The organism is Corynebacterium kroppenstedtii DSM 44385 (genome assembly GCF_000023145.1).
GTDB lineage: Bacteria > Actinomycetota > Actinomycetes > Mycobacteriales > Mycobacteriaceae > Corynebacterium > Corynebacterium kroppenstedtii.
Window position 1 is genome coordinate 173,015 of record NC_012704.1, and the last position, 57,671, is coordinate 230,685.

Below are 57,671 nucleotides of genomic sequence, written 5' to 3' on the forward strand. Positions count from 1 at the left end.
TCACGACGAGTTCCGAGATTGGGGCCTTATTCCGCTGGTTTCGTCTGCCGTCGGCGTTGGGGGCGACGGTGGGGTCAGGGCCGCCTTGGGGCGCTGCTACGGCGGGTGCCGCGAGTACGGTGGCTGAGGGTGTAGCCGAATCCCGTTTGAGAGCGCGCAGGGTGAGCGCGATAAAGAGCCAGAGCAGGATGAGGATGGCTAGTTTAACGAGAAACAACACCGTGCTTTGCATGGTGGGCATCCTCCTTGGTTGTGCAGCAGCATCGGTCGTGGCTCCATGTGCGCCAGCTGGATAGTGAGCTTACAGGCACACCTGGACACCCCACCGATTCAAGTCGTGCCCTACTTTACCTTCTTTGGTGTACCCGCGCGCCAACCCCGCAGCATAAAGCCCGTGTTCGTAGAGGTGCGGTAAAGCTTTTCGACGGTGTCGGCGTCGGTATTCACACCACTATCGACGACGGTACCGCCGCTGAGCTTGGTCTGCGCCGAGCTAATTTTCTCACGCCGCGGACTTCTGAGTTCGCACTCCCGCTTTACCTCCTCGGCTCTACTTCTGAGGCGTGTTGATTCGCACCTCTATATAAGAGTGTCCGACGGTGATGACGTCTCCGTCAGCCAGCAGCCAGTTGTCGATCGGGGTGTCGTTGACAGTGGTGCCGTTGGTGGAGTGCAGGTCCACCAGGACGGCCTCCTTCCCGTCCCACACGAGTTCGGCATGTCGCCGCGAAACGCCGGTATCTGGGAGGCGGAAATCCACCTGGTTACCACGCCCGATGATATTTGTTCCTTCGTGTACGTGATATGTCCGGGAGGACCCGTCTTGCAGTAAGAGGGTGACGGCCGCTTGTTCGTTTGCCTGTCCGCTTACCGACGCTTGTCCTGGGACATACCCGCCGTTGTCCTGTGCGTTCGGCGCTGCTGCGGCATCGGCGGGGGAGACGTGCCCGGTTCCAGGGGCGGGGTTAGCGGTGTCGGCGGCGTCGGCAACTTCGGACCACGCTTGTGCATGGCGGTAGCTGTCAGAGTCGACGCTGTGAGGGTAGCCGGATTGTCCCTCTGGCTGTCCGGCCTGCCCCGGCTGATCCTGGTTGGCGGAGTTGTTGTGTTGTGATGCGTAGACCTCGGTGGGCGGGCTCACTGGCCGCGCATCCTGGTGCTCCGACACGGAGGAGTGGCACTTGAGCTGGCCGGTGTGCAGGCCTTTGTCGCTCTTGAGGTCCACAGTGACGGCTTCGTACGTGCGCCATCCTTCGTTGCGGATGAAGCGTCCAAGCAGGTCAGAGAGGTCGAAGTTCAGGTCCGGATCGGCGTCGTTAATTTTGTCTAAGTCTTTTGCTGCAAGGTAGACGACGTACCGGTCGGGGGCATATAGAGTGCCGTGGGGTCCATAAACCAAGGAATCCTCGGCCTCTTGCTTCAAGAGTTCCTCAATTTCAGCAGGCACGACGGATCCGCCGAAGACGCGCGCGAATCCATTATCCATGCCGCGTTGCAGGGAGCTATCGAGCTTTCGGAAACGCCCGAGCATATCCATATGAACTGGGACACCTTTCTTGGCATCGCGCGAAAATCCAGGGCTGCACTCATGTGCGGCTGATGGCAAACAGTGTGTGGTCAGCCGCGGTTCTTCCCTGATCTGCCATCGTTCTTGATGTGACCGTGTTGTTCTCTACGCTATGCCATTTGAGAGAAGTTCAGGTCATTATACGAATTTCTTTCGTAAATACATAGGAGAGCAGCGTACTACGTCCAGGTTTTTCGTCTAGTTCGATCACTATCGACGGGATTGTGCGCGATATGAAGAAGGAATGTATGAGATATGAAGCCGATATATTAAGAGGTATAGGGGTGTTTTCGGCGAGTCCTTGGACTAGTTTGTGAACTTTTGCAAGCCTGTGACCTGCTCTTTTGTTTTCGACGTGGGGCGTCGTGCTAAACTGACGTGCGTTGTTTCGGGCGAGTGGCGGAATGGCAGACGCGCTGGCTTCAGGTGCCAGTGTCCTTTACGGACGTGGGGGTTCAAGTCCCCCTTCGCCCACAACTTCATTGTGAGTGTTAGTCCCCGTTGGTTGTGATCCTGCAAGGGTTTCAGCCGACGGGGACTTTCGCATTCTTCCAGTTTCCCCTCACCGTCGTTGATTCCTTAGATACAGTGTTCCCTAAAGAAACCTAACTTCATGCTGGAGGACGGAGTAGGGCTTGATCGACGTGGGTTGACGATCTGTGAGGGAGTCGGGATATGAGCGCGATGAATGCTACGGTGCGACGACTTTATGACGGTGTAGCACTGTCGTACGGAATGACGATGGTCGTACTCGGGTCGACGATTCCGTCGGGGTTGTATTCGATATATCAGCGGGATTGGGGGCTGGGTTCCAGCTCAACTGTCGTCTTCTTTTCTTTTTATGTCGTCGGTGTGGTTATTGCCTTATTGTTTGGCCACGTTTCTGACACTGTGGGAAGAAAACCAGTTATTTTGACGTGTGTTGCTCTCTCGCTGGCCTCGAGTGTGACCTTTACACTGACAACTAATTTCCCTGGTTTGTGTATTGCCCGCACGCTATCCGGGTTATCGGTGGGGTTATGCACTGGTGCATTTACGGCAGCTCTGCAAGAGGCGATATCTCCCGCCTTAGGCGCCCTTCTGAGCACGATTTACACATCATTGAGCTTGGCTCTCGGGCCTTTGTTTGGCGCGGTCATTGCCTTACATTCGGGGTTACCCCTAAGAATTCCTTTCATCATTTACGGAATTCTGACGGTTGTAGCCGGTGCATTGGTGTTATTAATCACCGAAACTCTCGAGAATCGAGGACGGCTGAGTCTGAAAGTTCAGATCGGTGTTCCGAAGAATCTCGTGTCTGCTTTCATTCCCTTCGCCGTCGCCATTGGCGTTGCCTACGGTACAAACGGGCTTTTCCAGTCTGTCGTCCCACTAAGCATGAAAGGCTTAGGAGTATCCAGCCAACTGGGTATGGCCTTTACGACGTTTCTCATGCTTGCGGTCTCCGCGGTAACTCAAATTGGGATGGCATTTCTTCCCCGCGAGCCAAGTTTGGCGGCTGGAATGATTATTTTGGTGGTGGGCCTGGGATCCACCGCGGTGTCCCTCATCATTGGCGAGCCCATCGTGGCCTGGTTCGGCATCTGTATTTCAGGTATTGGGCAGGGAATCAGTTTTCGCACTTCGTTGGCTGGCACAGCCGAACTATCGCCACGATCCGATAAAGCCAAGACAGTGTCGACGTACTACGTGGTCGGTTACGTGGCCACGGCCGTCCCGGCTCTCGCGGCAGGAATTGTGGGCGGTCAACCTTATGCTGTTGCCACCGTGTGTGCCGTCGTCGCCGCTTTTGCTATAAGCAATGTGTTTTTACTACGCAGTAGTAAGCGTCGGTAATGGGGGAGATAACGACAATGGCGATATTCCCCCGCTATAAGTTTCCCCGTTATAAGAAAGCCGATGGCAAAAGATGAGAAAACGGGGGTCCGCTCCTTGTGCTTTTAGTTATCGAGGGTAACTTCGATGTTTTCTTCTTCGGTATCAAACCATAATGCGGTAATTTCTTTTGCAACGGCTTCCCCATCTTCACGTCGATTTGCCTGACCGAAAATGTCGTACTTAGGGATGGTGACAAGCCACAATTCTCCATCCGGTTCGACTGTTGCATGGACGTGTATTGCCATTATTTTTATCTCCAATGTGCCGGCGTAGTGACAATCGTTGTAATAATATCTCCTCTGATTCCGGTGGAGCAGTGTTTTCTCCGCTATTCCGCTTTCCCGACGCAAAAGTGTAACGGGGATTACCCTGGCACTTATCCCTACATGTGACAGTCAATCGACCTGTGACAATCAATCTGAAAGGCGTCGTTGTGTCTATTGATCCGAAAGAGCTGATAGCGAAAACTCCCACCCAGTTGTTTATTAATGGGAAGTGGGTTGATTCGTCTAGCTCAGACACGTTTGATGTTGAGAACCCTGCCACCGGTGAGGTCATTGCAACCGTGGCTAGCGCAACTGGCGATGATGCCATTAAGGCTCTTGACGCGGCATCCGATGCTCAATAAGAGTGGTCGCATACGTCGACCCGTAAGCGCAGCTCAATCCTGAAAAAGGCGTTTGACCTGGTTCAAGAGAACTCTGAGGAATTAGCCACGTTGATGACGCTCGAAATGGGGAAGCCCCTCGCGGAATCCCGCAGTGAGGTGACTTATGGAGGGGAGTTCCTCCGCTGGTTTTCCGAGGAGGCCAACCGCATTGGTGGTCAATATTCCACGAGCCCGGAGGGCACTCTACGATTCCTGGTTTCTCGCCGCCCCGTGGGTCCATGTTTCCTCATTACTCCGTGGAATTTCCCGCTCGCGATGGGCACCCGCAAAATCGGCCCAGTGCTGGCCGCCGGTTGCACCGTCGTGTTGAAGCCTGCGCGCCTGACGCCTCTCACCTCGCTGTACTTCATTGAGCTGCTGCGCCAGGCCGGCGTGCCGGAGGGCGTCGTCAATGTAGTGCCGTCGAAATCCGCGTCCTCAGTGTCGGAGCCGATCATGGAGGATTCGCGCTTGCGCAAGATGTCGTTCACCGGCTCGACCGGCGTCGGTAAGCACCTGCTCGAGGCTGCTTCGAAGAATGTGTTGCGCACCTCGATGGAGCTGGGCGGCAATGCTCCGTTTGTCGTTTTTGACGACGCCGATCTGGACAAGGCTGTTGAGGGCGCGATGGCTGCAAAGATGCGGAACATGGGGGAGGCTTGTACCGCTGCGAACCGGTTTATTGTGCATGAGTCGGTGGCCGAGGAGTTCTCGAAGAAACTGGCCCAGGCGATGGGTAATCTGACCTGCGGAAATGGATTGGATGAGGGCACCACGTGTGGCCCTCTGATTGAGAAGAAAGCCCTGGATAACGTTGCCGCTTTAGTTGATGATGCTAAAGAGAAGGGCGCGAAGGTGCTCTGTGACGGCGAGCCCCTCGGCGGCAAAGGCTATTTCTACAAGCCGACGGTGCTGTACCCCGTTCCAACCGATGCGCGAGTATTCAGTGAGGAAATTTTTGGACCCGTCGCCCCGATTACAACATTCTCGACGGAAAGCCAGGCACTTGAGTTAGCCAACGATACTGAATATGGATTGTCATCCTATTTATTTACGACGAATGTCCAGCGCGCGCTGCGGTTCTCGGAGGACCTCGAGGCTGGAATGGCCGGGTTGAATGTGGGAGTGCTATCCAACGCCGCGGCTCCATTTGGTGGCGTGAAGCAGTCCGGCCTGGGCCGCGAAGGCGGAAACGCCGGCATTGAGGAGTACCAGGAGGTTCGCTATATCGCGATGCCGACGGAGTAGAGGTGCGAACTCGTTAGCTGGAACTGGAAATAGCTTGCCGCGTCGCTTTCAACGCCGCACCCGATTTCCCCAATTTCATCATTTTCGAGATGAGGTCGGCCGCGGTGAATGCCGCGTGGTCATAACTCAGCCCGTCCGGCGGGTGAATGTTGGAAATGCAGTTCCGCCGCTCGTCGGTCGTCCCCGGTGACGCGTTATACGTGATGTACATGCCTAGCGAATATGGCACCGAAAGCCCCGGACGCTCGCCGATAATGACGACAACCACGCGCATGTTCATGGCGTGCGCAATGTGATCGCCCAACGCGACCCGCGCTTGGTCAGCTCTAACGGTGGGGGCAATGGAGAGCTCCGGGCAGATGCGGTGAAGCGTATCTCGCAACGCCTCTTCCGTGGCTTTCCCGTGATAGGACAGCGCATCGGGGGAGAGGCCATCCGCCATGACTATCCCCACATCCCATCCGGCCTCACGAGTGGGCAGTTTCTCCAGATCCTCATCATTGGGGAGTCGTCCCAGGTCAGGGCGTCGTAAATACTCAGACCGATTCCCGGCGCGTGACCGCACGAGCGATGCGTCGGCAAGGAAAGAAAGTCCGTTCGTGGTGCCGGAACTACCCGCGTCACCCGAATCATCCGCGCCACCGGCATGACTTGAATGAACAGCATCGCGTGCGGCAGCGTGAGCTGCTGCGAACGATAGTTTCGATGAGGTCGGTTGGGCTGCGCCGTGTCTGCCTAACCCGATCCGCGCCGGGGTGAGATCACGGACTCTCGCCCACGCGTCGGGACGATGATCGTCCTTAGCGCGGCCGGCATCGCCACCCGTGGTCGTGACGTCGAGCTGCCTCGTCATGATGTCCACCCCAATTCGATCGCATGCTCGGGTGAGAGCGCAGGCGCAGGTCCGTCGTCGGCAAGTAAACCGGCCTCATCCGTGACCCCGGTTGTGTGCAACCACTCTTCGAATTCGGGCGCCGGCCGTTTGCCCATGGTGGCGCGAACCTGCGCGATGTCATGGAAGGACAGAGACTGATAGCCCAGCATGATGTCGTCGGCACCCGGAACGGCAATAACGAAACCGGTGTTCGCCGCGGCCAGAAGGTGCAGGAGCGTGTCCATATCGTCGCTATCCGTTTCGGCATGGTTGGTGTAGCACACGTCGCACCCCATTTGAATGCCCAGGAGCCGGCCGCAGAAATTGTCCTCTAGCCCCGCCCGGATAATTTGCTTACCGTCGTACAGGTATTCGGGCCCGATGAACCCCACCACCGTATTAACCAACAGCGGCCGATACGCACGCGCCACCCCGTACGCGCGAGCCTCCAAAGTTTGCTGGTCAACCGGCCCATCGACACCGATGTTCGCACCCGCCGACAGGCACGATCCCTGGCCGGTCTCAAAATACAAAGCATTCGTGCCGACGGTTCCTCGGTGCAATTCGTCCGCGGCCTGCTCTGCTTCGGCCAGCATGTCGAGCGACACCCCGAAGGACCGCAGCGCTCCCTGCGTCCCCGCAATTGATTGAAAAGGCAGGTCCACGGGCGCGCCGGCCTCCATGAGGTCAATCGTCGTCGAGATATGTGTGAGCACGCTCGACTGCATGGGGATGGAGTACCGCCGCCGCACCTCGTCGAGCAGAAGCAGCAGGTCACGGACCGCTTCGGGGGAATCGCCGGCCGGATTAATGCCTACCACCGCGTCGCCGCACCCAAACAGCAGCCCGTCGAGGACACTGGCCGCCACACCCGCGGGGTCATCGGTGGGGTGGTTGGGTTGTAGGCGCGACGACAAACAGCCAGGTAAACCCAGTGTTGTGCGGAATTTCGTGACGACGCTCAACGCGGCGGAGACCGCGATCAGCTCGCCATTGCTCATCAGTTTGGAGACAGCCGCGGCCATCTCTGGTGTTAATGCCCACGCCAACGAGGAGATGTCGGCGCCGCGATAGGCCTGTTCCAGGAGGTATTCGCGGAATGAGCCTACGGTCATATGCGCGAGCGGGCGAAACGCGTCGGAGTCGTGGGTTCGGTGGATGAGGTCTGTGACGGCATCTTCGATGAGTGGGCGACGGAGGAACTCGCTGAGTCCCACGTCTGCCAGCACCATGGCGGCGGCGACGCGCTCGGCCGCGGAATTGGCGGCGCATCCGGCCAGTTGGTCGCCCGAGCGGATAGGTGACGCCTTCGCCATCACCTCTGTTAAGGAGTCGAATGAGTAGGTGTGTCCAGCTAGGTGTTGGGAAAACATTAGCGGACCTCCTCGGCCTGGAGGATGGTGGTTGTGCGCGGGGTGTGGGCGGGAGTTTGCAGGTCAGGTGCCTCCAGGTCGCGCGCTCTCAAGTCCCGCTCGGGGCGTTCCTGCCTAGCACGTTCCCGCGCTGCACGCTCCTGCGCAATATCCACCGGTGATGTATTCCGGCCCCACACTGCGTATCCGACGGCTGCCAGCGCCATCACACCCAACGCACATCCGGCGAGCACAGGCGCATTCATGAACGTTGCCACAACCGCGCCCAGCGACAACACCAACGCAACACCCGAGGTCACGACGCCACCGGGCGTCCGGTACGGCCGCGGCAACTCCGGGCGCCGCACCCGCAACACAATATGCGCCACCATCATCAATGCGTACGACACCACGGCACCAAACACAGCAACAGACATCAGAGCGTCACCATCCGCCACCAACGTCAACGCAAAACCCACGCACGCAGGGACAATCAACGCCCACGTCGGCGCGCCGCGTCGGTTCGTCGTCGATAAGAAAGCGGGAAGCAAACCGGCACGGGACAGCGAAAACGTTAGCCGCGAATAGCCATAAATGATTGAAAAGAACGACGCCACCAGGCCCAACAAGGCCGCGTAGTTGATGGCCACCACAACGGCATGGTTCGCGCCGACGCGCTCAAGGGCGGCCACCAGCGGATTTCCCGACTCGGCCACCACGCCAGTGCCCGCGGCACCCGGCCCCACGACCATCATCGTGATAGCCGCCACTAACAGGATCATCATTGCGACGACGATCGCCTTCGGAACCGATCGCGCCGGGTCCTTCGCCTCTTCGGCAGCCATCGGAACGCCCTCGATGGCCAGGAAGAACCACATGGCGAAAGGAATAGCCGCCCAAATTCCCGCGAAGCCACCATCGAAAAGAGAAATGCGGTCAGGCGTACCGGGTGCAGTGTGGGATGATGCTCCCGACCAGCCATCGGTGAACGCGCTGATATGCACGTGCGGGGCCATCACCACGGTGTACAGCACCAGTGCAGCGACGGCGATGATGGTGACGACGCACATCGCTTTGAGGGCCTCGCCGGCGCCTGCCAGGTGGACAACCACCACCGCGATGTAGCAGAAGAGATAAATGGGCCAACCTGCGGGAACGCCCGGGATGTGGAGGGATTCAACATAACTGCTGATGAAGGTTGCGATGGCGGCGGGGGCCAGCACGTACTCCAACAGAATGGCGATCGCCGTCATGAAACCGGCGAAATCACCCACTGCTACCTGCGCAAACAGGTGGCCACCGCCCGCTGAGGGGAGGGCGGCCGACAGCTCCGCGAGGGCCAGACACATGCCCATGTACAGCACCGCAACGATGAGGAGAGCACAGAAAAGGCCACCCCAGCCGCCGGAGCCGAGTCCGAACTGCCAACCGGCGAAGTCCCCCGAGATGACGAACGATACGCCGAGTCCAGCCAGGACAACCCAGTTGAAGGAACCCTGTTTCAAATGGGTCGATAGCTGTGTAGTGGTCTCAAGTGTTGCGGTCATAGTGAGACGGTAGGTGCGCTTTCTCTCTGTCCCGTTGCTGCCATGTTGCGGAAGCGTTGCTTTTCTGAGTTTGTGTTACGGCGGGGTAACACGGGGTGGGTGGTGGTGTTGGAGGACTTGACCCCGGCGACGGGAGATCGGCGTTCTCAAGAAAGCGCAGATTTTTACAGTGATTCCACAGGTTTGTTTTGTTGTTTATCCAGGTGGGCTTCGTAGGTTAAATCTCGTAAGCGAAACAGAGAACGTAGAAACAGAAAAGCGGCTCACGCTTTTCGCGACCTGAAAGTTTGGTGATTCATCTCGATCCTTGAGGGAGCAATGGGACAAAAGGAGTGCCGTACCTGCTGGGGAGCAAGGTGCGGCGCTCCTTTCATGTGTGCGAGGGGCGGTATGGCCGCTGTAAGGGGACTGCCCTACGAACACACTGTTGGCAGTTCGCGAGCGCACAGAGGGGTACGTCGCAAACAGGGGAAGTAGAGAAACTGAAGGCAGCTGGCCAGTATCGGATTTATAGTTTCTCTATGGGCAATAACGAGAGCGACTGCATCGTCATTTCCGATCATCGCTACTTAACGCCCGGCATGGTCAAAATGTGGAAAAGGTTAAGTGAGGACGAAAATACAGCATCACATCAAAGAGGCTGTGTATTTTCCCGAAGAGTACAACGACGGCTAACCGTTGAGCTTTGTGGAGGTCCAGGGCGGTGAGCTTATGGGCTTTTAGCCGCCATCCACACACCTTCTCGATAACCTGCGGCGACACCTCCATACTCTCTTCGGTTTTCTCAGTAACCACACAGGTTCGTTTTGTTGTTTGTCCAGGTACGCTTCGTAACTTGTGTCTTGTAAACGGAACAGAGAGGCATCAGCCCTTCTCACGACCTGAAAGTTTGGTGATTCATTTCGATCCTCGAGGGAGCAATGGGACAAAAGGAGCGCCGTACCTGCTGGGGAGCAAGGTACGGCGCTTCTTTCTTGTTGTTTTACCGTGCGTTACCTCGTGCAGCTTTTAGCTACAGGTCAGATGGCCACACTCATCCCAGTGGTCTTCATGCTTGTGGTGGAGGTGACCGTCATGCAGGTAGTCAACGTGGTCACCGTGAGGGATGGCAACGTGGCCGCAACCCGGACCGTGCTCGTGAGGGTGGTTCTCGTGGATCGTGTGTCCTTCAGTGGTGCATTCGTCCCAGTGGTCCTCGTGCTTGTGGTGGAGGTGACCGTCGTGTACATAGTCGACGTGGTCACCGTGAGGGATGGCAACGTGGCCGCAACCCGGACCATGCTCGTGGGTGTGATTCTCGTGAATGACGTGCTCAGCAGTCATAGTGCGCAACCTTCCTGTGCGTTTATCGACGCTACGGATACACTCCGCGCGTTACTCAACTCCGATCTTAACGACATTCACCACATATGGAAAATAGCTGGAAAAGGAATCACAGGATCTCTTATTGAAAACTGATTAGCGCCAAGTTAGAGTCCGATCCTCCGCCATACCCCTTTGTTAGACTCGCAACCTATGCCAATCATTCGCGTGAGCGCCGCAATCATCCGGAATCGTGACGGCGAGTTCTTACTCGTCCGCAAGAAAGGCACAACCGCATTTATGTTCCCTGGCGGCAAGCCCGAGCCAGGGCGAAACCCCAGATCAAACGCTCATTCGCGAACTCGATGAAGAACTAAACCTCCGCGTTGGAACAGAAGACCTGACCTTCGTCGGCACGTTCCGAACAAACGCTGCTAATGAGGCCAACACGCAACTACTTGCCGACGTTTTTACGCTCGACGGCTCGCTGCGCTGGGATAATAGCGCCGACGACGATAACGATGGCGACGACACCGATGTCGGCAATAATGACAATAACGACGCGCATGACGTAACCCCGCATGCTGAGATCGACGCGGCGCACTGGTTTACCAGCGAGGATATTAAAACCGAACGCGAACCTATCGCGCCTCTGACGCGTGAGGTGGTGCCGCAGTTATATGGGCGCGGGTTTCTCCTGTTCACCGGTTCGGCGTTGGGGAATAATCCGGTCTATCGGGAGGCCGTGGAGTCGCTGGTGCATTCCATTGGCGCGCACAATGACCACGTTGTTTATGGTGGCGGGCGCGCGGGCCTCATGGGGGTTGTGGGGGATACCGCCGCTGAGGATGGGACGTTGTGTATCGGCGTCATCCCCTATTTGCTGGCCGGTGTGGATGGCCCTAATGGGTTTAACCAGGGCGGACGTTCGTATGTGATTCCGCGGGCTGATGGGACGGTGCCCACTCCGGCGCGTGGGGAAATCGCCCACGACCGGTTGACGCGCTTAGAACTCGTGCCCACGATGTCTGCGCGTAAAACGCGGATGGGGGAATTAGCCGATATCGTCGTCGGACTCCCCGGAGGTGCAGGCACTGTCGACGAGCTTTTTGATGCGTGGACCCAGCAGCAACTGGGCTACACGCAGCACGCTGTGGCGCTACTCAATGTGAACGGTTATTGGGATCCACTGATCAGCGCCATTAAACACATGGTGGCGGAGGGTTTCTTAAGCTCTGCGTATTTGGAGTCGCTCATTATTGCGGATACCCCACGCGAGCTGTATGAGAAGGTTGACACCTGGGTCCCTCCGGCCCCGAAGTGGGGCTAGAGGTCAGCGCACGCCGATCTCCCCCTCGCCAGCAACTACATTGCCGGGGAAAGTCCTCCACCGTTCGGGCCTTCGCTGATGCGGAAGAGGTGCTCGTTAGCGAATTCCTTAACGCCCCACCGTTCCATCTCACGGCCGTATCCGGAGCGGCCAACACCGCCGAATGGCAGGCCCGCCTCGGTGACGGATGATTCGTTCACGAACGTCATGCCGTCCTTCAACTGGCTGGCCACTTCCCAAGCCTTGTCCAGGTCAGAGCCCCACACGGAGCCGGACAGCCCGTAGTCGGAGTAATCATTCGCGATGTGAACAGCCTCGTCGGCATCCTTCGCGGGGTACACAATCGCAACCGGCCCGAAGATTTCGTTGCATCCGACGTCCGACGCGGGGTCAACGTCGGTAAGAAGGGTGGGCTCCATGTAGGCACCATCACGATCCAGCGCGTGTCCACCCACCTTGATGGTGGCCTTGCCTTCCTTAGCGGCCTTGTCCAGTCGCTCGGCAATGCCATCGCGGGCGTCGATCGAGGACAGCGGGCCGATGTCGGCCTTCTCGTCATCCCACGGGCCGACGGTCATCTTGCTGATGCGCTCTTCCAAGCCGGAGACAACTTTGTCGTAGAAGGATTCCATGACGATCAGCCGCTTCGGCGCGTTGCACGCCTGGCCCGTGTTGTACATACGGATCTTCACGAAGTTGTCCAGGACGTCGTCGAGGTTGTCGTCGTCAAGAACGATGAATGGGTCGTTACCGCCCAATTCGAGCAGCGACTTCTTGTAGTTCTCGCCAGCGGTCTTGGCGACGGCTGCACCGGCCGCTTCGGAACCGGTGAGCGACACGCCCTTAATGCGCTTGTCGGCGACAAAGGCGTCCATTTGCGAACCGGAGGCGTACATGTTGATGAAGACGCCCTTGGGCAGACCGGCCTCTTCGAGCAGGTCCTGGCATGCCTGGGAGGATAGCGGGCAGATGGAGGCATGCTTGAGCACGAGGGAGTTTCCTAGCAGGAGGTTCGGTGCAGCCCACCGTGCAACCTGGTAGTAGGGGAAGTTCCACGGCATAATACCCAGGATTGGGCCCATCGGGTCGTGCCGTACGAAGGTGCGGATCGCGCCCTGGCGGGGCAGCTCGGTGTCCTGCATGAGCTCGTAGGCGTGCTCGGCGTACCAACGGTAAATATTGACGACGATTTGTATCTCGCCTTGGGCCCACCGCGTCAGCTTGCCCATTTCGCGACCGATGTAGCTGGCGAGCTCATCGGCGCGCTCTTCGTAGAGGTCAGCTACTTTGTTGAGGACGTTGACGCGCTCTTCAAGGGAGGTTTCTTTCCACTGCTTGTAAGCCTCGGTGGATTGGTCGAGGATCTTGTCGCGGTCAGCGTCGTCGATGCGGTTAAATTGGTCTTCTGTCTTGCCTGTACTCGGATTTTCTAATGCAAAGGTGCTCATACCACAGTCTTACACGGTTTGACTGGGTTTATCAGAAGGGCTGGTCAGTCCGTTGTTCCTTTCCAGATCTTCCACGACGCGTGGATCATGGGAAGTTGCAGCGGGAGGCGCGCTATCCAACCGATCTGCTCCGTCCACGGCCGGTCGAGGCGTTGGCGGACGGACTCGAAATTGCCCGGCCACACGGCGAGGAGCAGAGCTGCGGAAATGAGGCCACCGTATTTGTTAGCTTTGTTATTGGGTGCGGCGAGGAGTGCGGCAGTGCCGAGTTCGCCCGCGCCGGACAGGTAGTTCCAAAACCGTGCCGTGCCGGGGGCGTAGGTGGGGACGATCTCTTCGAAGGGTTTGGGTGTGACGAAGTGTCCGAATCCGGCGACGGTGTACAGGGTGGTGAGGCCCCAGCGGGCTTTATCAGAAGACATACCCCAGTTCTAACACGACGCTACTGTTTTCGCATGTCCCGGGGGGATTTTTGTTAGGTCGGGTGGCGTCCTGTGACCGGGCCCTGTGCCACTTCTGACGCGGGCGCTAGAGCGGCAGCTCTCCACCTGCTAGAGCGGGAGCCGTCCGGCGAGTGCACGTGAGAGCGTGAGTTCGTCGACGTATTCGAGGTCTCCACCGATGGGCATGCCGGACGCGAGCCGTGAGGTGGTGAGGTCGGGGAAGTCTTTGAGGAGCCGCGCGAGGTAGGAACTGGTCGCTTCGCCTTCGGTGTTGGGGTCGGTGGCGATGATGACTTCTTTGATGGTGGGGGCGTCTTCGTAGCGTGGTTCGTCGGGTGTGGAGTCGGCGGTTTCCCGGTCGGGGAGTACTCCGGCGATGCGCTGGAGGAGCTGCGTGATGGAGAGGTCTTTGGGTCCGACGTTGGCGAGGGGGTCGAGCGCGCCGCCGAGGACGTGGTAGCGCCCTTGGTATTCGCCGGTGGCCTCGATGACTTCGATGTCTTTGGGTTCTTCGATGACGCAGATGGTGGTGGCGTCGCGGTTGGGGTCGGCGCAGATGCGGCAGACGTCGTTGCGGGAGATGTTTCCGCAGATGCGGCAGAAGGTGATGCCGTCGCGGACGGAGGTGAGCGCTGCCCGGAGTCGGTCGATGTCGTCGGGGTCGGTGTGAAGCAGGTGAAACGCTATGCGTTGGGCGCTTTTGGGGCCGATTCCGGGTAGGCGTGAGAACTCATCGATGAGGTCTTGGAGTGGTCCTTCGAACAACGACGTCCTGATTTCGTGGGTGAGGTGGGGTACGTGCGGGTGGCTAGGTTTGCTAAGGCCGAGTGCTGTAGGCGCCCAATCGTTTAGGCGCCGATTGGTTTAGCCGAATGTTTTAGCCGAGTGCCTGCGAGAACGGGCCCATCTTTTCCTGCGCGTACGACTGTAACGCGGTGTTGGCGTCCTGGAGCGCTCCGAGGACGAGGTCTTGGAGAGTGTCGACATCATCGGGGTCGACGACGGACTTGTCGATGGTGACGTTGGTGACCTCGCCGGTACCCTTCATGGTGACCTTGACCAGGCCGTTGCCTGCGCTGCCGCTGATTTCGGATTGCGCGATTTCACCTTGCACGCGCTGCAGTTCTTCCTGCATTTGCTGTGCTTGGGCCATGATTTCGTTGAAGTCGGGCTCTGCCATTGTTGTCTCCTTTGTCGTTAATGATCGTCGTGTCGGTGTGTCATTGTCGCGGTTCAGTGTAACGAATATGTGCGACAAGGGTGGTTGCGGCTGGCCATGACTCCCCGGAGGGGTGGCCCCGGTTGCGAGGAGTTCCCGTTGGCGTCACCGCTAAAGGAAGGGCCTAGAGCGGTTGCGCGCCGAGTTCCTTGATGAGGAGCTCCATGGCTATGTCTTTAGCCGAGCGATGGTCGTAGTTGGGGTCGTCGCGCGTGGCGTTGACCATTTCTTCTTCGGCTTCTTCTTGCGTGTATTCGGTGCTTTCCGACGATGGTGCTTCGGCGGTGGCTACGCCCGTGTTGGAACCACCTGTGTCGGAGTTGCCTCTCGTGTTCGCGGTGTCACCGCTGGTGCCAGCGGGCGCATTGTTTGACGCGGGGTAGTAGTCGTCGGGTGGTGGCCCGTAGCCATCGGGGTCGTCGGGTTCGGGTGGCAGTGGCGATCCGTCACTGAATTCTTGCGGGGAGTCCGCTCGCCGTCCCGCGGGTGGCGTGTGCGTTGGGCGGGACTGGCCGTTCCGTGATTGTGGTGTGGCGTCGTGTCGTGGGTGGGCATGCCCGTCGCGCTGGCCTTGGCTGGTCTCGTCGGCGTTGGACTGCTGTTGTTCTTGCGCTTTTTTCCATGCTGCGGCTGCTGTTAATGCGGTGCGAGCAGAATCGGACAGGATAGACGTGGGCGAGGCCGGCGACGCGGGTGACGTGGTCCCCGCGATATCGCTAGTCGCGGAGCCGTTCCCGCTGTCGGCGTCGGCGCTGGTTGCGGTGTCGTCGCTGGGTTCGGTGTCGGTGGTGGCGGTAGCAGCGGAGTTATCTGCTACCGCTGAGCGAGGGTGGTCCGGGTGAGCGTCCTTCCATCGTTGGAGGGCGGCGTCGTCGGTACCAATGACCGCCTCAACGGTGACTGTTTGCCCGGTGGCGTCTGTGATTGCGTCCACGATGGACGTGTTGATGTGCTGGTCATTGAGCCTTTGCGCGAGCGCCCCGGTGTGGTGACCAAGGACGACGTGGTTGCGGAAGACACCAAGAATGACAGCTTCGCTGACCATGACCTGTGCAACTTTGCTTCGCTTGCCGACGGCCTGCTTGATCTGTGTCCATTGTGGCCGGAGTCCATCCGCCGTGAGGCCAGTTTCGTGGTCCGTGGTGTCGCTGTCTGCCTGATCCGTTTCCACACCAGCATCGGCGTGTTGGTCATGCTGGTTTGTTTCGGTATCGCTGGGCTGATCCTCGTGGCCGTTAGCCTCGGGACCTGCATTGGCCTCGGAATTTTCATTAGTGTCGGTAGTCTCACTGTTCTCGGAACCCGTGGTGGGCGTGTCATCGGAACGTGCGCTGTCGGCGTGCGTGTTCTGCGCATCGGCAGAACGTTCGCTCTCGGGGAGGACGACGGCGGGGCCTTCCTTCTCCTCGATCCTGTGCATACGCTCTTCGGCTTCGCGGGCGCGGGTTTCTCTCTCTTGTTGTAACGCCTGCTCACGCAAGTATTTAGAGAGCGTTTCCCGATCCATCGTCCGCGGATCAACAGACTCTTGTGATGGCGCAGCTTCAGCTTGCGACGATGCTGCAGCCTCATCCTGCGACGGCGTCGCAGCGTCTTCCTGCGGTGATGCCGGTGTTTCAGGTGCTCCTGACGAGGTGCTTTGGGTCTCCTGGGGCTTCGCATTCCCTGTGTCTCGGTGCTCCGTGCCCTTAGCTTCCTGGGACGTTTCGGTGTTCGCTTCCGAGGACGGCGAGGTTTGTGGCGTCGGAGTCTCAGTTTTCTTATTCTTGCGCGGCCAAATGATCCGCCCGCCACCTTTTGCCCGGGGTGGAGTCGCGTTCGCATCAGATCCTGAAGCGCCATTATCAGCAGCACCGCTACCAGCAGCTCGAGTACCGTCCTCAGAAGCAGAAGAACTCGTGCTCCCCACCCGATGACCATTGTCGCTGGTAGAACGGCTTGCCGTGGGTTGGCCACTTTCTAACGCTTCGACGCGTTGGGACAGTGCTTCTATGCCGTCGGCCGCGCCGGGCATGACCATCCGCGCGCACATGATCTCGAGGAGCAGCCGCGGAGATGTGGCGCCTTTTAGTTCGTTCAACCCATCACTCACGACGGCCGCGCATCGCGTGAGTGTGGCGGGTCCGAGGGATTGCGCTTCGTCGGCGAGGGTTTCGCGCTGGTCAAGTGGCGCGTCGACAAGTCCTTGGTCGAATGCGTCGGGTATGGATTGAAGAACGAGCAGGTCGCGGAAGCGGTCGACGAGGTCCGTGGCGAAGCGTCGCGGGTCGTGCCCGGCGTCGAGAACGTTGTTAATCGTGGTGAAGAGCCCGGCCGGGTCATTGTTGGCCACGGATTCGACTGCGGCGTCGATGAGTGCGCTGTCGGTGATTCCGAGAACGCCGGCGGCGTGGGCGTAGGTGATGCCGTTCTCGTCGGCCCCGGCGAGGAGTTGGTCGAGGACGGAGAGCGAGTCACGGGGGGACCCGCCGCCGGCGCGGATAACTAGCGGGTAGACGGAGTCTTCGACTTGGACTTTTTCTTCGCTGCAGATGCGTTCCAGGAGTCCGCGCATATCGTTGGGCGCGAGGAGTCGGAACGGGTATTGGTGCGTCCTGGACTTGATGGTGGTCAGGACTTTTTCGGGTTCGGTGGTGGCGAAGATGAACACGAGGTGTTCGGGTGGTTCTTCGACGATTTTGAGTAGGGCGTTGAAGCCCTCTTTGGTGATCATGTGGGCTTCGTCGATGATGAACACGCGGTACCGGGATTCGGCGGGTGCGTAGATGGCTCGGTCGCGGAGGTCTCGCATGTCTTCGACGCCGCGGTGGCTGGCTGCGTCGAGTTCGGTGACGTCGAGGGAGCCGGGGCCGCCGGGGGCGAGTGCTCGGCAGGATTCGCATTCCCCGCAGGGGGTCGATGTGGGCCCGTGTACGCAGTTGAGTGAGCGTGCGAGGATGCGGGCAGAGGAGGTTTTACCGCAGCCGCGGGGACCGGAGAACAGGTACGCATGATTGATGCGCCCGGCGTCGAGTGCCCGGCTGAGCGGCACGGTGACGTGTTCTTGGCCGACGACGTCGGCGAATGTTGCGGGACGGTACTTCCTGTAAAGAGCCACGTGTGTATGCTACCGCCCGGGTAGGACACGCCGTGGGCTTAGCATTTTTACGCCCCTGAGCTGCAGTCATATAACGCTCGCTCGGCGGAGGTCGCGGAGGTCCGCCCCTCCTTCGGAAAGCCGGGTCTGGAGTGAGTCGATCCCGTGTGTCATGCCGTGGAGGAATTCCTGTTCGGTGAGCATGATGATCTGGGCGATCAGCGTCATACGCCCCGGATGCGTGGGATTAACCGGTTGCCCGTCGGCCGTGGTGAGGTCGGGATGCTCCGTCACAGTCGGCACCCCTTTGGGCCAAATGTAGGGGACAACCAGCAGCCCGTGTTTCGTGGTGAACGCGGGGTTGACCATGGCCCCCAGCCCTGGCAGGAACGTTCCTGGCTGAGCCAGGCGCCCGGATCCTTCTTCGCTGAGCATAGTGGCCGCTGCAGTGACCAGTTGCCCCATTTCGCCTGGTCTGGCCAGGCCCACTGCGAGCAGCTCAGCGCGCACGTCCATTCCATCTGGGCTGGTCAGCCCGGTGGAGTATCGCCCCGCGTCCGCCGTACAGGCGAGCGTTTGCCGCAGGTCATCGGCCACTTTGGCGTGCCGACCGCGCGGCTGCTCCTCATTGTCGTCGGCGGAATCAACGGGTTCGGCCGTTCCGTCGTCGTTAATGAGGAGGGAGGTCACGGTAAACGGTGGGCTATCTGGGCTGACTTTGATGCTGGTCCAGTGCGTTTCGCCAGGCAGGATGGATTCCAACCAGGTTTGTGTTTCCAGTAGGTTCATGGGCGTGGTGGGCGCTCACCTCTGTTGTCGGGGTCGGGGTCGGCTACTTCTCGGCGGCTTCCGCTGCTGCGAGGAGGACACACGTGGCCACTCCATCCATGGCTTCTTCGACCTGCTCGATGGGAGGCAGCGAGGGCGCGAGCCGGATATTGCGGTTATCGGGGTCCTTGTGCAGCGGGAAGCTGGATCCAGCTTCGGTGAGCTTAATACCGGCCTCTTTAGCCAGCTCAACGACGCGCGACGCGGTGCCGTCGGGTACGTCGAGGCTAATAAAATACCCACCCTTGGGCTCTGTCCACGTGGCAACGTTGTAGTCGTCGAGCCGCTCGTGGAGCACTTTATCGACGGCGGCGAATTTCGGCGCGAGCGACGCGGAGTGTTTCCGCATGATGGCCTTGACGCCCTCGGCATCGTGGAAGTATTTCGCGTGGGCCAGCTGGTTGATCTTGTTCGGCCCGATGCCGCGGATCCCGGCGTGGCTGGCGTACCAGTCAAGGTTGCTTGCCGACGAGGCGAAGAAGCTCACGCCCGACCCAGCGAAGGTGATTTTGGACGTGGACGTCATAAACCAGAAACGGTTGGGGTGCCCAGCTTTCTCGGCGAGCTCCAGAACATTGATAGGCTCGGGGAACTCGTCGGTGAGGGTGTGAACGGCGTAGGCGTTGTCCCACACGATACGGAAATCGGATGCGGCCGCATCGAGTGCCGCAAGCTTTTCGCACGTTTCCCGCGAGTAGCTAATGCCCGTGGGGTTGCCGAAGACTGGCACGGTCCACATGCCTTTGACCTGCGGGTCTTTGAGAAGTTCGGCAACGGCGTCGAGGTCCGGCCCCTCATCCGTCATCGGCACGTTGATCATCTCGAACCCGAGGTGCTCGGTGATGGAGAAGTGGCGGTCATATCCCGGGACCGGGCAGATCCACTTAACGGTGTCTTCGTCTTTCCACGGCCGCGGCGAATCTTGGGTGCCAAAGATGTACGCCCACACGATCAGATCGTGCATGATGTTCAGGCTGGATGCGTCCCCCGCGATGATGTTGTCAACGGGGAGTCCCAGCAGGTCAGCGTAAATTTTCCGAATATCGACGATACCGCGCAGGCCACCGTAGTTGCGGCAATCGGTGCCATCATCGGCGGTGTAGTTGCCCGCGCCGGGAAGGCCGAGCAGTTCGTCGCCGAAGTCCAGTTGCTCAGAGGAAGGCTTGCCGCGGGTCAGGTCCAGCGCGAGGTTCTTGGCCTTAAGTTCGTTGTATGCCTGCTCGATGTCGGCTTTGGAGCCGGTGAGGGCTTCGACGTTAATTTTCGACGGTGTGACCTGCGGTGACATGTGAACCTTCCTTGAGACCATGCGATTCACTTTCATCGTACAGGGTGGTGCGGACATGGGAAGAGGATTTTTTATCGAGGCGCCTGAACTACAGATTCGTAGTAGAAGTTGCCGTCATCTCCGCGGTAGCACGCGGTTGTTTGGATTGGTTGCTTGTCGCGGTTTTGTTCGCACCCCATACCGGAGCCGAATGGGCCGAGAGTCCTCCACTCCATCTTGGGGCCGTTCCAACCAGCGTTTGGGACGTCTTCGTCCGCGTCTTCATCGTCGTAGCTGTCGTCGTAATTGCCCGTGTCCTGCGTTTGCGCTGGTGCTTGTTGCGTTGTGTACGTCTGCCGAGGCGTGTACTCCTCGGTCGTCGTTTCGTCGTCGTAGGTCGGCGTGGTCGTGCGAGTGGTTGTGGTGGCCGTCTTCGTCGTGGTCTGATCGGTCGTTTTGGTCTTGGTGATCGTGCTGGGTTCGGAATCAGCGTCGTCATTTCCGCAGGCAGCAAGCGTGCCGACGACTGCCACAGCGGTTGCTACAGCCATTACTTTCCGACGAATGACGTGGGAGTTTTTGCGGGTGCTCGGCGAGGAGGTGGCGGGTGATGAGGCGGTGGGGAGCATTTTTCGGGCCCTTCGTGAGTAGTGATGTGAGGGAAGTAAATGGTGGCGTCGCATGTGCGGCGCTTTCATTCGTTATGTGTTCTGGCCCGCGTTAATGTTCCCGATTGCGTGTTCTTTGCCCCTCGTTGTGGGGGCTGTGTAGCCCTCTGACATGGGCGTTAGGTTCCCTTGGGCTGGTCCGCTGGGCCCGTGTTCTTTCTATTCGTATAACCCGGCGGAAACCCTGTGTATGCGAAAAACCTAGCCGCCCAGTGTCTACTGGATGGCTAGGTTTTGTGGCGGAGGATGTGGGATTTGAACCCACGAGGGTATTGCTACCCGCACGCGTTCCAGGCGTGTGACATAGGCCGCTAGTCGAATCCTCCAAGCGTGGAACGCACCTGAAGTCCGCGTTCCGGTGGGCAAGCCTACCGGATGTTATGGGCATCGACAAAAACAGGCCTTGTAGGGCGTCGATAATGGGAATGTTGCGGCCATGTAGTGCGCTATTTTCCCAGCGGAGGGGAGGGATTGCTCTGGTGGGTGGGAATATGCGCCTCTGTGGGTTAGTATGGGGGCCGGATTCCGCGCGGCGTCCATCTTGTGAACTCCCCCAGGGCGGGAACGCAGCAAGGGTCAGCGAGCTCTGACGGGTGCGTGGGGTCCCCTTTTTATTTCTGCCGTTATGCCTGGACGGTGTTGGCTCGCCACGGTGTGTTGCGGCTGGTTGTAGTGGGGAACGGCTACACCGTGGGAATTGCATATTCGTGGGAACCGATGACTAGCTCCGTCGTCTAAACCGACGCGAGAACATTGCGACAATAATTTCTAAAAGCCGTAGACGAGCAGGTATCTATCTGGTAACGTCAACGCCGAAAAATAGGGGTTTCGCAAGTTTCCGTATTTGTTGGAACTTGTTTATTTAAAAGTTTTGTACCATTCCGTTTAGTTGTCGTTCTGGCTGTTGGGGCAAAACGTAATTGGGGTGTCTGGCTATTCGGAGTGGGTAAACTTTATAACAATTATGTAGGGGGATTGGTGCGGGGGATTGCTATCGCAACAGAAGTGATAGAGAACGGAATATCGGACGTTCGCGTATCGTCGGAATCTCTCTAAGCGTTGTGTCGATTGCTGCTGCAGCATTGTTGGCGGGATGCTCCCAGTCTGATGGTTCTGGTTTCGGGGATATGGAACCTGTGGCAGCGAATAGTGAAGATATAGATAGGTTTGGACCGTCGGAACCTGCCACTTCTCACATCAACCCGGCAGAAGAATTGTTCTCAAAACGGAAGGCGATCGGTTCTACAAGGCCCGTTCCTGAAGAAATTAGGTCGGGTAAAGGGAAAAACAAGGATCGTCCTTTGTGGGAGCGCCCGGAGGTATTGGCTAAGTATCCGGTTAAAGCAAAGAAGAATCCCGATGGCTCCTATGACTACTCAGATCCACGTTTTGAGAACGCCGATCTTTGTGAGGATGCCCCGCCGGGATATTGGGAAGGGCTGGGGTACCGAGTGGTAGGGCCGGGTTACATAAAACTCCGAACGTTAAAGAATTGTGTTTTGCAAATTGGAGATGGAAATTGGTCGGACGGTTTTGGCGTCACTACCGATAAATTAGATAAAAGAAAAATTGTAGATTCTCGATCAAAACAGTATTCACCATCAAGATATGACCAACCGAAAGGTGACGATGATATGAAGGGCTGTGTTTCTTACATAGAAACATCTATTGGTCGTGTTGGATTTGGTTATGTTGATTTTGATCAGAAGTTGGATTATGTGCAGCTATGTGATATTTCCCGAAAAGGATTAGAGAGGATTTTATAAAATGAATTTATCCATAGACCCTTGTTCATTAGATACAGCTGTAGGAGAGCTAGAGGCAAGCTCTGAGCCTAAATTTAACAAATTATTGTCTTTAGCCTTTTCCGACTCGGGGGAATATACCGGTGAGCCTGGATTGCGAATGCTGGGAGAACAACATTTTCAGGTCGTCAGCGGCAAGGTCGGGAGCGCGAGGCACACCTTGCTACAGTTGCGTCAACTCATCCGCTGGTTAGCTGACGGTACGAAGGAAATGCGGGGTGCGTTTGTTGGTCAAGACGACGCCTCGGCAGCAATTCTGTGCGGGCTTAAGTCGATACAAGCTGTAGATTTCACGTTTCCGGCTCGTCCGGACGGCGAATTTAGCCCCTTTGACTTTTCGGAGCCTATGTCGGGAGATGGTGATGATCCTGCTGCGGTGCTCGCGATGCTCGACGCAGGTAACGATAGTGATATTTATGCTCTTGCCGACTATTGGCATAACCTGTCTATCTCCTTGAACGAGACCGTCGACGCCCTGGCACGAGCCCGTACCCGGCTGGAAGAGAACACAGGAGAGTCTATTGATGCCGCGGCCGGGTGTTTTAGCCAAGTAATGGCCACGGCTCAGATTTTCGCTGATAACGCCACTGCCATGCACGCTTCCGTCTCCCAACTACCTCATATTCGGCAGGCTGCCCGCACACAGATCGCTGCCATCGAAGCCGAGCACACTGCAGCGGTCGCCGCAGCCACCAACCCCGCCGGAGTACAGGCAGCCGGGGAAGCAGCACGGGCAGCCACTCGAGAGTTCATGACTGGCCCCTATCAAGCCATGCTGACCGCGGCGGTGCCACCACTGCGCAACCTCACCGAACGCCCCGACGTCGGCCAGGGTGGAGGACACCTCACCGTACAATCGCCATCGCCCATTAACAGTCCTAGCACCGTACCCACTACGGTCACCCCAGCTATGGCTGCAGCTGGGGCAGTTGGAGGAGCACCCACCGCAAACAACGCACCACTTAATCCAACCCAACCAGCAACGGTCAGTGCAGATAACGTCGGCACAAATTCCACCCATCCCGCACCAGCACCACCCATCACGCCAGCCGCGCAAACATCACCCAACCTGGCGTCCAACGCAGATAGCGGACCCCTCGGCACCGCACCAACCTCAATTAACCGAGACAACGCTCGCGTTGCTCCCGGTGGTGTTAGCGGGAACGCATTCCCCCGGTCACCAGGGAATACTCCGTCACCTGGCTACACTCCTCGCACAACCCAAACACCGGACCGCAACTTGCGTTCTAGCACACCGAATAACGGGCTCGGTACTACCAACCGCACCCCGATTAACGGCGGACACGCCCCACACGGCAACGGCAACTATCCACGCAACGGAGTCAACGGGTCAGGTCAGCTCAGCAAGCCCGGCGAAATTCCGCGAAACAGGAGCGTCATCATCCACCCCGGACCAGATACGCCCATGCCCCGGACAGGCGACAACCCCCACTACCCAGGCTCGACGCCAGGGGAAGGTAAAAACACGGCACCACATTATGGCCGTGGAGCCGCAGCACCATCACCCACCGGAGGTGACGGTTCACGCCCCGCGATGGGCAGGATGGGCATCGCGCCCATGGGTGGCTACGGCAACTCCTCTAAATCCCAAAAACAAGAACCAGAAGGGAAATACAAGCCCATCACCAGCGAATTCGAGGCAGAATACAACCTGCGACAACTCCGAGGAGACATCGGGCTCACCACACCCCACGTCATCGGCGCGCAACTGCGGGAACCCAAATAATCTCCGAAAAGCTACTCGTCCAGGCCGGCCGCGATAGCGTCGGCAATCGAGTCAATCAATGCTTTCTCAGATCGATCACCCGAAACAGTAACCTCCTCGCCGCACTCGGCGCCCAAACCCATCAGGGACATCGCCGAGTCAGCATCCGCGTCGTTGACCAAGATGCCTTCCTCTGAGTCCGCGGCCATCTCCGCCAACTTCGCGGCAGGGCGCGCGTGTAGGCCGGCCTTATCCGCGACCTTCACACGCCGCGAATAGCCGCCACCGTTCGCATCGTCGCTATTCGTGCTGTCGCCAGCTGCATCTTCGCCCGGCGCGGCTGCCGAATCACCACCCGCGCTCTCAGATTCGAACGCGGAAATCGCACGTCGAGCCTCGCGCTCCACACCATCCAGATCCTGGCCCTGCTGGGCAGCAACGGCTCCGGCAACGGTGGCCTCAACAAGCGGGGCGTCAATAAACCGAACGGGCTCGTCGTCGAGCATGTCCACAACCATCTCGACCGTCATGGTCGCAGAGCCCAGATCGGTGAAAATAGCGCAGGCCAAACCTGCGTCGACAACCTTATTAACGGCGGCCTCAATGGCGTCATATGAGGTGCCGATACCGCCGCCATCGGGGTTGTCCTTATCCTCCGGGCCGGCATCCAAACCACCCGCCGGAACGATCAGCACATCCTTAGCCATTTGCGACGCCAGCAGCGCCAAACCATCGGCCAAGCGCTTCGAGTGGGACACCACCACGACGCCGACCTGCGGCGACTGTTCGGAACCTTCGTTTGCGCCAGACGCAGCGTCGTTATTGCTTGTCATCATCGTTCCTTCCGTAAGTCCGTCCTCCGTAAGTGTTCCCTCCGTCGTTGTTCTGTTCGCCGAGCTATCTGCAGAGCTACGTGCGGCCTCGTCCGCGGAGCTATCTGCCGCCGTCTCGCCTGCAGTCGCAGTTGATGCCGTTGCAGCCGCCGCGTCACCAGCAACCGCACGCGGTTTCCGAGCTTCCTCCTCGAGGCGCTGCAGCACCTCGCTCATCGCGCAACCCACTACGCATCAACGGCTTTGGAGGCCTCGGCCAGGAAATACGCAGAGCTCGTTGCACCGGGATCCTTGTGCCCCACAGAGCGTTCTCCCAGGTAGGAGGCGCGCCCCTTGGTCGCAGTCATGTCCACCGTGGCTTCGGCGCCCTTATTCGCAGCATCAGCAGCCGCGCGCAGCACCTCGGCGGGGCTCTTCCCCTCATCCGCAGCAGACCGCGCCGCCCGTGCCGCCGGGGCCCAGGCATCAACCATGGTCTTCTCGCCCTCGGTTGCCTTACCCCGCTTTTCGACGCCGCCCACCGCGGATTCCACCACGGAGGCAACCCCGTCGGCGTCCAGCGCATCACCCGACACGGCCTTCGCCGCGTACATAAAAGCCGTGCCCAGCAGCGGCCCGGACGCCCCGCCGACCGTCGACATCAGCGTCTTCGCGGTCAGCTTAAAAACGCCCGCAATGTCCTGAGGCTGGTCGTCGTCCAGCTTCTTCACCACGGCCTGGAAACCGCGGTCCACGTTTTCGCCGTGGTCGGCGTCGCCAATAGCTCGGTCTAGATCGATCAATTCCTCGCGATGCTCGCTAGCGGCCTCGGCGCACCCGCGGATCCACCGTTCAGCCCATGCCTTATCCAAATCTGACATTGTGTTCCTCCTCTGATTTATTCCGGTTTATTTCTGGACGAATGCCGGCGTCTCGGCGGGATCGTCGTACAGGGAAAGCAGTTCATCATCGACGCGGAGCAGCGTGACGGACACACCCTGCATTTCCAGGCTGGTGACGAAGTTCCCGACATCGGACCGCTCGAGCGTCACCCCGAGGTCCGATAGCCGCTGCGCCACTCGTCGGAAAACGATGTACAACTCGGACAGCGGCGTACCGCCCATGCCGTTGACCAGCGCAATAACGCGATCGGACTTCTTCAGCTCCAGATCCGCGACAATGGGGTCGAGCAGCTGATCCGTGATCTCATCTGCGCTGCTCATGGGGACTCGACGTCGGCCAGGCTCGCCATGAATGCCCACACCCAGCTCAATCTCACTGTCGTCGAGGTCGAAGGACGGCTTCCCGACGTGCGGCACGGTGCAGGACGTCAACGCCACACCCATCGACCGCACATTTTTAATGGCGTTCTGTGCGACGCGTTCGACCTCGTCGAGGGACAACCCGCGCTCCGCCGCGGCACCCGTGATCTTCTCGACCAAGAACGTGCCCGCCACCCCGCGTCGGCCAGCGGTAAACGTCGAATCCTCGACGGCGACATCGTCGTTCACGATGACCTGCCGAACCTCGATGTCCTCCATATCGGCCAGGTCGGCAGCGGTATCGAAATTGAGCACGTCGCCGGTGTAATTCTTGACGACGAACACCACGCCCGTGCCCTTATCGGCGCTCTTCGCTGCTTCGAAGATCGGATCGGGCGTCGGTGACGTGAACACGGGGCCCGGAACGGCGGCGTCGAGCATCCCAGTGCCGACGAACCCCGCGTGGAGAGGCTCGTGCCCGGAGCCGCCACCGGAAATAACGCCCACTTTGCCCTGGTCCTTGGCGTTCTCAGAACTCCGGGTGACAAACAGCGGGTCGGAATTGACCGTGACGAGCTCGGGGTGCGCCAAGCCCAGCCCTTCGATGCTCTCCGTGACGACGTCGTGCGGGTCGTTGATTAGTTTCTTCATAAACCTGGCTCCTAGGTGTCTGTGTGCTGGCTATTTCACCATCGAGTGGCTCTGTAGTTCCTGTTTTAGTGCGTCGGTGTTCCGCAGTCTTCGTAGGCCTAGGTTACTCGCGAAACCGGGGTGTTGAGGGGCAACGAGCTGCTTGTCGGAGCCTCACGATTTCTTGGGTGTAGCAGGTGTCTTATTAGAATCGGCAGCATGTCCATGCCGAAAATTGTGCTGTTTTATGTGTTCACGCCATTAGCCGACCCTGAAGCGATTCGTCTGTGGCAGAAGGCTTTGGCAGAGAAATGGAATCTCAAGGGCCGGGTCATTATTTCTAAAGATGGCATTAATGCGACGCTCGGTGGGGAACTTAACGACGTTAAACGTTATTGCCGTGAAACGCGTAGTTATGCGCCTTTTAAGAACGCTGATATTAAGTGGTCCGAGGGTGAAGGGGATGACTTCCCCCGCCTGAGCGTGAAAGTCCGCCCGGAACTGGTCACGTTCGGCGCTGGCGATGAGCTGAAGGTGAATGAAGAGGGCGTGATTGGTGGCGGCACGCATCTCAAACCGGAGGACCTCCATCACTTGATGGATGAACGCGGTGATGACGTTGTCTTTTTCGACGGCCGCAACGCCATGGAGGCGGAAATCGGTAAGTTCCGTAATGCTGTGGTTCCCAATACGACGACAACCCGCGATTTCTTGAACGAAATTGAATCCGGAAAGTACGATGACCTGAAGAAACGCCCGGTGGTCACGTATTGCACGGGCGGTATCCGGTGTGAGGTTCTCTCGGTGCTGATGAAGAATCGTGGTTTCGAAGAGGTCTATCAGTTGGATGGGGGAATTGTGCGTTATGGGGAAGCGTACGGTAATGATGGATATTGGGACGGATCGCTTTATGTATTTGATAAGCGGATGCATATGGAATTTGGCAGTGGTACGGAATCCTTAGGGCATTGCGTTGAGTGCGGTAAACCGACGGCACAATTTGTGAATTGCGCAAATAACGACTGTCGGAAGCTATTCCTCCGCTGCGATGAGTGCACGGCTGCGCATAAGCATCAATATTGCGGGGAGTGCGAACCTGCGCTGGTGTGATCCATAAAGTGAGATCTGCGTAACTTTTACTCGCCGTCAGTGGAGCTAGCGCTGACGGGGAAATAGCCGGGCTCCGCACATTGAAAGTCCTGCTTGGGCACGTTTTGCGGCGCGGGCTTCCGTAGTTCCCGTGCGCTCCAGCCTCTCGAGATGTCCGCCACATTTCACTTGTTAGACGTCTTATGTAGCTGATGTAATGCAAAGTGATTGAAAGTAGATATAGAGTCCGAACGGATATCGAGGGCTAACAAAATCTTTTTAGCTCCTCTGCGTCCCATTGTGTCGTTTCGGATAGATCGTGTTAGGTAGAAATTGAAGATCAAGAAAATGCTTGGCGTTGTAGCGTGCGCCGTAGCTGTCGCCGCGGGCAGCATACTTGCAGCCCCGTCGGTAAGCGCGGTGGAGAACGGCTACAACGCTGTTTACGAGCCGTGGTCGGCTGAAGTTCTCATCGGCGGGATTTGTACTGGTTCCGTGGTGTCGGACCGCTGGGTCCTCACCGCTGCACACTGCCTTGGCAACAGCCATGGCCCCGGCGGTCATGTCAAGATCGGCGAGCACGCTCAGCAGACGTTCAATGTTGACCGTGTTGTTCGCGAGCCCGGTGGAGCCGATATGGCTCTTGTCCGCACCGACGTATCGATGGGCGTTCGCCCCATCATGCTGCCGTCGCCTGGTCCGGTTCCTAACTAGCCGGGTCAGTTCACCGGTTGGGGCCCGGGTCGTTTCCCCGAAACCCAAGGTCTAGCCTATGTTTCGGGTCCGACGCAGGGTCCGCGCCCTGGTAACGCCGATATGTTCGAGACGAAGTCCATTATTGGTGGCCAGGAGCACGGCGACTCTGGCGGACCGTTCCACATTGGCCCGGTTATTTACGGTGTTCTGTGCTCGACCAGCGGTAAAGATGCCGATGGAAAGACCATCGCGAACTACACGAAGGTTGATCAGTTCCTCCCGTGGATTTATGGCACCATCTTCACCCAGAGCTGGCCGTGATGGGCTAATAGGACCAGGTCATTCGGCCTGGTAGATCTCTGGACCCGACGTATCATTTAGTTTGAAAGGTCATTGGTGCAGTCTTTTGCTGAGACGCACTGATGACCTTTTTTGCTGTCGCTAGCTACGGTTGCCGATGCTAACGACGGGTTAATAACTAGCGACGGTTCTTGGCTCGACCCTTATTCTCAATTGTCGACGGTTCTTGGGGGTAGTTAGTCGCGGTCTTCCCCAGAGTCAAAAGGAATAACGAATGAGGATCCCAATTCTTCATTGCCACAGCTATTGGCGCGGTTTCTCTTTTTGCGGTGGCATACGTGGGTGAAACGCAGCTCCAATCGTCGGTGGCGGAATCCCAGAATTGGAAATTGCTGCTGCGCTCTCCATCCCGGCCTCCATCGCCTTGGGGGGGGCTCTTCTTGAGCATCGGCGCAGTCAATATCGCCTTTTCTACTACTATCTGGTAAGTTTTCCCGCCAGCCCCTGGGGTATCGCATTCTCCTGCTGAACTGCTAGTTGAGTTGTTATTCGAGCTGTCGGAATCGTCGCTTTCTTCAGTTGGGTCCGTCGCTGTGTCATCGTTATTAACGGTGGGATTGATCGCGACCTTCCTCGGGGCAGGCTCTGTGGTTTCCTGCCCGGGGGCGGGGTTAGCGGAGGGTGTCGCCCCTTTAGACTGCGTTACCGATATGACGGGTGCTGCTTCGTCATTTTCTGCCCATTGTGGTCGTTGGACCACACGTAGCTCGCTCCACCAATTGCTCCGCCGAGCAGCACGAGTATGCCAACAATACTGGCGACGCCTTTCGCACCGATGCGGTTAGGTTTTGTGTTTGCGGAAACAGTGGTGCTTCCATTTCCGCCATAGTTATTTCCGCTTGGAGCATTTCCGTATTGAGGAAACCCTCCTTGAGAAAACCCTTGGTTTGGTGCTGGTTGTTGTGGTGTCGGCGGTTGTTCCCATTGGGGTTGGTTGGGCGATTGATTAGCAAATCCGGGAGCGCCTTGCCTCTGTGGTTGCCCTTGTGAGTTGTTCGGGTTGTTTACCGGTGGGAATTGCTTTGTTTCGTTGTTTTGACCGCCCGCATTGTTCCACGTACCTTCGGGATTATTGGGCGGAAATTGGGTGTTCTCGGGATCATTGTGTGGCTGTTTTCTGATTCGTCGCTCATGGCGATTCCTCGTTCAGTGGAGTAGGAAGGCTGGTGAGTTAGGGACTAGTTAGTTGCGTATTCAATTGCGCGCTGACTTCACCGCGTTGTCACTCTTCTTCTTAGTAAAGCGGACGTGAAGCTCACTTTTTATTTCCCACGGCGCAAGTCTGTGTTATATACCCGTTTTTGTGGGGAACAGTAAGGAAAATCCGCGCACGTCCTGATCTCTCGCGCGTTCTCTCATGCATCTCCACCCGAGCCAGAAATTGCGCCGTTCACTACCGCTGCAAAAGCTCTACACAAAGATTATAGACAGATCGGTCTATTTGAGGCTACTCTAAGCACGAACATGATGGCGTCCACGTCGGTGGTCGCCATGTATGACAGTCGTTACGTAGGACAGATGTCCTCATCCACCAGGTGCCACGCGTCAGGCGTCGCCTATTAAGCGGAAAGGTTGCCATGCTTATTACCGGTCTCGTGCTTGGAACGGTCCTTGGTTACGTTATGCAAAGGGGTCGCTTTTGTGTCACCGGTATGCTGCGTGACATCTTCACGCTGAAAACATGGCGCGGATTCGTGGCGCTCCTCGTCGTGATCGCCGTCCATGCAGTGGGCTTAGCCGCGCTAACATCGCTGGGCGTCATCACCCCGGAGGTCGACGACTTCGCCCCCTTCGCCGTCATCATCGGCGGCTTCCTCTTCGGCGTCGGCATTGTGTTGGCCGGCGGGTGCGCGTCGGGAACCTGGTACCGCTCCGGCGAAGGGCTCGTCGGGTCCTGGATCGCGCTGCTCACCTACGGTTTGTCGGCCGCCGCGATGAAAGCGGGCGCGCTACAGGGGATCAACAGCGGGCTCCGCGAATACACGGTCCCGCTCACCACGATTCAGCAGTCACTAGGGGTGTCGACGTGGGCCTTGGCTCTCCCGCTGGCCGTGCTGACCGCGTTCCTCGTCGCGAAGTTTGTCCGTGCCGAGGCAGCTCAGCCGAAAATCGCCCAGCTCGCGGCGAAGAAGACGGGCCTCGCGCACCTGTTGGCGGAAAAGCCCTGGCACGTGTACACAACCGGGGCGATTGTCGGTGTGCTGGGCGTCATCGCCTGGCCTCTTTCCGCTGCGACGGGCCGCAACGATGGTTTGGGAATCACAACACCCAGTTCGGACCTGGTCCGTTTCGTGACGACGGGTGACGCGACCCGCATCAACTGGGGAGCTCTCCTGGTGCTGGGGATCCTGATCGGGTCGTACCTGGCGGCGAAGGCGTCGGGGGAGTTCCGCGTGCGAGTTCCGTCGGGAACCCAGTCGGTGCGGTCGGTCGCCGGTGGTGTGCTGATGGGTGTCGGCGCTGCGTGGGCGGGTGGCTGCACGGTCGGGAACGGCATGGTGCAGACCTCGCTGTTTAGCTACCAAGGTTGGGTTGCTTTGCTCTTCATCGCGCTGGGGGTGGGGTTCGCCGCGAAGCTGTGGCTGAAGCCTGCCGAGCCGATCAATCCTCAAGATCCGGATGGCTACACCTTGTCGCCATCTACTGCCGACGCTACCCGCGCGGCTAGTGCTGGTGGCTTGGCTGTTACCTCTGCCGGCGACGCTGACTTGACGCCTGAGCCTAGTGGAGTCGAGAGCAGTGGAGTGTTGGCTGAGTCTGGTGATCGTAAGAGTCCTGAACGCGAGCCTGTGTTGGTGGGTACCTCCGCGGGTGACGGTTCTGTCGCTGATTCCGAGCTGGGTGTCGGAGGATTCGCGACCGCTGTTGGCTTACCGGCGGTGTCTGTGCTCGAGCGCCCGGCTGATGGTGGCCCTAATGACGTGAGCCCAAAGCTTCGCGGTGGTTTACGTCGTGTCGGTGAGCGGCGGTTTGTCCTGGATACGCTGGGGGCGGTGTGCCCGTTCCCGTTGATTGAAGCGAAGGCCGCGATGCAGCAGCTCTCCAGTGGGGATGAACTGGTCATCGACTTCGATTGCACCCAGGCGACGGACGCTATCCCGCGATGGGCGGCGACTGATGGTCACGAGGTCACGAACTTCGAGGCCACCGACGACGCCGGATGGACCATCACCGTGCGGAAAGGGTAAATCGATAGTGTCTTAGCCTTTAGAGGTAATACTGCCTCGGTGTATAAACAATATTTCCGTCGCTGTCTTTGCACGAGGCAGCACCAGGTATTGCATTTGGATCTTCGTCGTCCTTGTAGACCACCTCGTTAGGTTTACAAGTCCAGCCGTTTTTATCCGGGGCAGTTGATTCTTCGTAATTATCTGACGAGCTTCCAAAATGCCTGGTATCCACGTAATTTTGCATCGCTTCAAAGGTATGGGAGCAATCCACATCACCTTGGTGGACGAGTACGGGTGCTTTTATGGTCTCGTCGTTGTATGTAGCGAGTGGTGCCTCGACGTCGCCACATTTGGATCCGGTGACGCCTGTGCCATCGCCTTTGCGTTTGGTAATGGTGTAGCCCTGATCGGTGAAGTCGATGCGATTATTATCGACAATGCATGTCGCTTTTTTATCCTCAAATACTCCGCATACGGTGTCATGGAATGGGGCTTTTTCTCCAGGGTGGAGAACCCCGCCACCATAGTAGAAATCTCCATTGTCTTTGAATTCCTGCTGAGGATAAACGAACTTTTGTTCTGAATCCTGTCTTGATCCTGCACCTTCAGCTGGATCGTGTTTATCGGTTTGGAAGCAGTCCAGCATATTCATCATGTTCGCTGAAAAACCGATATAGCAATTGAAATTGGTGTCAGCGAGGCGGAAACCCACCCCATCACCACCGCCGAGAACATCTTTTCCGATGGGCATATCGTCAAAGAGATGTGTGTACGTTGTTGGTTCACTGGAATCGTCATTGGTCGTGTAGTGGTTGTAGGCCACGCCACCACCCACCACCGCGCCACCGCCAAGGATCGCCGCGCCGATAAGGCCTTTTGTTGATGTCAAGACGCCGGTGGGTCCACTTTTGGAGGCTCCACCTGCAGCGACTTTGCTTCCGCCTGCTGTAATCGCGTGTGAGCCACTCACCGGATCTGGTGGCCCTGCGGTGAAAGCTTGGGAACCGCTCACGGGGTGGGGTGGTCCTGCGGTAATAGCTTGCGAGCCACTCATTGGATTAGGCGCTGTGGGGTGAGGCCCTGTGATAGTGCCGTGTCCGCCGGGTGGCGTACCTGCTGCCGATGCTCCTCCGTCATAGTGGGGACCGACGGGGTGATGTGGCGCTGGTTGGTGCGAGCCGATTGATCCGCTAGCTCCTCCGTCGGAGGAGTGGTGGGGTCCCCAGCCAGATTGACCTTCGGACGTAAGACGCTCAATCGACGGACGTGGGAATTGAGAGCGACGCTTGTCTTCTTCGCCCGTCCGTGGCGTCGGCTGTGGACCTTGCTGTGGTGGTTCTTGCGGAGGCTCTACAGGTTGCCAAAATTGTTGCGGGGGCTGGCTCCCGGGCCAGGGTTGATTAGGCGGCTAGGGCTGGTTCCCCGGCCAGGGCTGGTTGACAGGCTGGGGCGGATTCCCGGGCGTTGGAGGATAGTTGAATTGGCCATTCGGTGGTGGCCCATTAAAACCCTGCGGCCCATTAAAGCCTTGAGGCGGAAAGGTCGTCGTGGGTTGTGTGTCGCTCTGCGTTCCAGCACCCCACTGCCCATTGCTCTGAGCAGTTTGCCCATTGGGCACGTTGTTCTGGTCGTTGGGTACGTTGTTGTTCTGGGGATTGTTACCGTTCTGATTCTCGGTGTCTCCCCAAGCTTCGCCGCGGTGTTTTTGTCCCCATTGTTGTTCGTTCATATTTTTCATCCTCCTTTATTTATTAAAACGTTGAGGAGGGTTGTTGGTATTACATTCTGCATAGGCGTCCTAAAAGAAACTGATTTGTTATTCGCTTGTCATCTGTTTGTGATGCCGACAATGGGGGCTTCACTTATGCTAGGAAGTGTGTATTCAATTTCAGTACGCATTTAATTCCACCGTGCGGTGATGCGAGGTCGAAAAGCATGAAAGTGTCATCGTCCCACGTAGTCAAGGGCATTGCGTTATTAGCTAGCGTGGTCGTGCTAGCTGGATGCAACCAGGGTGGTGATAACGACAACTCTCAAGCCACTGACCAGCCGACGTCCGAGGTAACGAAGTCCTCCATCGCTACTCCGAGTTCTGAAAACGCGGCAGCGTCAGAGGACAGTAGTAGTGGCGCCGCGGAATCTGACGAGCAAGATGCAGATAGCGACAACCAAACTGCTGCTCAGCAGCGAAAAGATCAGGAAAGCGGCACCGACAATATTGCGGCACGGGAGTATCAAGACCACGCGGCTGAGGTTCCTCCACCTTCGTCGGGAGAATGGGATATTGATCTCTCCTCTTTCCTTGAAAATCAGCCGTGTGCGGCGTTGTCTTGGGCAGTATTAGTGCCCATGAAAATTGTTGACGGCAGTCCGCCTACGCAGACCATGCTGTTCCACAACGGACGATTCATAAAAACTGTGTCCCAGAAAACTACATACTCGCCGGATGTCTCGCGTGTTGATGATTCGACGATCAATGTGAACTGGAAATGGTCCAAGCCAGGGGACCCTCTGGCCGAGAAAACTGGTCGATCATTTGCTACGTTCCGTTGGGATGATCAATCCGAATCCGTCGTTATGGAAGGTGAATTACCGCCAGACTAAGTCGTGTGTGAAACCTCCCGGCGTTATACGTAATTTCGCCGGGGGTAATCCGGGGGATCGTGTTATCGATCTAAACATCTATTGGCCGCTGCGAAACAGGCTCAGAAACTAAGATTTTAAGCAGCAGAGCTGTATTCGGCGGTCAATAATTTCCAAACAATGGGTTCAATTACCGCCGCGTTGTCACACATCTAAAACAAAGGCGGGTTGTCATGCACCACCGAGATAACGTCCGACGGTATTTCCCCTACGCTCATAAATCACGGCATGTACGTAAGTCGTCGCATTCACGTTTCATTTCCGCCGCTATTGTTACGCTCTCTATTCCGCTGGCTAGCGTCGCCGTCGCCAATGGTGCACCCAGTGATTCCCCGCAGCCTGATATTCCGGCGTCTTCACAACCAAACGCGATGTGCGTCCCTTATCTCGGCGATATCAGTAAAGGGAATGGGCAGTTCCCTCTAGGTTTGGTCGCGCCTGATTTCGGTGATGAGGGTTATGATGTCTTACCCGTTGCTAATGGTAAGAATCTGCCGGAAAGCATCGACTTGCGAGACAATCACCAAGGTTTCAACGAAAAAATTGATGTTGCCCTCCATAAGGGATCATTGGTGGTTCGTCACCGAGGAGAAGAACAATGGCGGCATCTTCCGACCCCCCGATTGTTTAGATGGAAACATTGTCAGTATGTCCATCAACGGTGATTCTCTCATCGCGCTGGATAAAGATGGCTGGATGTACACGCTGAGTAATTTGCTTTCGAGCCCGACACGATGGGGTTGGATCAGAGCCTGGGGAGGGCCCGTGTGGTTGGGCAAAGGATTGCAATCGCCCACCACTGAGGAAGGAAAATGGTCGTTTACTCTGATCGACAACAATGTGGATAAAACATATTCCACCCCCGACGGCAAAGAACAACCAATCTCGTACGCAAAAGTCACCCAAGTAGTCGCACTCGGCCAAGACGGATCACATCTTTACAGCCTTGATCCATGGCTTGCGCGTGATTATTCCTACGAAATCGGTACGCCATTTAATTCGCGTTTCCAGGCCGAATCGGTGTCAGCGTCAGGATCGGTCATCTTTATTACCAATAAATACGGTGATATGTACACGAAATTGTCCGACTATGACGTACGCGGTGCCGACCCAGCTCAATTCCGCTACCAATGGAACGACCCCAATAATCCGGACGAGCGCCCGTCGGCAACTAATGCCCTTCAACAGCGATTAGATAACAACACAGCGCCGATAGCGATTGAAGGGCAAGAGTGGACTCACCAGCCAAAAATTCCTGGCACGATCACGAGCAGGATTTCTATCCACACGACGGCACCAGGCTCAACGAACCGCGAACTCAGGGTAGAGGGCACGAATTCGGATGGTGAATCGGGTTATTGGCACAAAGCTCTTGACGATAAAAACTGGGCCTTCACCGCAACCGGTCTACCGCTAGAGGGGAGGAAACTTGAAAACTCCTCCGCTGATCGAAGAACAGATACATTGGCGGACGAATCTCCCTTTAGTTACGAGGGGAAAGTAACCGACAATGCGTCATTAAGCATCGATCACTTTGCCTATGCAAGTGAGAACCATGACATCACCGTGACGGTTAATGGTAAGAAGTATCCGCTGCTCCTAGAGACCGTCGATGGTCGCCTGGGAACTCCATTATCGCAGCGTGTGTCACCAGGTGAAGGGGAATTCGGAAGCAGGCCTGCCGGATTGGTTGAAGGAATTCCACGAAATTACGTGGCAGCGATACGTGTTCCGCAGGAAACTAAGCAGGCCGCCGAACACGACCCCGAGTTGAAGAGTTTTCTGGAAACCTACCTCAAGGGTGAAGACCCGCACCAAATATTTGCGCGGGTCACGCTGAGTGAATTCCAGATTATTAATTCACTAGTGAAGGATGTGGCGGTACCGGCTCCCGGGGCCGTGGCAACTCTCAAATCAGTGGACTAAAGCCGGATACCTCTTCACTGCTTATCGGTGTTTATAGGTTTCCCACGGCCTTCCGGACAGCGTCGACTATCTCACCGCGCGTCGTCGCGTCGCGGAGGTGAGTGCGGAAATTGTCTCTCATCAGGGCACGGGCAAGTTGGGCAAGAATCTTCATGTGTTTCTTATTCGCTCCTTCAGGAACGGCAATGAGGAACACAAAACGTACGGACTTGTCATCCGGGCTGTTCCACTCGACGCCGTCGTCTGGAATCCGGGCGAACAACACCGTCGGCGTTGCGACGCCAGCTAACCGCGCATGAGGAATGGCCACTTCATTTCCCACCGCCGTCGTCGATTGCTCCTCGCGAGCTAGCGCTGCCTGGATCACTGCTTCACCATCGGTAATTCGGCCGGCGGTGACTGCGTGGTTTACCAAACCGCGAATGACATCTTCGCGTTTTCCAGAAGGCGCATCATCGTCCAGGACAACGAGCGTTTCGTCGATAAGGTGGGGAGTCTCTGACTCCTCAGCAGGTTTGGCGCCGGAAACAACACCGGCAGGTTCAGAGGTGCTAACAGCGCCAGTGTTCCGCGGGCTAGAAGCACCAGCATCACTCGCGTTAGACGTGGACGTCGGCGAATGCTCACTTCGAGACATGCTTATGCGCGTCAGCCCGATCATGACGGCGACCGTCGTCGCGATACCAGCGAGCACGGCGATGAAGAACCACACAACGCCGTCGATAGCTCCCAGCACGGCAACGATAGGTCCGCCGTGCATGACGTTATCTTTCACACCCCATAAACCGGCGAGAGCTCCCGCGACGGCCCCGCCAATAACATTGGCCGGAATAACCTGAAACGGACGAGCCGCTGCAAAAGGAATAGCGCCCTCGGTAATACCAAAACATCCCATGATTAGGGCAGCTATGCCAGCATCTTTTTCAGGCTTAGTAAACCATTGTCGGCGAATAAAAGTAATAATGCCCATTGCCAGTGGCGGGACTGCAATAGCCGCGGCGTTCATCCCCATTGGTGCAGCATTGCCGGCAGCAATTAAACCGCCACCGAAAAGAAATGCCGTTTTATTAAACGGGCCACCCATGTCAAAAGCGATCATTGCACCCAAGACAGCACCCAGCACCACAGACGACGTCCCATTCATGCTGGCTAGCCAGTGCGTCAGGTCGTCGAAAAGCGATGCAATCGGCGCGCCAATGACATAAATAACAAGCAGGCCGACAATGAGTGTGGTCACAATCGGAATGACAATAATCGGCCAAATAGGGGCCACATACTTATTAACGGGAATTTTTCGAATAGCCAAAGCTACGTAGCCGGACAAAATACCCGTGACAATGCCACCAATAAATCCAGTGCCCGCCTCGGAGCCATACAGTGAACCGGTTACAGCGACCATGCCGGTAATAAAACCGGGTGCCAACGCAGACCGGTCCGCAATTCCTTCCGCGATATAGGCCGATAACACCGGCACCATCAGGCTGAACGCTAGTGTGCCCAGCTGATTAATGTCGTACCAAAAGCTGTCCTTTGGTATTTGCATACCTTCCGATGTTGGGTGGCCACCCAAGGACAACGCCACGGCGATGAGCAACCCGCCCGTCACCACGAAGGGGATCATGCGCGATACCCCAGCCATCAAGGCTCGATAGATCACTGTTGCGGGGTTCAATGATTCGCCGCTCATCGATCCACTCGCCGATCCGTTCATCGACGTTCCATCGGCGTCGGGGGAGAGGCACCCGGAACCTCCCCGACCACCGGTTCCCGCGCCATGGTCACCGTCGCCACCCTGGTTCTCCTTGCCATGCTGACCCCACCGCGGAGCGACCAGCGCGCGCCGAAGAAGATCTTCAGGATGGCTGATCGCGGCATCAACACCCGCCGTGACCAGCCGTTTATTCACAAACCGCTCTTTGTCAATCGCAATATCCGCCGCAATAATCACGGCATCCGCCGCCGCGATATCCGCATGAGAAAAAGCATTATCGACGCCGATCGATCCGTGAGTCTCCACCTTGATCGTCGTGCCAGCCTCCTTGGCCGCAGCCTCGAGTTTCTCCGCGGCCATGTACGTGTGCGCGATCCCCGTCGGGCACGCAGTAATCGCCAGGATTGTTGATCCCGCGACCGAGGGGTTCTCTCCGTCAACGGCGCTGCTCCCGTTAACGGTGCTCTGGTCAATGGCGGCCGTTCCCCCTAATGACGGCTCCCTATTTCCATCTGTACTCATGGGAACGACTCTAGTTTTTGAAACTCCGGCCGGCTCGACCGAGATACATTTTCGATTCGATTTCGATTCGCTCGCTATACACATTCGCCAGAAACTCGAGGTAATACGACAGGCGGTCCGGAAAAATCCTGGGGCGCGACGCACCGACGCACGGCACAAGGAGCCGGTAGGCGGAAAACTGAGGGAAAGCGACACCTAGAGCCCGAAAAGTGCGGGGGAATATTCGGCCCAAAATAAAAGTGCGGGGGGATACGGCCAATTTTCGGCCATTTTTCGCCCATATCCCCCCACAGTTTTCACAACCGACCCCTATATGCCCCCGCAGTTTTCCAGCACGCGGACACACTTTTGTCGTATAACCCAAAACTCGACACACATACAGGAAGTCGAAATACATATCAGCCGGAAAACTGACTTAAGACGCCAATAGCTATACCGTTATTAGATGGCAAGGGAGGGTTACACCTCCGTCGAACTACGAAGGGCTCACGCTGTGCCAGCCTCATCTCATAGCTCCCCGCCGGATCAGTCCGGTTCCTCACCCCGCCAGCACTCTGCAGAATCACCGCATCCGCGCCGCGGCACTCCACAACAGGTCGCCCAGGCGCTTAAGCGAGCCGTCAACCCGGAACCTCGTCTGCACCCCGGGCTCATCCCCGGCCTCAGCGTCGAAGACACGGACCGGAAATTCCCCACCAACAAAACCGTGTTCGTTGTCGCGCTCACTGTGGCCGTGGCGGTGGTCCTCTGGGCGGCCGTCGCGCCGGGGAGCATCAGCGTCGTCGGCGCTGACATGCAAGAATGGATCACTACTCACTTCGCGTGGCTGCTGGGCGGCCTCATGATCGCGGTCCTTCTTTTCATGCTGATCGTGGGGTACGGCCCCACCGGGAACATCAAATTGGGTGCTGACGATTCCCGCCCGGATTATTCCACCGGATCGTGGATCGCCATGCTCTTTGCTGCGGGCCTCGGCATCGGCTTGATTTTCTACGGGCCGCTGGAACCACTGACGCATTTGCTCGACCCGACGCCCGCCACCGACGCCAAGTCCGGCACGATGGCCGCGGTGTTGCCGTCGATGTCAGCGACGATCCTGCACCAGGCCAGTTTGGCGTGGGCGATTTATGCCTTCGTCGGCGGTGCCATCGCGTACTCGTCGTACCGACGCGGTCGCCTCTCACTCATTTCCTCCATTTTCGAGCCTGTCTTCCCCGACGGAACGCACAAAATTCTGGGAGGAATTATTGATATTTTCGCCGTCCTTGTCACTCTCTTTGGAACGGCGATTTCCCTCGGCATCGGCGCCCTACAAATCCGCACAGGAACGTCGCTATTAACAGGAAAAGAAATTCACGGCAACGCTTTCCTGATTGGGGCGATGGTTCTTCTTACCGTGGTGTTTATTTTCTCTGCAGTAAGCGGAATTAAACGCGGAATCCGGATGCTATCGAACGCAAACATGATCATTGTGGTGGCATTGGCTGCTTTCGCATTAATCACCGGCCCCACCTTGTTCATTCTGGATCTTTTCCCGACGTCTATTTACGCGCTGTGCCAAAACTTCACGGCGATGATGTCCATCTCGCCGAGCCAAGGCGATGCCGAGAAAGAATTCTTGACGTCGTGGACCACGATGTATTGGGCGTGGTGGGTGTCCTGGTCGCCCTTCGTCGGAATGTTTATTGCAAAAATTTCGAAAGGACGAACGCTGCGCCAATTCACCACTGTGGTGATTTTTGTCCCTGCGCTCATTTCCACCGCGTGGTACACGATTTATGGCGGCACCGCGATGTGGATGAACATGAAGGGCCCTGGTCTTGAGGTTAAAGGCTCGGGCGAAAACGTGATGTTCGATCTGCTGGATAATCTTCCTTTGACACCCATAACATCGACCGTTGTTCTTATTGCGGTCGTGATCTTCTTTACGACGGCTGCTGATTCCGCCACCAACGTGGTGGGGTCGATGTCTCAGTCGGGGCGAGCCTTGCCGTCCACTCCGATCACGATCATGTGGGGCGTTACCCTGGGGCTTATCGCGATCTTCCTGCTGCTGGCCGGTGGTCAAGATGCGCTGTCGGGATTGCAGTCAATCATGGTGACCAGCGCGTTCCCGTTCGTGTTCATTGTCATCGGGATCATGATTGCGTGGGCGAAGGACCTGCGTCAGGATCCGTACATGATTCGACGCACCTACGCGCGCGAAGCCATTTCGCGTGGTGTGCATCGCGGCATCGACATGTATGGGGATGATTTCGTGTTCGGCACCTCGCGTGTTCCGTCGGAGCAGGGGGCGGGTGCCGAGTTTCATAGTGACGATCCGTCCTTGACGGATTGGTATGTCGACCATCGAGGTGCGAGCACCGAGGGCGATGACGACAACGAAAACGGATAACGCCGTAGAGAAAATAACCCCGGCGAAAGCGCAAACTCGCCGAGGTCACATAACGTCAAATAACCAGGCTGAGCAGCATAATCGAAACCAGCCCCGTCACCGAGAGGATCGTCTCCATAAGCGACCAGGTTTTGAATGTCTGCCCGACGGTCATACCGAAGTACTCTTTGACCAGCCAGAACCCGGCGTCGTTCACGTGTGAGAGGAACACCGAGCCGACGCCAATCGCCAGCACGAGCAGGGCCGTGTGCGTGTCGGTCAGGTTGGCGGCTGCGGGTGCCATGATTCCGGCGGTGGTAATCGTCGACACGGTTGCTGAACCGGTAGCTAACCGAATCGCCACGGCGACCAGCCACCCGGCCAGGATGGGGGAGAGCCCCACACCGTGGATCCAATCGCCGATGACCGTCGCCACACCCGTTTCGACCAGCGTTTCTTTGAAACCGCCACCGGCTCCCACGATCAAAAGAATCCCCGCGATGGGCCCGAAGGAACCGCCGGCGACGTCGGATGTTTCTTTCAATGAATGTCCGGTGCGCAGCCCCAGCATGATCATCGCGTAAAACGTCGTAATGAGCAGGGCAACCAGGGGCTCGCCGACAAAGTCGAGGGCATTGCCAAATGCGCTTCCTTTGTCGATGCCGATGGTTTCCTCGACGGTCCTGGCCAGCATCAACACCACGGGAAGTAAAATAACGGAAATACCGACGCCAAACGAGGGGCGGGACTCGCGCGGAATATTTTTATCCGTGTCGAACGTGTCCGGCGCCGGCACGGGAACCCACTTCGCCATGAACCTCGCGGAAATCGGGCCAGAGATAATGACCGTCGGGATGGCGACGATCAGCCCAAGACCCAAGGTCAGCCCGAGGTTGGCGGACAGCGAATCGATGGCAATCAAGGGACCGGGGTGCGGTGGAATCAAACCGTGCAAAGCTGACAACCCAGCGAGCGCGGGGATGCCCAATAACACCACCGGGGCGTGAACACGCCTCGCCACCAGCATCACTACGGGAATGAGCAGAACCAGGCCGACCTCGAAGAACAGCGGAATACCAATCAGGAACGCCAGCGTCGCCATCACCCAGGGGAGGCGGTGCTCAGAGGTGTGTTCGAGGAATGTGTCAACAATTTCATCCGCCGCGCCGGTCTCAACGAGCAGCGCGCCAATAATCGCACCGAGCGCGATCAGAACCCCGACGCCGCCGACCGTCGACCCCATTCCCGACGAAAAAGCGGTGAAGGTATCAGTTAGCGTGATACCCGCCAGGAGCGCCAGCGCCCCAGAGCCGACCAGCAGCGACAAAAACGGGTGCAGTTTCAGCCACGTGATCAGCACAATAATGAGCGCAATGCTCACGCACGCTGCCATGATGAGCTGCCCGTGGGAGGCGTGCACAGTGACGGTGGAGTCAGCTGCGAGCGGAGTGAGCATCACACGTGACCTCCGGCGTCGGCACTTCGCTGAGCAATGGCCAGCACCTGTTTGTCCAGTTCCTCAATGGTTTGGGAAATGTCGAGGGTGATCCCGTTCTCGTCGCCCTCCAGCGTTTCCAGCGTGTCGAACTGCGATGGCAGCAGCGAGCGGGGCATAAAGTGGCCCGACCGCAATTCCATCCTGTTCGCGATGAGTTCCATCGGGCCATCGAGGTGTACGAAGAGCACATTGCCGTGGGCCTCGCTGAGCAAATCACGATAGGCGCGTTTCAGGGCAGAGCAGGTCACGACGGTTGACTCGCCGGCGTCGCCGTGCTCAGACATCCAATCCCGGAGGGCCCGCAGCCACGGCCAGCGGTCGTCGTCGGTAAGCGGAATCCCAGATTCCATTTTCTGGATATTCGATTGCGGGTGAAAATCATCGGCCTCCGCGTAAGGGAAGCCGGTCGAATCATGGAGATGCTGGGCAACGGACGTTTTCCCACTGCCACTAACCCCCATGACGACAATATGGAGAGGCACTGAAAGGTCCATAGTCGTTCCTTGTCGATATGTGGTTCGGCTCACTTAATGCCGCGTAGGAGCCGAGGATCACACCTAACCGTACTCATGAACCGGACATAACCCACGCATGGCTGGGGCTTCCTCCCGTATTTTCACCCCCGACATTGGCTCATCCGTTGGAGTGAGCGGTAAATCGTGCACGTGAACGACGGTCATACAGTCACGACGGTTACCCCCGCTGTGGCCGCGTTCTTTACCGGCTATACCGCCTATACCGGCGCGGGGTAGGTGAACCTTATTGCTGCATTATTGCAGCTGTCTTATTGCTGTTTTATTGCGGAGGCGTCCAGACGACGGGTTCATGCGACATCGCTTCGAGGTCGATGACCTGCAAAAGTTCGGGTGCCGACGCACACTCCGAGTGGCCGAGGGACCGCGCCACCCACGCCCATGCCGTGTCGTGGCCAAGCTCACGCACCGTGACCGCACCGTCGCGCTTCGCTAAGCGTTTGAGCTGGTGATCGGTGTTCTCATGGCCTTTCATTTCTTGCTTCGTGACGACGAGGGGCACGTGGTTGTACCTCCAGCGCGTGGGATGAACAGCCGGCGTGGCGGAGGTAGTGGCGGAGGTAGTGGCGGAGGTGTGAGTAGCCCACGGGTGCAAAGCCGTGGCCAGGAAGTTTTGGGCGGGCGCGGAGGAGAGAAGGTCATCACCGCGCGTGATCTGGTCAACGCCCATGGTGAGGTCATCGACGACGACGGCCAGGTTGTACGCCCAATTGCCGTCCCCGCGGTGAAGGACGATGTCATCGACCGGGCCTGAATAACCGCTGGGAACACTAGATTGTGTGGAATCGGACGATGGTGCGGAATCGAGCTGCTGACCGTACGTGGCGAAATCTTCGTGAATAGTCCAGAGCCCTGGGGCGGTGGTGTGACTACCGTTCGTGGCGTAATCATTACCCACGACGGCCTCGTACGCCGCGTGGGCGTTGAAACGAATTGCTGGTTTACGCCCTTGTTCAGCAAGTTTGGCGCACTGCTCGTGGCGTTCTTCGTCGGTAAGGTTTCTGCACGTCCCGGGGTACATTCCGGGTGCCACATGTGGCGCGCGCGATGCTTCCCGTATATCTTTCCGCGAGCAGTAGCATTCATAAACCCAGCCGCGTTCGGCTAGCCAGTGGAGGGCCTCGTCGTACAGAGGAAAGCGATCAGATTGTTTGATGGGCTCGCTGTCCCAATCCATGCCGAAGGAGGCAAGATCCTCCATCTGGTCGAGTGCGGCGCTGTCGTGGGAGCGCTGTTGGTCGATGTCCTCGATGCGGTACAGCATGCGCCGGCCCGTTGAATGCGCGAAAAGCCAGGCCAGGGTGTATGTACGCAGGTTCCCGAGGTGAAAATCTCCGGACGGACTTGGGGCGAAACGCCCCGCGCCAAGTTTTGAGGGCTCTTCAGGTGTTGAGTGCGCCTTAGGTATTGAGTCGGCCCCCGGCGCTTGCGTGTGTTCCCGTGCTATACCCACTGTGTATCGCTATTTCTGTTTTCCGCTATTTCCACTCTGGTGCGCGCCCACCATTGGCATAATACCGACCGAGAAATTCATCGCGGTATTCGTGGAAACGGCCCTCGATAAGAGCTTGCCGCGCATTATGCACCAGTGACACAATGAATTGAATGTTATGAATACTGCACAGAGTTCCCGCTAAAAACTCTTTAGCTTTGAGCAAATGGTGAATATACGCGCGAGAATACTGGCTTACATACCCTTCTATTTCATCATCTATAGGACGGAAATCGCGGGTAAACCGTGCTGTCTTCAAGCTCAATCGGCCGTCTAACGTGTAAACGCCTCCGCGCCGGCCCAGCCGGGTGGGGGAAACGCAATCAAAAGTATCTGCCCCGGCCTCTATGGCGGTGAATAAATCATCGGGCTCGCTAATTCCTAATAAATGGCGTGGTTTATTCTCTGGCAACACGTCAGTGACCCATCCGACGATGGTTCCCAACGCACTTTTCTCCAGAGCGCCACCGATTCCGAAACCACCGAATCCACGACGGCCCTCAGCCTCGAACTGGTCCGACATATCGACCAATGATTGCGCAGCGTGGCGTCGTAAATCTTCATATTGGGCGCCCTGAACCACACCCCACAAGGATTGAAGTGGCTTACCGGCGCGGGTCTCCGTCAGCCGGTTATGTTCCTCGAGACACCGCTGAGCCCAACGCCGGGTTCGCTCCACCGACTCCTCTTGATATTCCCGCGAATCCATGAGCGTCGTCAGCTCATCAAACGCGAACATAATATCGGCGCCTAATCCATGTTGGATTTGCATCGATTTTTCGGGTGTAAAGCGATGCTTGGACCCATTAATAACGCTGCGGAAATTAACGCCATCCTCATCGACATGAGCGTAACGCTCTTTATGCCGGGCTTTTACATCCTCGGGTTTAATATCCTTGGTGTCCATGGCTAACACCTTTTTAAACCCGACGCCCAAGCTCATCACCTGAAATCCACCAGAATCGGTGTACGTCGGGCCATGCCAATTCTCAAACTTGGCGACGCCACCGGCCTCATCGACCAGCTCGGGCCCGGGCTGAAGATAAAGGTGGTAAGCGTTTGAGAGGATCGCTTGAGCACCGGTTGCTCTGATTTGCTCTGGAGTGAGCATTTTTACCGTTGCTTTAGTTGCCACAGGAATAAAAGCTGGCGTGGGAATATCGCCGTGAGGAGTATGGATCACTCCGGCACGTGCTTTCCCCGCGGAATTAATGACGTCGAATGACGTATCGGTGGCACGTGAGCCCGCTACGGTAGGGGATTCAGTCATGACAGCAAGAGTAGCAACGGCACGCCCACGGTTACGAAGCTCAGTGGCATGGGCACGTTTCGGCTGTGGTCAGCGCGCGGAATCCGCTAGCTCTCCCACCATTGGTGCTCGGGAACTGCCATCGTTCCGTCTTGAAGCGGTTTCACGCCCAACGCTTGGTGCAGCTGCACAATATTGTGGTCGAATCCCCACGCAGACCCAGCCATATACACCCCATAGAGCTTGGCCGTAGCTTCACTTACTTCTTCGCAGGCAGCATCCCAATTCTCTTCCAAGTTGTTGCACCATGCTTTGAGGGTACGGGCGTAGTGAGGACGTAAGTTTTCCTCGTGCATCACTTCAAAGCCTGCACCCTGCATATTCGCAATGATATTTCCTGAACAGTGCAGTTCTCCGTCGGGGAAAATATAGCGATCAAGGAACGGGCCAGCATTGGTCTTGGCTTCATTAATCGGGCGAGTAATGCAGTGGTTGAGTATCAATCCGCCCGGGCGAAGCTTGTTGAAAAGAAATGAAAAGAAATCGTGGTAATTAGCCGTACCGATGTGTTCCAGAATGCCGATAGCTGAAATGGCATCGAAATCTGTTTCTGGAATATCTCGATAGTCTTGGAACCGCACCTCAGCACGGTCACTAAGCCCCTGACGAGCAATCTCTTCATTAGCCCACTCGGCTTGTTCCCGGGACAAGGTTGCCCCGATCGCCTTGACTCCGTGGCGGGCGGCGTAGCGAACCATTCCGCCCCAACCGCATCCAACATCAAGAAGCGTATCCCCTGGTTGTAGGCGTAATTTATCGAAAATAAGGCGGTATTTATTTTCTTGCGCTTCCTCCAGGGTGGCGGAGGGATCGGGATAATAAGCGCAGGTATAGGTCATCGACGGCCCTAAAAAGAGTTCATAAAACCTATTCGAGACGTCATAATGGTGGCTAATTGATTCTGCGTCGCGTTGCTGAGAATGTCGGGATAGGCCGTCGATAGCGCGTTGCCAAAATGGGACCATTTCCTGCGGAGGTTGGGGCAAATTCCGGAAGGCATCCATTGCCGCCAAGGAACCGATAATCCGGCGGACCGTGGACGGCGATAGCTTTTTTAGACGAACAGTCCGCAATACCCCGAACAAGTCATAGGGGTTCGCAGGATGGGTGCCGCTCACCCGCAAATTATCGGTTAAATACGCGCGGGCAAGGCCTAATTCACCGGGAGCCGTCGCGATATAGGCTAAGCCGTCTTTGGTGATGTGGATTCCCATATCGCCGGAAGCGTCCGCCGAAGTCGCTGCGCCATTCGTCCCACCAGCAGAGGAACCGTCAAAAGCGGTCACACGAATGGGGAAATCAGCGATGGCGTCGATAATCTCGCCCACCGTCATGGGGTGGGACGCGGGCCGAATCAACTTGGTCAATGGGGTGCTGATCAGGGCCGACATGATCGTCGGGTCAGCACCGACCATGCTGGTTGCGTGGCGGGCAAGTCCGGGAATTTTCACCATGACGATTAACTGTACTAATAGCTACGTCCGCTAGCTACGCTTTCCACCAGGGGCGCAGCGGAAGATTCCACGTTCCATCGTCGGGAAGTTTCTGTCCCAACACCTGGTGGAGCTGAATGATGTTGTGGTCGAAGCCCCACTCGGAACCGGCCATATACAGACCGAACAAACGCGCCGTGGACGGCTCCACCAACGTGCTGGCCTCGTCCCAATTCTTTTGAAGATTCAGGCACCAATCACGCAGCGTATGGGCATAATGTGGCCGCAGATCTTCCTCATGAACAACATCAAAACCGACGTCCTGCATGCGGGTAATGATGGTGCCCGCGCCGGTGAGCTCACCGTCGGGGAAAATGTAGCGTCCAATGAACTGCCCTGTTCGCGTCGGGCGGTTATGTGGCCGGGTAATGCAGTGGTTAAGGATCATTCCCTCAGGCCGCAATTTGCCATAAAGGAAGCTAAAGAATGATCGATAATTCTTCGGACCAATGTGCTCCAAAATGCCGATAGCAGAAACAGCGTCGAAATCGCTTTCTGGCACATCGCGATAATCCTGGTAGCGGACCTCGGCGAATTCCTCCAGGCCCTGGCGCTTAATTTCTTCATTCGCCCACTCAGCCTGCGCATGAGACAGCGTCACGCCCAACGCATGAACCCCACGCTTGGCGGCATAGCGAACCATTCCGCCCCAACCACAGCCGACATCAAGAAGGCGATCGCCCTCTTTCAGCCGCAACTTGTCAAACACCAACCGGTATTTGTTTTCTTGGGCCTCTTCCAACGTCGCATTTTCAGTGGGGTAGCACGCACAGGTGTACGTCATGGATGGCCCTAAGAAATGCTCGTAAAAGCTATTCGAGACGTCATAATGATGACTAATCGCTTGTGCATCGCGAGCCTTAGAGTGCCGACGAGTCGACTTCGCCACTCCCTCCATCGCACCGCGAAGAGCCTTGTGCCATCCAGGAATAACTTCCTGGTGGGGGATGGGAAGGCGTCGGAAAGCGTGATGATTGCGTAACTCACGGATCAGTTTGGCAATCACACGAGGATTCTTAGAGATCGAAATCGTCGAATACGCCTTTTGTAAATCGTCGAAAAGGACATACGGATGGGCAGGATGAGATCCTTTGCCCTCAACAGTCAATGCGCCCGTCACATAAGCGCGGGCAAGTCCTAAATCGCCCGGTGCCGTCGCGATATAGGCCAGAGCATCCTCGTTTTCCAGACGGACAGTAATATCGCCCGAACCAATGGAGCTTCCGTCATAAGCCTCCACCTTGAATGGCAGCGGCCCTTTCGTAATAGATGCGATGATATCTGCGACAGTCATACTCAATGCGCCCGACTCTTTTCTCTTCGTCCTCAGGTATTCGGCTGGCGCAATGGCGCTACACGGCAGGTACTGGCCTAATGACCTCGTGTGTCGGTAGCGTCATCGCGTCGCAAATAGTTACAACCATAGTAGTACTGAGCGCTTCCCTCACCACGTCGGGCGGAATTCGCTTATTTTCCGCCTACTGCTTTGTCGAAAAGACCGGGGAAACGATGGTTCGGGTCATAAATGTTCTTCACCAGCTCTGGAATACTGCCTCCATAAAGAGCGGAAAATTCCTCTTTCGAATAAAAAGCCTCGGAATAGAGTGACTTATGCCCGCCCAAGTCGCGAATCTTTCTTTCAATAACACGATTAAATGCGCCGGGTTGCGGATCATCCGTCAAATCCACGGGCACCGAGGACCAAAAGCCGATATTGACCCACACATCACCCACGGACAACGGGTACAGCGGCCACGGATGGGAGCCAGCGCCGTCAGCCAGAGCGACATCGGAGGACAACACATTGCCGCGGGTCGTCAACGATGACGACTCTTCCGCCAGCTTGATTGGGCACAACCACACTGGCTGGATCTCGCTGGCCTGGAAGAACCACTCCAGGAACTCCGGAACCTTATCCGTCGTCACTTCGACATCCTGAACAACGCGCTCACGGGCGGGACGGCCATGGTGAGCCTCAATCCGGTCCGCCAAATCCCATCGCTTGTCGGCGCCCACGATCTTCCAATAGAACGACGACCGCAACAGCCCATCAGGCCACATCCGACGGATCGTGGGATTCTGCGCACCAAACGCGCGCGAACACCAGAACCAGTCCGTATCCCACCGCCACAGATAATCGTGCGTGGTCAGCGTGTCGCGAGTCGTGCCCTCGGGGTGCTGCAGAGAGCGGTAATAAATGTGCTCACCCGTGTAATCGGACACTCGAGGCGGAATCTCCGCCGATTGCCGACCCAAGACCAAATAGCCCTCGGTAGGGGAAAACACCACACCATCTAAATGATCGACAGGCTCGCCGTCGTACTCGTGGCTGGACACAATGCTGTCAATCGCCGCGGCAATAGAGGTGAGGTCGTGAAAACGAACATGCCTAAGCTCCACGAACGGCTTAATTTTCTCAATCTTTATTTTGATCCGAACCGCATAACCTAATGAACCATACGAATTGGGATAAGCACGGAAAAGATCAACATTTTCGACGGGACTACAGGTGACAATATCGCCCGTGCCAGTCAAAATATCCATCTCTATGACGGATTCGTGGGGCAGACCATTGCGGAAACAGCTGGACTCCACGCCCATGCCGGTAATAGCGCCGCCCAATGTGATGGTCTTCAACTCCGGCACAACATAGGGCGCGAAACCAAACGGAAGTAAGGTATCCACAAGGTTTTCATATGTGCACATGCCTTGAACGTCGGCAGTCTGTGCTTTTGTATCCACGGCAATGACGCGGCCAAGCCCCTCGACGTTCAAACCGGGTGTCTTTGTTGCCGTTCGAGAGCGGAAAAGGTTTGACGTTTTCTTCGCCAACCTCACCTGGGCTTCTGACGGAATAGCGTCAAAAGATTTCTGAAGCTCATCGATACCTTTTTGGTGTTCAAACCACCCAATAGGGTCGATGACGCGCCGGGACCCATTACCCCAGTGCGCTGCAGTTAACTCCTCCGGAGGAAGACCACCCCGCGGCCCCGGAACGACATCGGGATCAACCCCGATATGGCTGCCCACTCGAGAGACACCAGACACGGCGGCACTGGATAATCCTTCCGCCGCAGATCGGGCGGTAGTGCCAAGGGCGGAATCACCGAAAAGAGCAGAGGGGCGGAGATGGTCACGCAAAGTCATGACGTAAAGTCTATGCGCTCCCGGCGAAGCTGCGACACTTCATTGTTTAATTCCCTAGCTAATTCGAGATGCCTCGACCCCATATCCAGGCTATCCAGGCCACCACGAATCGACGGATCGATGTCATCACCCAGCGGTGGGAGATCATCAACCTCCACACCCAACGCCCGAGCGATAAGCACGTCGGCAAGCTGCGGATTCCTCGCTAGCGCCGGGCCATGCATGTACGTCGCAATAATCGATCCTTGGACGGCCCCTTCGGCAGAGGTCTGATAATCAGCCTCATCACCCTCAAGGTGGACCGCCTCTGCGCCATACGCGTCACAGTTACCGGTCCCGTGAAGCACACGTCCCAACGGGCGTGCATCCGGGCCCAAAATCGTCGCACCCATGTGGTTCGCAAAACCAGTGAGCTGGTCAGTCAGCCCGCGCGTGAAGTCATCGGTGCGTACCGACGTCGCGTCCTGTGATGATCCTGCGTCCTGCTGCTCAGCCTGAAGCGGCTCCGAGCGAAGCTCACCGATCATGCGGACCTTCAGGCTCGACGTCGTCGCATCCAGCAGCCCAAGGCCATCCACCATGGAACCGGACGCGCGGAAGGATTGCCCAAACACCTGTAGACCAGCGCAAATAGCAAGAATCGGGGTACCTTTGTTCGCGGCGCGAATAATTCCCCCGTCGGCACGAAGATGCTCGGAAGCAAGAATCTGGGCTGTATCTTCACCACCGCCGACGGTGTACAAATCCAAACTGTCCGGCACGGGGTCGCCGAGATGAATCGGAACAATCTCCGCCGCCACCCCGCGGAGGCGCAGGCGTTGGCGCACAATCAGCGCGTTGCCGTCGTCGCCATAGGTGCCCAACACATCGGGCAAAATCAGGCCGATCTGGAACTGCGATGACGACCGCCGCGACCCTGACGGCGAAGACACAGCGTGGGATTTAGCGGGCATCGGTGTCCTCCTTGTCTGCGGTGTTCTGCTTCGACTCCTTGGCGACGGCCCGGTCAAGGGCGCGCTTGAGGTCGCGGAAGGCCGTGTAGTTGGCCAGCACTTCCACTCGACCCGGCGGGCACGTTTTGATCGCTTCCAGTGCATCCTTCACCAGTTGGTGGCGGACGCCGGCGTATCCGAGTCGAACGGCCAGGTCAGCACCGCGTTCACCGGCGGCAACTACGGCTAACTCGTCGAGATTCTCAAACCGAACGTCCCATAGCCAGGACAGGTCTACACCGTCGGCGACCTGCCCATTTGTGGCAATGACCAGGCCATCCGCGGACCGATCAACCATGCTCAGCGCCTCTTGCCAACCGGCAGGATTCTTAGCGAGCAACAGATGAACGTCGCGCCCGGCATACGACACCGTGGAATAACGGCCAGCCACGGACTGCACGTTTTCGGTCGCCGCCAGGCCTTTCTTCACATCCGCGCCCAAGGCCAACGCGGCCACCACTGCTTGGGCTGCGTTGCCACGGTTCGCGTCTCCAGGCAGCGACAAAGTCAAGGGCAGAACAGTTCCCGCCGGCAAACCCGTCGCCTTTGCCGCGGACGCAGAATCAATACGCAGCCCGTCGGGCGTCATTGAATAATCCGGGGAGGGGCGTCGGAACTCGGAGCCATCGGGCAGGGGCTTCGCCGCGTACCACTCAACATGGTTGGTCGAATCCGACTCGTCCGACACCTCGCGGCGAATAATCGCACCACCCGTACGCGGGCACGATGTCGATTCACCCTGCCAACCCAAGCCAGCTGACACCCACACCACGTTCGGGCTATCCCACGCAGCCGAGGTCACCATGACATCGTCGCAGTTAGCCACCACCGTCATGTTGGGGTGCTTATTCACCGCCCCCCGCAGCGCCCGCTCAATACTGTTGATCTCTCCCACGCGATCCAGCTGGTCACGGCTCAAATTGAGAAGAACCAGCACCTGCGGATCCAGCTTGTCGGCAATGGCCGGCACGTGCATTTCATCGACTTCCAACGTGGCGACGTCATAATCGCCACCTGCACGCAGCGCCGAGACGACGCCCGCGTCCATGTTGTCCCCGCCCTCATTGGTGGCGGTGGTGAAAGCGGTGCGTGCGGCAGCGGCCAGCATCCGAGTCGTTGTGGACTTACCGTTCGTTCCCGTCACCAACGCGATGGGGCGCCCCGCGTTGATCCGGCCCATGATCATCGGATCAATCGCTGCGGCAATCATCCCGCCGATCATCCCGCCTGAGCCACGGCCCGTTTTCTTCGAGGCCCAGGTAGCTGCGTCGGCAAGAGCAAGAGCAGCCCGACCCTGAGTGTTGAGCTGGGCCTTCGGAGTATCGCTGGTCACGCTCGTGATCCGAGCCTCCAAGGAGTCACTGACACTATCCGCGCTGGAGCGGAGTACCTGGTCAGCGCGCCGACGGAACGCGTGCAGCGAGCTCACGGCGCGTTCCCGTACGCCAGAACGAGTGGAATCCGAGTTTTCGGTCATTGTCCTAGAATACGTGGCTCCCGGACACATGCCACTTCAGTCCGGGAGTATTGTGAATCCTTTTCGGGGTCGCTTGTCCTGCCGGGAGTGTGAGTTATGGCTGTTCGGGCGCGGTTTATAGCTGCGCGGTTTAGCGCTGCTCGGCGTCGGTAGCCTCCTCGGCCAGACGCATAAACTCGGTGTCGCGAACCAGGGGAATGCCCTTCCTGTGTGCGTGCAAGGCGCGTCCCTCATGAGGAGCCCCATCGTGCTCTAATCCGTGGCCCGTGCCATTGAACACGACCAACGACGTCTCCCGGGTTAGCTTTTCGGAATAAGTCAGCCCAGCCCGCACGGCCGCCTCGATCAGATCATCAGGATTCATATCCACTTCGGGAGCGACCGTGAAAACCATCCCGCGCTTCAATTTCTGACCGGGCGACCACACACCCGGGTTAGGCGCAATGACCGGGGCTAATGCCGCATCAATTCGTATTGCCGAGCGCTGCAGCCCTACTCGATCCGCCCGCAGGTCATGCGGATCACGCTTATCGACGTTGTCCCAGGCATCATCATCCGCCCACACCAGCGGGGTAGGAGCATCGTCTGGACGCTCGTTATCCTTCTTGCCGACGCCGGTCTCGTCGCTGTGATCTTCGTCGTCGCGGTGGTCGTCGCTACGTCCCGAGTCGCTACGGTCATCCCCACGACGCTCGCGCGCTTCGTGCAACGCAAACGCCGCAGCGCTGATGGGCTCGATCCCGGCGCGATCAAGCTGTTCCATGGCCAGCTCACCCACCAGAACAGCGTCGGCCTGGAGAAGCTGCAGGGGGTCGATGCTCCGTCGCAGCTCAGATGCCTCGGCCCCAACGCCGGGAAGCGTCGTGTACGCATCGGGTGAGGAGCCCATGTCCAGCACTGTGGTCGCCGGAAGTGTGTCGTCGACAAGATTGTAAGCGGCCGCAATGCCCCGCAGGCGAGTTTCGGCGATGGGCAGCCCCTGCCGCCGGGCCGTCGCTTGTGTGTCGATGATCGATACTGGGCGGGGGACGTGCCCATTATGGCGACGCCTGCGCTGGCGACGGTTTTTTGCCGACGCGGAACGGACCGTCCGGCGTGCCTCCTGCGCGATGAAACCCCAGGTGGTGGCGGTGTCGTGGACGATCAGGACGCGGCCGTCGATAACGCGATCGATTTGCCGGAGCGTGGAGCTGAAGCGCGGGGCTGTGCGGAAAGCATCGGGGGCGAGGCCGAAGAGGTGGAGGGGGCCGGGGTCGGCGTCAGTGTTGAAGACTCGTTGCCAGTTGGAGACAGGCAGGCCGTCGGCGTCGAAAAATGCGGCGTCGAGGGCCAGCATGCGGCCGGTCGACGGGTGGATGTTAGTTGTGCGTAGAACGACGGCCACCATCGGCGCGTCCTCGATGGACGGGATGGGTTCCCGCGGTGAGCGCACGTGGGTGTTTCCGGCGTTGTATTTGTCCTTGTCCGGGTTCGTGATGACACCTTCGGCCGTCAATCCTCGGTGACCACGGCGCGGGCCTGGGGTTGCAGGCGCACGTGTTCCAGACTTTCGCGTTGCGGGCGCACGGGTTACGGACGATGGCTGCGTGCCCGACGAGGGCTTCCGACGAGCCGGCCGCGTCGACGAATCCGACTGTTCCTGCTGTCGCGCCGGGCGCTGGTCCTTGGGTTCGTGCTGTTGGCTGCGCTGTCCGGCGTTGGGCGCCGCGGCCGGCCGATTGCTCCGCCGCCGCGCCCGTCGGCGATTCTTATTCCTCCCATGCTGCGAGCTGGAGTTATCCCCACTCGAAGACTCGTTCGAGGTACTGCTCCCCGAGCCATCCTTCGCACGTTGCTGCTTATTTCCGTGCTGCGCGGAATAGGTGGCGCGGCGCCGACGTCGCTCTCGACGCGCACGCGAATTATTGCGGGAACGACGATGCCCGTCGTTCGACCGCGAACCCCCGGTGTTGTTCCCCCCACGGTCGGCGTCGACGTCGTGTGAATGTGACGTGCGAGCGTCGGAGCCCCGGCTGGTGGAAGAGTGATCGGAGGTCGATGTCATGCCCGATATGCTACCCGGCGACGAACTTGTTGACGTTTCGGGTAATGAATGACGGAACAAGGCGGATCAGATAGCGCAACGTGAGGTCCAGGCCTGACACGGAGTAAAAATGCCGCTGCCGCTCAAAGAAATTCGCGGGGTGAACAGCTTTCCACACAACCTCGGCCACTTGTTCCGGCGTGATCCGCACACCGAGTCGCTTCGTCGACGCGGCATCGACGTCGGCAAGAGCGGTTTGTACCCACAGCGGTTGAAGAGCGACGACGCGGATCTTACTTTTTCTCCACTCAAGGTCCAGCGCCTGGGTGAACCCCGTGACGAAGAACTTCGACGCGGAATACGGCGTAATGTGCGGTTGGCCGTAGAGTGCCGCGGCGGAACCCATGTTCACCAGGTGCGCGCCGGGCGTGCGCGAGAGGTACGGATGTGCGGCGCGCGCTCCATAGATGACGCCGGTGCAGTTGATATCGCACTGCTTCTTGATGATCTCGGGGGACTGGTCGACGATGTCGTGGTCGCCGATGATGCCAGCGTTGTTATCGAGCACATCCAGCCGCCCACCGGTGTGCGCGGTGAAGTCTGCCAGCGCCTCTTCCCACTGGTTGTAGTTGGTGACATCGAGTTCACCGGTGATGATGTCGGGGTAATCGCGGGATAGTTCCTCGAGGGCAGCGGCGTCGATATCGTACACCCCGACGATCCAGCCTTCCTTGTGGAATCGGAGTGCGACTTCGCGGCCGATGCCCGACGCCCCGCCCGAGATAAAAATATTTTTATGTTGTGAAGTACTCATGTGATCAATCTAACCTTTTTTGGGCGCTGCTCGCGTACACTTCGAAATATGTTTGCACCCAAATGTTCTACGTTCCTTCCGGATCGGCTGCCGCAGGGCCCTTTGCCCGACGATCTCGCCGCGGAACTTCGTGCGCTCACCGTCAACACCACCACCGGAAGTGTTGCCACCGAAAAGCGGCACAACGTAGAGAATCCGTGGGACGGCGCCACCGTCGGCTGGGTGGGTATCGGCACCACAGACGACGTCACCCACGCTTTCCGACGCGCCCGCGAGGTGCAGAAAACATGGCGCGAGACCCCCTTTGATCAGCGCAAACAAATACTCACGCGCTTCCACGACCTCGTGTTGAAGAAACGTGACCTCCTACTCGACATCATCCAGCTGGAAACGGGGAAGGACCGCGCCTCAGCCTTCGACGAGGTGATGGACGTGGCGAATAACGCCCGCTATTACGCAAACTCGGCCGAAAAACTAATGCGTCCCGCCCGACGGACTGCCGGCATTCCCGTGCTCGGGAGAGCGCGCGAGTATCGCTCGCCGAAGGGAGTGGTGGGGCAAATTACCCCATGGAATTACCCCCTCACCCTCGGAATATCCGATGCCATCGCAGCCATCGCCGCAGGAAACACGGTGGTAGCCAAGCCCGACTCCGATACACCATTTTGTTCGCTCATCTGCGTACAGCTGCTCAAGGATGCCGGACTTCCCGCCGACGTCATCCAGATCATCACCGGCGAAGGGCGCGTCGTCGGATCCGCCATTGCCGACGCGTGCGACTACCTCATGTTCACCGGTTCGACGAAAACCGGCCAGCGCCTGGGCCAACAAGTAGGGCGACGTCTCGTCGGCTTTTCCGCAGAACTGGGCGGCAAAAACCCCATGATCATTACGGGCGATGCCGACGCGCGCCGGGCAGCCTCGCGCGCCGTGAACGCATGTTTTTCCAACTCGGGACAACTCTGTGTGTCCATCGAGAGGATCTACGTTGTCCAGGAAATTTACGACGACTTCGTCAGTGCTTTCAGCGCTGAAGTCAACCGGATGAAACTCGGCGCGGGCTTCGATTGGTCCGTCACCATGGGGTCCTTGGTCAGTAAAGAGCAGCTCGCCACGGTGGAGTCTTTTGTTGAGGACGCGCGCGAGAAGGGTGCCCGCATCCTCGCAGGTGGGCGCGCTCGGCCGGATCTTGGCCCGTGTTTCTACGAACCGACCGTGCTCGAGGGAGTGTCAGATGACATGAGGCTCAAGCGCGAGGAAGTCTTCGGCCCGGTTGTTTATGTCGAGAGGGTCAACACTGTGGACGACGCGCTCGCCCGGGCAAATGACACGAACTACGGGTTGAACGCGTCCATCGTCGGCCCGTCCGACACGGCGTGGAACATTGCGCGTCGTGTTGAGGCAGGAACGGTCAACATTAACGACGGCTATGCCGCAGCATGGTCGACGGTCGACGCACCTCTCGGCGGCG

General features: G+C 57.8%; 47 protein-coding genes, 2 tRNA genes, 1 other RNA gene and 2 pseudogenes (2 of these 52 running past the window's edge). 17 read left to right on the plus strand and 35 right to left on the minus strand.

The window, feature by feature from the left end:
• Positions 1-232: the 5' end (the start) of an FHA domain-containing protein FhaB/FipA gene (locus tag CKROP_RS00655; RefSeq protein ID WP_041628708.1), read on the minus strand. Its footprint begins 269 nt before the window's first position; 232 of the gene's 501 nt are visible here — the first part of the coding sequence; its start codon is at positions 230-232; the stop codon falls past the left edge of the window.
• A 318-nt stretch (positions 233-550) separates the two neighbouring features.
• Positions 551-1,537 (minus strand): FHA domain-containing protein, encoded by a 987-nt coding sequence (locus CKROP_RS00660; RefSeq protein ID WP_012730813.1) that lies wholly within the window; start codon positions 1,535-1,537, stop codon positions 551-553.
• A 420-nt stretch (positions 1,538-1,957) separates the two neighbouring features.
• Here CKROP_RS00660 and CKROP_RS00665 point away from each other — a divergent pair.
• Together CKROP_RS00665 and CKROP_RS00670 are read left to right on the plus strand one after the other, a co-directional pair.
• A tRNA-Leu gene (locus CKROP_RS00665) sits at positions 1,958-2,041 on the plus strand.
• Between the two features lie 201 nt (positions 2,042-2,242).
• A complete protein-coding gene (locus CKROP_RS00670; RefSeq protein ID WP_012730814.1) occupies positions 2,243-3,403 on the plus strand; it encodes an MFS transporter in 1,161 nt (386 codons plus the stop codon).
• Positions 3,404-3,507: 104 nt separating this feature from the next.
• Here the strand turns inward: CKROP_RS00670 and CKROP_RS00675 are convergent, their stop codons facing one another.
• Positions 3,508-3,690 (minus strand): hypothetical protein, encoded by a 183-nt coding sequence (locus CKROP_RS00675; RefSeq protein ID WP_041628709.1) that lies wholly within the window; start codon positions 3,688-3,690, stop codon positions 3,508-3,510.
• 188 nt (positions 3,691-3,878) lie between these two features.
• On the opposite strand from CKROP_RS00675, the pseudogene CKROP_RS00680 reads away from it, so the two are divergent.
• Positions 3,879-5,342, plus strand: a pseudogene (locus CKROP_RS00680) (NAD-dependent succinate-semialdehyde dehydrogenase).
• 13 nt (positions 5,343-5,355) lie between these two features.
• Here the strand turns inward: CKROP_RS00680 and eutC are convergent.
• The 4 genes from eutC to CKROP_RS11625 form a co-directional block, all read right to left on the minus strand.
• Entirely contained in the window at positions 5,356-6,195 is an 840-nt protein-coding gene (gene eutC / locus CKROP_RS00685) for an ethanolamine ammonia-lyase subunit EutC (protein ID WP_012730816.1), read from the minus strand.
• Positions 6,192-7,589, minus strand: coding sequence for an ethanolamine ammonia-lyase subunit EutB (locus CKROP_RS00690; protein ID WP_012730817.1), 1,398 nt, complete (start codon positions 7,587-7,589; stop codon positions 6,192-6,194). Before CKROP_RS00690 ends, eutC begins: the two co-directional genes overlap by 4 nt.
• On the minus strand, positions 7,589-9,115 hold the full coding sequence (gene eat / locus CKROP_RS00695) for an ethanolamine permease (protein WP_012730818.1): 1,527 nt from the start codon (positions 9,113-9,115) through the stop codon (positions 7,589-7,591). Before eat ends, CKROP_RS00690 begins: the two co-directional genes overlap by 1 nt.
• Before the next feature lie 1,008 nt (positions 9,116-10,123).
• Entirely contained in the window at positions 10,124-10,438 is a 315-nt protein-coding gene (locus CKROP_RS11625; protein WP_081429366.1) for a threonine dehydratase, read from the minus strand.
• Between the two features lie 232 nt (positions 10,439-10,670).
• On the opposite strand from CKROP_RS11625, the gene CKROP_RS11795 reads away from it, so the two are divergent.
• Complete coding sequence (locus CKROP_RS11795; RefSeq protein WP_012730821.1) at positions 10,671-11,747, plus strand: TIGR00730 family Rossman fold protein; 1,077 nt, start codon at positions 10,671-10,673, stop codon at positions 11,745-11,747.
• Between the two features lie 35 nt (positions 11,748-11,782).
• On the opposite strand, the gene CKROP_RS00715 is transcribed toward CKROP_RS11795, so the two are convergent.
• The 9 genes from CKROP_RS00715 to CKROP_RS00755 form a co-directional block, all read right to left on the minus strand.
• Positions 11,783-13,195, minus strand: a complete 1,413-nt coding sequence (locus CKROP_RS00715; RefSeq protein ID WP_012730822.1) for an aldehyde dehydrogenase family protein — start codon at positions 13,193-13,195, stop codon at positions 11,783-11,785.
• Positions 13,196-13,239: 44 nt separating this feature from the next.
• On the minus strand, positions 13,240-13,617 hold the full coding sequence (locus CKROP_RS00720; protein WP_012730823.1) for a DoxX family protein: 378 nt from the start codon (positions 13,615-13,617) through the stop codon (positions 13,240-13,242).
• Positions 13,618-13,746: 129 nt separating this feature from the next.
• Complete coding sequence (locus tag CKROP_RS00725) at positions 13,747-14,403, minus strand: recombination mediator RecR (protein ID WP_012730824.1); 657 nt, start codon at positions 14,401-14,403, stop codon at positions 13,747-13,749.
• 112 nt (positions 14,404-14,515) lie between these two features.
• Positions 14,516-14,818 (minus strand): YbaB/EbfC family nucleoid-associated protein, encoded by a 303-nt coding sequence (locus CKROP_RS00730; protein WP_012730825.1) that lies wholly within the window; start codon positions 14,816-14,818, stop codon positions 14,516-14,518.
• Between the two features lie 163 nt (positions 14,819-14,981).
• Positions 14,982-17,954, minus strand: a complete 2,973-nt coding sequence (locus tag CKROP_RS11035) for a DNA polymerase III subunit gamma and tau (RefSeq protein ID WP_012730826.1) — start codon at positions 17,952-17,954, stop codon at positions 14,982-14,984.
• A 66-nt stretch (positions 17,955-18,020) separates the two neighbouring features.
• Positions 18,021-18,722, minus strand: a complete 702-nt coding sequence (locus CKROP_RS10460; RefSeq protein ID WP_012730827.1) for a hypothetical protein — start codon at positions 18,720-18,722, stop codon at positions 18,021-18,023.
• Between the two features lie 43 nt (positions 18,723-18,765).
• Complete coding sequence (locus CKROP_RS00745) at positions 18,766-20,049, minus strand: aspartate aminotransferase type Ic (protein WP_052292309.1); 1,284 nt, start codon at positions 20,047-20,049, stop codon at positions 18,766-18,768.
• A gap of 71 nt (positions 20,050-20,120) precedes the next feature.
• Positions 20,121-20,657 carry a hypothetical protein gene (locus CKROP_RS00750; RefSeq protein WP_012730829.1) on the minus strand — a complete coding sequence of 179 codons (537 nt, stop codon included), beginning with the start codon at positions 20,655-20,657 and terminating at the stop codon, positions 20,121-20,123.
• 276 nt (positions 20,658-20,933) lie between these two features.
• A tRNA-Ser gene (locus CKROP_RS00755) sits at positions 20,934-21,022 on the minus strand.
• Positions 21,023-21,213: 191 nt separating this feature from the next.
• On the opposite strand from CKROP_RS00755, the gene ffs reads away from it, so the two are divergent.
• From ffs to CKROP_RS00765, 3 genes are all read left to right on the plus strand, one after another.
• Positions 21,214-21,308, plus strand: an RNA gene (gene ffs, locus CKROP_RS11040) — signal recognition particle sRNA small type.
• Between the two features lie 449 nt (positions 21,309-21,757).
• Positions 21,758-22,462 (plus strand): hypothetical protein, encoded by a 705-nt coding sequence (locus CKROP_RS00760; RefSeq protein ID WP_012730830.1) that lies wholly within the window; start codon positions 21,758-21,760, stop codon positions 22,460-22,462.
• Between the two features lie 139 nt (positions 22,463-22,601).
• Positions 22,602-24,248: a hypothetical protein gene (locus CKROP_RS00765; RefSeq protein ID WP_041628711.1), complete on the plus strand. Its 1,647-nt coding sequence runs from the start codon at positions 22,602-22,604 to the stop codon at positions 24,246-24,248.
• Positions 24,249-24,259: 11 nt separating this feature from the next.
• Here CKROP_RS00765 and dhaM read toward each other — a convergent pair whose 3' ends face one another.
• From dhaM to dhaK, 3 genes are all read right to left on the minus strand, one after another.
• Positions 24,260-25,060 (minus strand): dihydroxyacetone kinase phosphoryl donor subunit DhaM, encoded by an 801-nt coding sequence (dhaM, locus tag CKROP_RS00770; protein WP_052292436.1) that lies wholly within the window; start codon positions 25,058-25,060, stop codon positions 24,260-24,262.
• A 227-nt stretch (positions 25,061-25,287) separates the two neighbouring features.
• Positions 25,288-25,920, minus strand: coding sequence for a dihydroxyacetone kinase subunit DhaL (dhaL, locus tag CKROP_RS00775; protein WP_012730833.1), 633 nt, complete (start codon positions 25,918-25,920; stop codon positions 25,288-25,290).
• 27 nt (positions 25,921-25,947) lie between these two features.
• On the minus strand, positions 25,948-26,952 hold the full coding sequence (dhaK, locus tag CKROP_RS00780; protein ID WP_012730834.1) for a dihydroxyacetone kinase subunit DhaK: 1,005 nt from the start codon (positions 26,950-26,952) through the stop codon (positions 25,948-25,950).
• 198 nt (positions 26,953-27,150) lie between these two features.
• Between dhaK and trhO the strand changes: the two genes are divergently transcribed.
• Positions 27,151-28,041, plus strand: coding sequence for an oxygen-dependent tRNA uridine(34) hydroxylase TrhO (trhO, locus tag CKROP_RS00785; RefSeq protein ID WP_012730835.1), 891 nt, complete (start codon positions 27,151-27,153; stop codon positions 28,039-28,041).
• A gap of 327 nt (positions 28,042-28,368) precedes the next feature.
• Positions 28,369-29,037: pseudogene (locus tag CKROP_RS11855) on the plus strand (trypsin-like serine protease).
• 157 nt (positions 29,038-29,194) lie between these two features.
• Here the strand turns inward: CKROP_RS11855 and CKROP_RS00800 are convergent.
• Positions 29,195-29,776, minus strand: coding sequence for a hypothetical protein (locus tag CKROP_RS00800; protein WP_041628712.1), 582 nt, complete (start codon positions 29,774-29,776; stop codon positions 29,195-29,197).
• A gap of 94 nt (positions 29,777-29,870) precedes the next feature.
• Here CKROP_RS00800 and CKROP_RS11400 point away from each other — a divergent pair, with 94 nt between their 5' ends.
• Both CKROP_RS11400 and CKROP_RS00805 read left to right on the plus strand, forming a co-directional pair.
• Positions 29,871-30,026: a hypothetical protein gene (locus CKROP_RS11400; protein ID WP_169302935.1), complete on the plus strand. Its 156-nt coding sequence runs from the start codon at positions 29,871-29,873 to the stop codon at positions 30,024-30,026.
• A 627-nt stretch (positions 30,027-30,653) separates the two neighbouring features.
• Entirely contained in the window at positions 30,654-32,264 is a 1,611-nt protein-coding gene (locus CKROP_RS00805) for a YeeE/YedE thiosulfate transporter family protein (protein ID WP_012730840.1), read from the plus strand.
• A gap of 19 nt (positions 32,265-32,283) precedes the next feature.
• On the opposite strand, the gene CKROP_RS00810 is transcribed toward CKROP_RS00805, so the two are convergent.
• Together CKROP_RS00810 and CKROP_RS11260 are read right to left on the minus strand one after the other, a co-directional pair.
• Positions 32,284-33,216, minus strand: a complete 933-nt coding sequence (locus tag CKROP_RS00810) for a hypothetical protein (RefSeq protein ID WP_148209598.1) — start codon at positions 33,214-33,216, stop codon at positions 32,284-32,286.
• Between the two features lie 80 nt (positions 33,217-33,296).
• Positions 33,297-33,503 carry a hypothetical protein gene (locus tag CKROP_RS11260; RefSeq protein ID WP_148209599.1) on the minus strand — a complete coding sequence of 69 codons (207 nt, stop codon included), beginning with the start codon at positions 33,501-33,503 and terminating at the stop codon, positions 33,297-33,299.
• Between the two features lie 9 nt (positions 33,504-33,512).
• On the opposite strand from CKROP_RS11260, the gene CKROP_RS11405 reads away from it, so the two are divergent.
• Positions 33,513-33,650 (plus strand): hypothetical protein, encoded by a 138-nt coding sequence (locus CKROP_RS11405; RefSeq protein ID WP_012730842.1) that lies wholly within the window; start codon positions 33,513-33,515, stop codon positions 33,648-33,650.
• A gap of 4 nt (positions 33,651-33,654) precedes the next feature.
• On the opposite strand, the gene CKROP_RS00815 is transcribed toward CKROP_RS11405, so the two are convergent.
• Positions 33,655-33,975, minus strand: a complete 321-nt coding sequence (locus CKROP_RS00815; protein ID WP_148209600.1) for a hypothetical protein — start codon at positions 33,973-33,975, stop codon at positions 33,655-33,657.
• A gap of 206 nt (positions 33,976-34,181) precedes the next feature.
• On the opposite strand from CKROP_RS00815, the gene CKROP_RS10465 reads away from it, so the two are divergent.
• From CKROP_RS10465 to CKROP_RS00825, 3 genes are all read left to right on the plus strand, one after another.
• Positions 34,182-34,850 (plus strand): LppP/LprE family lipoprotein, encoded by a 669-nt coding sequence (locus CKROP_RS10465; RefSeq protein ID WP_012730844.1) that lies wholly within the window; start codon positions 34,182-34,184, stop codon positions 34,848-34,850.
• Positions 34,851-35,062: 212 nt separating this feature from the next.
• Complete coding sequence (locus CKROP_RS11265; protein ID WP_148209601.1) at positions 35,063-35,554, plus strand: hypothetical protein; 492 nt, start codon at positions 35,063-35,065, stop codon at positions 35,552-35,554.
• Positions 35,538-36,815, plus strand: coding sequence for a hypothetical protein (locus CKROP_RS00825; RefSeq protein ID WP_148209602.1), 1,278 nt, complete (start codon positions 35,538-35,540; stop codon positions 36,813-36,815). Before CKROP_RS11265 ends, CKROP_RS00825 begins: the two co-directional genes overlap by 17 nt.
• Positions 36,816-36,846: 31 nt before the next feature.
• Here the strand turns inward: CKROP_RS00825 and CKROP_RS00830 are convergent, their stop codons facing one another.
• The gene (locus CKROP_RS00830) at positions 36,847-39,132 is read right to left on the minus strand and encodes a fructose-specific PTS transporter subunit EIIC (RefSeq protein WP_012730846.1); all 2,286 of its coding nucleotides are present in this window, start codon (positions 39,130-39,132) and stop codon (positions 36,847-36,849) included.
• 361 nt (positions 39,133-39,493) lie between these two features.
• On the opposite strand from CKROP_RS00830, the gene CKROP_RS00835 reads away from it, so the two are divergent.
• Complete coding sequence (locus tag CKROP_RS00835) at positions 39,494-41,443, plus strand: BCCT family transporter (protein ID WP_081429367.1); 1,950 nt, start codon at positions 39,494-39,496, stop codon at positions 41,441-41,443.
• A 55-nt stretch (positions 41,444-41,498) separates the two neighbouring features.
• On the opposite strand, the gene CKROP_RS00840 is transcribed toward CKROP_RS00835, so the two are convergent.
• The 11 genes from CKROP_RS00840 to CKROP_RS00890 form a co-directional block, all read right to left on the minus strand.
• Positions 41,499-42,878, minus strand: coding sequence for a GntP family permease (locus tag CKROP_RS00840; RefSeq protein WP_012730848.1), 1,380 nt, complete (start codon positions 42,876-42,878; stop codon positions 41,499-41,501).
• Positions 42,878-43,414, minus strand: a complete 537-nt coding sequence (locus CKROP_RS00845; protein ID WP_012730849.1) for a gluconokinase — start codon at positions 43,412-43,414, stop codon at positions 42,878-42,880. Before CKROP_RS00845 ends, CKROP_RS00840 begins: the two co-directional genes overlap by 1 nt.
• A gap of 301 nt (positions 43,415-43,715) precedes the next feature.
• On the minus strand, positions 43,716-44,906 hold the full coding sequence (locus CKROP_RS00850; RefSeq protein WP_012730850.1) for a glutamyl-Q tRNA(Asp) synthetase: 1,191 nt from the start codon (positions 44,904-44,906) through the stop codon (positions 43,716-43,718).
• A gap of 25 nt (positions 44,907-44,931) precedes the next feature.
• Positions 44,932-46,215, minus strand: a complete 1,284-nt coding sequence (gene tgt / locus CKROP_RS00855; RefSeq protein ID WP_012730851.1) for a tRNA guanosine(34) transglycosylase Tgt — start codon at positions 46,213-46,215, stop codon at positions 44,932-44,934.
• A gap of 86 nt (positions 46,216-46,301) precedes the next feature.
• The gene (locus tag CKROP_RS00860; RefSeq protein ID WP_041629021.1) at positions 46,302-47,588 is read right to left on the minus strand and encodes a class I SAM-dependent methyltransferase; all 1,287 of its coding nucleotides are present in this window, start codon (positions 47,586-47,588) and stop codon (positions 46,302-46,304) included.
• Between the two features lie 154 nt (positions 47,589-47,742).
• Complete coding sequence (locus CKROP_RS00865; protein WP_012730853.1) at positions 47,743-49,041, minus strand: SAM-dependent methyltransferase; 1,299 nt, start codon at positions 49,039-49,041, stop codon at positions 47,743-47,745.
• Between the two features lie 173 nt (positions 49,042-49,214).
• The gene (locus tag CKROP_RS00870; protein ID WP_012730854.1) at positions 49,215-50,894 is read right to left on the minus strand and encodes an FAD-binding oxidoreductase; all 1,680 of its coding nucleotides are present in this window, start codon (positions 50,892-50,894) and stop codon (positions 49,215-49,217) included.
• A complete protein-coding gene (locus CKROP_RS00875; protein ID WP_012730855.1) occupies positions 50,891-51,847 on the minus strand; it encodes a type 1 glutamine amidotransferase in 957 nt (318 codons plus the stop codon). The genes CKROP_RS00870 and CKROP_RS00875 overlap by 4 nt, the downstream gene beginning before the upstream one ends.
• Positions 51,837-53,363 carry a MurT ligase domain-containing protein gene (locus tag CKROP_RS00880; RefSeq protein WP_081429368.1) on the minus strand — a complete coding sequence of 509 codons (1,527 nt, stop codon included), beginning with the start codon at positions 53,361-53,363 and terminating at the stop codon, positions 51,837-51,839. The genes CKROP_RS00875 and CKROP_RS00880 overlap by 11 nt, the downstream gene beginning before the upstream one ends.
• A 130-nt stretch (positions 53,364-53,493) precedes the next feature.
• The gene (locus tag CKROP_RS10470) at positions 53,494-55,407 is read right to left on the minus strand and encodes a DNA polymerase III subunit epsilon (RefSeq protein WP_012730857.1); all 1,914 of its coding nucleotides are present in this window, start codon (positions 55,405-55,407) and stop codon (positions 53,494-53,496) included.
• Between the two features lie 10 nt (positions 55,408-55,417).
• The gene (locus CKROP_RS00890; RefSeq protein ID WP_012730858.1) at positions 55,418-56,200 is read right to left on the minus strand and encodes an SDR family oxidoreductase; all 783 of its coding nucleotides are present in this window, start codon (positions 56,198-56,200) and stop codon (positions 55,418-55,420) included.
• Between the two features lie 48 nt (positions 56,201-56,248).
• Here CKROP_RS00890 and CKROP_RS00895 point away from each other — a divergent pair, with 48 nt between their 5' ends.
• Positions 56,249-57,671 carry the 5' portion of a succinic semialdehyde dehydrogenase gene (locus CKROP_RS00895; RefSeq protein ID WP_052292311.1) on the plus strand. Its footprint extends 185 nt past the window's final position, so 1,423 of the gene's 1,608 nt are visible here — the first part of the coding sequence; its start codon is at positions 56,249-56,251; the stop codon falls past the right edge of the window.

Coding starts and splice junctions, on each gene's coding strand:
- CKROP_RS00660 (WP_012730813.1), bottom strand. CDS start 1,537: ATGGATATGCTCGGGCGTTTCCGAAAGCTCGATAGCTCCCTGCAACGC.
- CKROP_RS00670 (WP_012730814.1), top strand. CDS start 2,243: ATGAGCGCGATGAATGCTACGGTGCGACGACTTTATGACGGTGTAGCA.
- CKROP_RS00675 (WP_041628709.1), bottom strand. CDS start 3,690: ATGGCAATACACGTCCATGCAACAGTCGAACCGGATGGAGAATTGTGG.
- eutC (WP_012730816.1), bottom strand. CDS start 6,195: ATGACGAGGCAGCTCGACGTCACGACCACGGGTGGCGATGCCGGCCGC.
- CKROP_RS00690 (WP_012730817.1), bottom strand. CDS start 7,589: ATGTTTTCCCAACACCTAGCTGGACACACCTACTCATTCGACTCCTTA.
- eat (WP_012730818.1), bottom strand. CDS start 9,115: ATGACCGCAACACTTGAGACCACTACACAGCTATCGACCCATTTGAAA.
- CKROP_RS11625 (WP_081429366.1), bottom strand. CDS start 10,438: ATGACTGCTGAGCACGTCATTCACGAGAATCACACCCACGAGCATGGT.
- CKROP_RS00715 (WP_012730822.1), bottom strand. CDS start 13,195: ATGAGCACCTTTGCATTAGAAAATCCGAGTACAGGCAAGACAGAAGAC.
- CKROP_RS00720 (WP_012730823.1), bottom strand. CDS start 13,617: ATGTCTTCTGATAAAGCCCGCTGGGGCCTCACCACCCTGTACACCGTC.
- CKROP_RS00730 (WP_012730825.1), bottom strand. CDS start 14,818: ATGGCAGAGCCCGACTTCAACGAAATCATGGCCCAAGCACAGCAAATG.
- CKROP_RS10460 (WP_012730827.1), bottom strand. CDS start 18,722: ATGAACCTACTGGAAACACAAACCTGGTTGGAATCCATCCTGCCTGGC.
- CKROP_RS00745 (WP_052292309.1), bottom strand. CDS start 20,049: ATGTCACCGCAGGTCACACCGTCGAAAATTAACGTCGAAGCCCTCACC.
- CKROP_RS00750 (WP_012730829.1), bottom strand. CDS start 20,657: ATGCTCCCCACCGCCTCATCACCCGCCACCTCCTCGCCGAGCACCCGC.
- CKROP_RS00765 (WP_041628711.1), top strand. CDS start 22,602: ATGCTGGGAGAACAACATTTTCAGGTCGTCAGCGGCAAGGTCGGGAGC.
- dhaM (WP_052292436.1), bottom strand. CDS start 25,060: ATGACAAGCAATAACGACGCTGCGTCTGGCGCAAACGAAGGTTCCGAA.
- dhaL (WP_012730833.1), bottom strand. CDS start 25,920: ATGTCAGATTTGGATAAGGCATGGGCTGAACGGTGGATCCGCGGGTGC.
- dhaK (WP_012730834.1), bottom strand. CDS start 26,952: ATGAAGAAACTAATCAACGACCCGCACGACGTCGTCACGGAGAGCATC.
- trhO (WP_012730835.1), top strand. CDS start 27,151: ATGTCCATGCCGAAAATTGTGCTGTTTTATGTGTTCACGCCATTAGCC.
- CKROP_RS00805 (WP_012730840.1), top strand. CDS start 30,654: ATGCTTATTACCGGTCTCGTGCTTGGAACGGTCCTTGGTTACGTTATG.
- CKROP_RS00815 (WP_148209600.1), bottom strand. CDS start 33,975: ATGAACGAACAACAATGGGGACAAAAACACCGCGGCGAAGCTTGGGGA.
- CKROP_RS10465 (WP_012730844.1), top strand. CDS start 34,182: ATGAAAGTGTCATCGTCCCACGTAGTCAAGGGCATTGCGTTATTAGCT.
- CKROP_RS11265 (WP_148209601.1), top strand. CDS start 35,063: ATGCACCACCGAGATAACGTCCGACGGTATTTCCCCTACGCTCATAAA.
- CKROP_RS00825 (WP_148209602.1), top strand. CDS start 35,538: ATGTCCATCAACGGTGATTCTCTCATCGCGCTGGATAAAGATGGCTGG.
- CKROP_RS00830 (WP_012730846.1), bottom strand. CDS start 39,132: ATGTGTATAGCGAGCGAATCGAAATCGAATCGAAAATGTATCTCGGTC.
- CKROP_RS00835 (WP_081429367.1), top strand. CDS start 39,494: ATGGCAAGGGAGGGTTACACCTCCGTCGAACTACGAAGGGCTCACGCT.
- CKROP_RS00840 (WP_012730848.1), bottom strand. CDS start 42,878: ATGCTCACTCCGCTCGCAGCTGACTCCACCGTCACTGTGCACGCCTCC.
- CKROP_RS00845 (WP_012730849.1), bottom strand. CDS start 43,414: ATGGACCTTTCAGTGCCTCTCCATATTGTCGTCATGGGGGTTAGTGGC.
- tgt (WP_012730851.1), bottom strand. CDS start 46,215: ATGACTGAATCCCCTACCGTAGCGGGCTCACGTGCCACCGATACGTCA.
- CKROP_RS00860 (WP_041629021.1), bottom strand. CDS start 47,588: ATGACGGTGGGCGAGATTATCGACGCCATCGCTGATTTCCCCATTCGT.
- CKROP_RS00865 (WP_012730853.1), bottom strand. CDS start 49,041: ATGACTGTCGCAGATATCATCGCATCTATTACGAAAGGGCCGCTGCCA.
- CKROP_RS00870 (WP_012730854.1), bottom strand. CDS start 50,894: ATGACTTTGCGTGACCATCTCCGCCCCTCTGCTCTTTTCGGTGATTCC.
- CKROP_RS00875 (WP_012730855.1), bottom strand. CDS start 51,847: ATGCCCGCTAAATCCCACGCTGTGTCTTCGCCGTCAGGGTCGCGGCGG.
- CKROP_RS00880 (WP_081429368.1), bottom strand. CDS start 53,363: ATGACCGAAAACTCGGATTCCACTCGTTCTGGCGTACGGGAACGCGCC.
- CKROP_RS10470 (WP_012730857.1), bottom strand. CDS start 55,407: ATGACATCGACCTCCGATCACTCTTCCACCAGCCGGGGCTCCGACGCT.
- CKROP_RS00890 (WP_012730858.1), bottom strand. CDS start 56,200: ATGAGTACTTCACAACATAAAAATATTTTTATCTCGGGCGGGGCGTCG.